52 protein-coding genes, 6 tRNA genes and 1 riboswitch (2 of these 59 only partly in view) are annotated in these 56,410 nt (G+C 68.0%); of the genes, 20 read left to right on the top strand and 38 right to left on the bottom strand.

From position 1 onward, the window contains the following. From pyk to hisI, 11 genes are all read right to left on the bottom strand, one after another. A protein-coding gene (pyk, locus tag RM50_RS02435) for a pyruvate kinase (RefSeq protein WP_043449561.1) crosses the window boundary here: on the bottom strand, positions 1-252 show its 5' end (the start). Its footprint begins 1,254 nt before the window's first position; the window shows 252 of its 1,506 coding nt (coding positions 1-252); it begins with the start codon at positions 250-252; its stop codon lies off the left edge, out of view. Positions 253-329: 77 nt separating this feature from the next. Further along, positions 330-1,787 carry a glutamate synthase subunit beta gene (locus RM50_RS02430; RefSeq protein WP_043449559.1) on the bottom strand — a complete coding sequence of 486 codons (1,458 nt, stop codon included), beginning with the start codon at positions 1,785-1,787 and terminating at the stop codon, positions 330-332. Further along, a complete protein-coding gene (gene gltB / locus RM50_RS02425; protein WP_043449557.1) occupies positions 1,780-6,393 on the bottom strand; it encodes a glutamate synthase large subunit in 4,614 nt (1,537 codons plus the stop codon). Before gltB ends, RM50_RS02430 begins: the two co-directional genes overlap by 8 nt. 261 nt (positions 6,394-6,654) lie before the next feature. Beyond that, on the bottom strand, positions 6,655-7,821 hold the full coding sequence (gene lgt, locus RM50_RS02420; RefSeq protein ID WP_043449555.1) for a prolipoprotein diacylglyceryl transferase: 1,167 nt from the start codon (positions 7,819-7,821) through the stop codon (positions 6,655-6,657). A 3-nt stretch (positions 7,822-7,824) separates the two neighbouring features. Further along, positions 7,825-8,640, bottom strand: coding sequence for a tryptophan synthase subunit alpha (gene trpA / locus RM50_RS02415; protein ID WP_043449711.1), 816 nt, complete (start codon positions 8,638-8,640; stop codon positions 7,825-7,827). A gap of 11 nt (positions 8,641-8,651) precedes the next feature. Beyond that, positions 8,652-9,971, bottom strand: coding sequence for a tryptophan synthase subunit beta (gene trpB, locus RM50_RS02410; RefSeq protein ID WP_043449553.1), 1,320 nt, complete (start codon positions 9,969-9,971; stop codon positions 8,652-8,654). 115 nt (positions 9,972-10,086) lie between these two features. Then, positions 10,087-10,908 (bottom strand): indole-3-glycerol phosphate synthase TrpC, encoded by an 822-nt coding sequence (gene trpC / locus RM50_RS02405; RefSeq protein WP_043449551.1) that lies wholly within the window; start codon positions 10,906-10,908, stop codon positions 10,087-10,089. Next, complete coding sequence (locus tag RM50_RS02400) at positions 10,908-11,195, bottom strand: HGxxPAAW family protein (protein ID WP_043449549.1); 288 nt, start codon at positions 11,193-11,195, stop codon at positions 10,908-10,910. The genes trpC and RM50_RS02400 overlap by 1 nt, the downstream gene beginning before the upstream one ends. Before the next feature lie 105 nt (positions 11,196-11,300). Then, the gene (locus RM50_RS02395; RefSeq protein WP_043449547.1) at positions 11,301-11,945 is read right to left on the bottom strand and encodes a Trp biosynthesis-associated membrane protein; all 645 of its coding nucleotides are present in this window, start codon (positions 11,943-11,945) and stop codon (positions 11,301-11,303) included. Next, positions 11,945-13,507, bottom strand: coding sequence for an anthranilate synthase component I (locus RM50_RS02390; protein ID WP_043449545.1), 1,563 nt, complete (start codon positions 13,505-13,507; stop codon positions 11,945-11,947). Before RM50_RS02390 ends, RM50_RS02395 begins: the two co-directional genes overlap by 1 nt. A 109-nt stretch (positions 13,508-13,616) precedes the next feature. Then, positions 13,617-14,066 (bottom strand): phosphoribosyl-AMP cyclohydrolase, encoded by a 450-nt coding sequence (gene hisI / locus RM50_RS02385; protein ID WP_052259910.1) that lies wholly within the window; start codon positions 14,064-14,066, stop codon positions 13,617-13,619. Positions 14,067-14,178: 112 nt separating this feature from the next. On the opposite strand from hisI, the gene RM50_RS02380 reads away from it, so the two are divergent. After that, a complete protein-coding gene (locus RM50_RS02380; protein ID WP_043449543.1) occupies positions 14,179-14,823 on the top strand; it encodes a TIGR03085 family metal-binding protein in 645 nt (214 codons plus the stop codon). A gap of 69 nt (positions 14,824-14,892) precedes the next feature. On the opposite strand, the gene hisF is transcribed toward RM50_RS02380, so the two are convergent. From hisF to RM50_RS02310, 14 genes are all read right to left on the bottom strand, one after another. Continuing rightward, positions 14,893-15,669 carry an imidazole glycerol phosphate synthase subunit HisF gene (gene hisF / locus RM50_RS02375; RefSeq protein WP_043449541.1) on the bottom strand — a complete coding sequence of 259 codons (777 nt, stop codon included), beginning with the start codon at positions 15,667-15,669 and terminating at the stop codon, positions 14,893-14,895. A 42-nt stretch (positions 15,670-15,711) separates the two neighbouring features. Beyond that, positions 15,712-16,572, bottom strand: a complete 861-nt coding sequence (hisG, locus tag RM50_RS02370) for an ATP phosphoribosyltransferase (RefSeq protein ID WP_043449539.1) — start codon at positions 16,570-16,572, stop codon at positions 15,712-15,714. Between the two features lie 87 nt (positions 16,573-16,659). Then, positions 16,660-16,923 (bottom strand): phosphoribosyl-ATP diphosphatase, encoded by a 264-nt coding sequence (locus tag RM50_RS02365; protein WP_009358176.1) that lies wholly within the window; start codon positions 16,921-16,923, stop codon positions 16,660-16,662. Between the two features lie 104 nt (positions 16,924-17,027). Further along, positions 17,028-17,516 (bottom strand): 6,7-dimethyl-8-ribityllumazine synthase, encoded by a 489-nt coding sequence (gene ribH / locus RM50_RS02360; protein ID WP_043449537.1) that lies wholly within the window; start codon positions 17,514-17,516, stop codon positions 17,028-17,030. A 32-nt stretch (positions 17,517-17,548) separates the two neighbouring features. Next, complete coding sequence (ribA, locus tag RM50_RS02355; protein ID WP_043449534.1) at positions 17,549-18,283, bottom strand: GTP cyclohydrolase II; 735 nt, start codon at positions 18,281-18,283, stop codon at positions 17,549-17,551. Further along, positions 18,280-19,035 (bottom strand): 3,4-dihydroxy-2-butanone-4-phosphate synthase, encoded by a 756-nt coding sequence (ribB, locus tag RM50_RS02350; protein WP_082006941.1) that lies wholly within the window; start codon positions 19,033-19,035, stop codon positions 18,280-18,282. Before ribB ends, ribA begins: the two co-directional genes overlap by 4 nt. Further along, a complete protein-coding gene (locus tag RM50_RS02345) occupies positions 19,032-19,694 on the bottom strand; it encodes a riboflavin synthase (protein WP_043449532.1) in 663 nt (220 codons plus the stop codon). Before RM50_RS02345 ends, ribB begins: the two co-directional genes overlap by 4 nt. Further along, positions 19,694-20,833, bottom strand: coding sequence for a bifunctional diaminohydroxyphosphoribosylaminopyrimidine deaminase/5-amino-6-(5-phosphoribosylamino)uracil reductase RibD (gene ribD, locus RM50_RS02340; RefSeq protein WP_052259909.1), 1,140 nt, complete (start codon positions 20,831-20,833; stop codon positions 19,694-19,696). Before ribD ends, RM50_RS02345 begins: the two co-directional genes overlap by 1 nt. Before the next feature lie 167 nt (positions 20,834-21,000). Further along, a riboswitch (FMN riboswitch) is annotated at positions 21,001-21,149 on the bottom strand. Between the two features lie 39 nt (positions 21,150-21,188). After that, the gene (rpe, locus tag RM50_RS02335) at positions 21,189-21,866 is read right to left on the bottom strand and encodes a ribulose-phosphate 3-epimerase (protein WP_043449530.1); all 678 of its coding nucleotides are present in this window, start codon (positions 21,864-21,866) and stop codon (positions 21,189-21,191) included. Positions 21,867-21,896: 30 nt separating this feature from the next. Continuing rightward, a complete protein-coding gene (locus tag RM50_RS02330; RefSeq protein ID WP_043449528.1) occupies positions 21,897-23,522 on the bottom strand; it encodes an RsmB/NOP family class I SAM-dependent RNA methyltransferase in 1,626 nt (541 codons plus the stop codon). Next, positions 23,519-24,439, bottom strand: a complete 921-nt coding sequence (gene fmt / locus RM50_RS02325; protein WP_043449526.1) for a methionyl-tRNA formyltransferase — start codon at positions 24,437-24,439, stop codon at positions 23,519-23,521. The genes RM50_RS02330 and fmt overlap by 4 nt, the downstream gene beginning before the upstream one ends. After that, on the bottom strand, positions 24,436-25,038 hold the full coding sequence (gene def, locus RM50_RS02320; protein WP_043449524.1) for a peptide deformylase: 603 nt from the start codon (positions 25,036-25,038) through the stop codon (positions 24,436-24,438). The genes fmt and def overlap by 4 nt, the downstream gene beginning before the upstream one ends. A gap of 74 nt (positions 25,039-25,112) precedes the next feature. Continuing rightward, positions 25,113-25,973, bottom strand: coding sequence for a cytochrome P450 (locus tag RM50_RS02315; protein WP_043449522.1), 861 nt, complete (start codon positions 25,971-25,973; stop codon positions 25,113-25,115). Positions 25,974-26,077: 104 nt separating this feature from the next. Beyond that, positions 26,078-26,149, bottom strand: a tRNA-Val gene (locus RM50_RS02310). Between the two features lie 316 nt (positions 26,150-26,465). Between RM50_RS02310 and RM50_RS02305 the strand changes: the two genes are divergently transcribed. The 7 genes from RM50_RS02305 (at position 26,466) to RM50_RS02275 (ending at position 28,774) form a co-directional block, all read left to right on the top strand. Beyond that, positions 26,466-26,538, top strand: a tRNA-Gly gene (locus RM50_RS02305). A gap of 47 nt (positions 26,539-26,585) precedes the next feature. Beyond that, positions 26,586-26,656, top strand: a tRNA-Cys gene (locus tag RM50_RS02300). A gap of 37 nt (positions 26,657-26,693) precedes the next feature. Further along, positions 26,694-26,765, top strand: a tRNA-Val gene (locus RM50_RS02295). A gap of 54 nt (positions 26,766-26,819) precedes the next feature. Beyond that, positions 26,820-26,892, top strand: a tRNA-Gly gene (locus RM50_RS02290). A 32-nt stretch (positions 26,893-26,924) separates the two neighbouring features. Next, positions 26,925-26,999, top strand: a tRNA-Val gene (locus RM50_RS02285). 138 nt (positions 27,000-27,137) lie between these two features. Next, on the top strand, positions 27,138-27,401 hold the full coding sequence (locus RM50_RS02280) for an antitoxin (RefSeq protein WP_043449520.1): 264 nt from the start codon (positions 27,138-27,140) through the stop codon (positions 27,399-27,401). 140 nt (positions 27,402-27,541) lie between these two features. After that, positions 27,542-28,774 (top strand): benzoate/H(+) symporter BenE family transporter, encoded by a 1,233-nt coding sequence (locus RM50_RS02275; RefSeq protein ID WP_043449519.1) that lies wholly within the window; start codon positions 27,542-27,544, stop codon positions 28,772-28,774. Here the strand turns inward: RM50_RS02275 and zapE are convergent. Beyond that, entirely contained in the window at positions 28,771-29,808 is a 1,038-nt protein-coding gene (gene zapE / locus RM50_RS02270; protein WP_043449516.1) for a cell division protein ZapE, read from the bottom strand. The two genes, RM50_RS02275 and zapE, sit on opposite strands and share 4 nt — an antisense overlap. A gap of 215 nt (positions 29,809-30,023) precedes the next feature. On the opposite strand from zapE, the gene RM50_RS02265 reads away from it, so the two are divergent. The 3 genes from RM50_RS02265 to ybaK are packed head-to-tail and all read left to right on the top strand — an operon-like array spanning position 30,024 to position 31,984. After that, positions 30,024-30,950, top strand: coding sequence for a sulfurtransferase (locus RM50_RS02265; protein ID WP_043449514.1), 927 nt, complete (start codon positions 30,024-30,026; stop codon positions 30,948-30,950). A gap of 29 nt (positions 30,951-30,979) precedes the next feature. Beyond that, positions 30,980-31,429, top strand: a complete 450-nt coding sequence (locus tag RM50_RS02260; protein ID WP_043449701.1) for a SufE family protein — start codon at positions 30,980-30,982, stop codon at positions 31,427-31,429. A gap of 9 nt (positions 31,430-31,438) precedes the next feature. Then, positions 31,439-31,984, top strand: a complete 546-nt coding sequence (gene ybaK / locus RM50_RS02255; RefSeq protein ID WP_052259908.1) for a Cys-tRNA(Pro) deacylase — start codon at positions 31,439-31,441, stop codon at positions 31,982-31,984. Here ybaK and RM50_RS02250 read toward each other — a convergent pair. The 4 genes from RM50_RS02250 to RM50_RS02235 form a co-directional block, all read right to left on the bottom strand. Then, positions 31,977-33,722, bottom strand: a complete 1,746-nt coding sequence (locus RM50_RS02250; protein ID WP_240471828.1) for a multicopper oxidase family protein — start codon at positions 33,720-33,722, stop codon at positions 31,977-31,979. The genes ybaK and RM50_RS02250 overlap by 8 nt on opposite strands. Before the next feature lie 166 nt (positions 33,723-33,888). Further along, entirely contained in the window at positions 33,889-34,698 is an 810-nt protein-coding gene (locus RM50_RS02245) for an SDR family oxidoreductase (protein WP_043449511.1), read from the bottom strand. A 35-nt stretch (positions 34,699-34,733) separates the two neighbouring features. Next, a complete protein-coding gene (locus RM50_RS02240) occupies positions 34,734-36,302 on the bottom strand; it encodes a succinic semialdehyde dehydrogenase (protein ID WP_240471827.1) in 1,569 nt (522 codons plus the stop codon). 1 nt (position 36,303) lies between these two features. Further along, positions 36,304-37,575, bottom strand: a complete 1,272-nt coding sequence (locus RM50_RS02235; RefSeq protein WP_043449507.1) for an alpha/beta hydrolase family protein — start codon at positions 37,573-37,575, stop codon at positions 36,304-36,306. A 160-nt stretch (positions 37,576-37,735) separates the two neighbouring features. On the opposite strand from RM50_RS02235, the gene RM50_RS02230 reads away from it, so the two are divergent. From RM50_RS02230 to RM50_RS02190, 9 genes are all read left to right on the top strand, one after another. After that, the gene (locus RM50_RS02230) at positions 37,736-38,227 is read left to right on the top strand and encodes a hypothetical protein (RefSeq protein ID WP_043449505.1); all 492 of its coding nucleotides are present in this window, start codon (positions 37,736-37,738) and stop codon (positions 38,225-38,227) included. Positions 38,228-38,241: 14 nt separating this feature from the next. Continuing rightward, positions 38,242-38,775, top strand: a complete 534-nt coding sequence (gene msrB / locus RM50_RS02225) for a peptide-methionine (R)-S-oxide reductase MsrB (protein WP_043449503.1) — start codon at positions 38,242-38,244, stop codon at positions 38,773-38,775. Positions 38,776-38,955: 180 nt separating this feature from the next. Continuing rightward, the gene (locus RM50_RS02220) at positions 38,956-40,323 is read left to right on the top strand and encodes a DUF6421 family protein (RefSeq protein WP_043449502.1); all 1,368 of its coding nucleotides are present in this window, start codon (positions 38,956-38,958) and stop codon (positions 40,321-40,323) included. Then, a complete protein-coding gene (locus RM50_RS02215) occupies positions 40,320-41,060 on the top strand; it encodes an SDR family NAD(P)-dependent oxidoreductase (protein ID WP_052259907.1) in 741 nt (246 codons plus the stop codon). The genes RM50_RS02220 and RM50_RS02215 overlap by 4 nt, the downstream gene beginning before the upstream one ends. A gap of 43 nt (positions 41,061-41,103) precedes the next feature. Continuing rightward, positions 41,104-42,201 carry a threonine aldolase family protein gene (locus tag RM50_RS02210; protein ID WP_043449695.1) on the top strand — a complete coding sequence of 366 codons (1,098 nt, stop codon included), beginning with the start codon at positions 41,104-41,106 and terminating at the stop codon, positions 42,199-42,201. 58 nt (positions 42,202-42,259) lie between these two features. Beyond that, a complete protein-coding gene (locus tag RM50_RS02205) occupies positions 42,260-42,952 on the top strand; it encodes a DUF3000 domain-containing protein (RefSeq protein ID WP_043449500.1) in 693 nt (230 codons plus the stop codon). A 12-nt stretch (positions 42,953-42,964) separates the two neighbouring features. Further along, positions 42,965-44,299, top strand: a complete 1,335-nt coding sequence (locus RM50_RS02200; protein ID WP_043449498.1) for an HRDC domain-containing protein — start codon at positions 42,965-42,967, stop codon at positions 44,297-44,299. A gap of 117 nt (positions 44,300-44,416) precedes the next feature. Further along, a complete protein-coding gene (locus tag RM50_RS02195) occupies positions 44,417-45,694 on the top strand; it encodes a thiolase family protein (protein ID WP_043449496.1) in 1,278 nt (425 codons plus the stop codon). Continuing rightward, positions 45,691-47,856 (top strand): 3-hydroxyacyl-CoA dehydrogenase NAD-binding domain-containing protein, encoded by a 2,166-nt coding sequence (locus RM50_RS02190; RefSeq protein ID WP_043449494.1) that lies wholly within the window; start codon positions 45,691-45,693, stop codon positions 47,854-47,856. Before RM50_RS02195 ends, RM50_RS02190 begins: the two co-directional genes overlap by 4 nt. Before the next feature lie 12 nt (positions 47,857-47,868). Here RM50_RS02190 and RM50_RS02185 read toward each other — a convergent pair whose 3' ends face one another. The 8 genes from RM50_RS02185 to dxs all read right to left on the bottom strand — a co-directional run. Then, on the bottom strand, positions 47,869-49,518 hold the full coding sequence (locus RM50_RS02185) for an ABC transporter ATP-binding protein (protein ID WP_240471825.1): 1,650 nt from the start codon (positions 49,516-49,518) through the stop codon (positions 47,869-47,871). Then, complete coding sequence (locus RM50_RS02180; protein ID WP_052259906.1) at positions 49,511-50,299, bottom strand: energy-coupling factor transporter transmembrane component T family protein; 789 nt, start codon at positions 50,297-50,299, stop codon at positions 49,511-49,513. The genes RM50_RS02185 and RM50_RS02180 overlap by 8 nt, the downstream gene beginning before the upstream one ends. Before the next feature lie 9 nt (positions 50,300-50,308). Then, the gene (locus tag RM50_RS02175; protein WP_043449492.1) at positions 50,309-51,184 is read right to left on the bottom strand and encodes a hypothetical protein; all 876 of its coding nucleotides are present in this window, start codon (positions 51,182-51,184) and stop codon (positions 50,309-50,311) included. A gap of 185 nt (positions 51,185-51,369) precedes the next feature. Next, entirely contained in the window at positions 51,370-52,395 is a 1,026-nt protein-coding gene (locus RM50_RS02170; RefSeq protein ID WP_043449490.1) for a nucleoside hydrolase, read from the bottom strand. Between the two features lie 6 nt (positions 52,396-52,401). Beyond that, entirely contained in the window at positions 52,402-53,379 is a 978-nt protein-coding gene (locus RM50_RS02165) for an aldo/keto reductase (RefSeq protein WP_043449489.1), read from the bottom strand. A 10-nt stretch (positions 53,380-53,389) separates the two neighbouring features. Next, positions 53,390-53,950: a hypothetical protein gene (locus tag RM50_RS02160; RefSeq protein WP_043449488.1), complete on the bottom strand. Its 561-nt coding sequence runs from the start codon at positions 53,948-53,950 to the stop codon at positions 53,390-53,392. Further along, positions 53,947-54,567 carry a DUF402 domain-containing protein gene (locus RM50_RS02155; RefSeq protein WP_156133813.1) on the bottom strand — a complete coding sequence of 207 codons (621 nt, stop codon included), beginning with the start codon at positions 54,565-54,567 and terminating at the stop codon, positions 53,947-53,949. Before RM50_RS02155 ends, RM50_RS02160 begins: the two co-directional genes overlap by 4 nt. Then, on the bottom strand, positions 54,564-56,410 hold the 3' portion of the coding sequence (gene dxs, locus RM50_RS02150; protein WP_043449487.1) for a 1-deoxy-D-xylulose-5-phosphate synthase. 127 nt of this gene lie beyond the right edge of the window; the window shows 1,847 of its 1,974 coding nt (coding positions 128-1,974); its start codon lies off the right edge, out of view; its stop codon occupies positions 54,564-54,566. Before dxs ends, RM50_RS02155 begins: the two co-directional genes overlap by 4 nt.

The raw sequence follows: 56,410 nt of genomic DNA, 5'->3' as shown, positions 1-56,410 counted from the left end.
CAGCGCGTGCGGACCATCGACGAAACGGCCCAGGCGGATCTTGGGACCCTGCAGGTCGGCCATGATCGCCACGGCCTTCCCCAGGTCGGAGGCCGCCTTCCGCACGTTTTCGTAAGTGTTGTCATGCACGGTGTAGTCACCGTGGCTCATGTTCATGCGGGCGACGTCAACGCCGGCCTCCAGCACAGCCAGGGTGTTCTCGTAGCTGGCAATTGCCGGGCCGAACGTAGCCACAATTTTTGCGCGTCTCATATACCTACCCTATTGGTCTCTTGCATTGGTTAAGTTGTCGGCGAGGTGAACCCTCGGTGCATCCCCCGGGTCTGTGGCTAGAGGACGGCGATGGCGCGGTCCGTCGGCGCAACGGGAGCGGGGAGGATGGTGCTTCCCATCAGGTACTTGTCCACGGCTGCTGCGGCGGCACGGCCTTCGGCGATGGCCCACACGATCAACGACTGTCCGCGGCCGGCATCACCGGCGACGAAGACACCTTCGGTGTTGGTCATGTAGTAGCCGTCGCGGGCCACGTTGCCGCGGCCATCGAATTCGGCGTGAACCTGCTCGGTGATCCCGGCCGGCTCGGCGCCGGTGAAGCCCAGGGACAGGAACACCAGGTCGGCCGGGATGATCCGCTCGGTGCCGGCCTTGGGCAGGCGCTTGCCGTCCACGAATTCCGTCTCGGCCACCTTGACGCCGGTCAGCTTGCCGTTTTCGCCAACGAACTCGACGGTGGAGGCGAGGTAGGTGCGTTCGCCGCCTTCCTCGTGGGCGCTGGCCACCTCGAACAGGGTGGGGAACGTCGGCCAGGGCTGGTGGCTGGCACGCTCCGACGGCGGCTGCTTGCCGATTGCCAGGGTGGTCACCGAGGCAGCGCCGTGCCGGTGGGCGGTACCCAGGCAGTCGGCACCGGTGTCGCCGCCGCCGAGGATCACCACGTGCTTGCCGTGCGCGTTGATCTGGTTTTCGATGGTTTCCCCGGCCACCGCGCGGTTGGCGGGAACCAGGTAGTCCATGGCGAAGTGGATGCCGTCCAGGTCGCGGCCCGGTATGGGCAGGTCGCGCGGGACGGTGGCGCCGGTGCAGACCACGACGGCGTCGTAACGCCGGCGCAGCTGCTCCCAGGTCACGTCGGTCCCCACGGCCACGCCGGTCCGGAAGCGGGTGCCTTCGGACTTCATCTGTTCGACGCGGCGGTCCACCTGCTCCTTTTCCATCTTGAAGTCGGGGATGCCGTAGCGGAGCAGTCCGCCGATCTTGTCGTCCCGCTCATAGACGGCCACGGTGTGGCCCACCCGGGTGAGCTGCTGGGCGACGGCCAGGCCTGCAGGGCCGGAACCGACCACGGCCACGGTCTTGCCGGTGAGGCGCGTGGGCGGCAGAGGGTTAACCCAGCCGTTGTCCCAGGCCTCGTCGATGATCGACACCTCAACCTGCTTGATGGTCACGGCGGGCTGGTTGATTCCCAGCACGCAGGACGCCTCGCAGGGAGCCGGGCAGAGCCGGCCGGTGAACTCCGGGAAGTTGTTCGTAGCGTGCAGCCGCTCGATCGCTTCCTCGCCCTTGTCCCGCCACATGAGGTCGTTCCACTCGGGAATCAGGTTGCCCAGCGGGCAGCCCTGGTGGCAGAACGGGACGCCGCAGTCCATGCAGCGCCCGGCCTGGGCCTTCAGCGTGCCCTTTTCCTGCGCCTCATAAACTTCCTTCCAGTCCATGATGCGGACAGGAACGGGACGGCGCGGCTGGGTTTCACGCTGGCGTACTTTCAGAAATCCGCGTGGATCAGCCACCGGTCACCTCCAGGATTCGAGACCATACTTCTTCGCCGTCCGGGTCAAGGCCCTCTTCGATGGCGTCGAGACGGGTTTGCAGCACGGCCGCGTAGTCGCGCGGCAGCACCTTGGTGATGCGGGCAGCGGTGTCATCGAAGTTCTCGAGGAGGCGCGCCGCCAGCTGGGAGTCAGTTTCTTCCACGTGCTTGACCAGCAGGCCGTGGACGATGTCGCGGTCCTCGGCATCCAGCTCGCGGAGCTGGAGTTCGCCGGACTGCAGGGCGTCCTTGTTGACCTTGGCGGTATCCAGGTCCAGGACGTAGGCGGTGCCGCCGGACATGCCGGCGCCGAAGTTGCGGCCGGTGCGGCCGATGATCAGTGTCTGGCCGCCGGTCATGTACTCACAGCCGTGGTCGCCGATGCCTTCGACGACGGCGGTGGCACCGGAGTTGCGGACCAGGAAGCGTTCGCCCACCTGGCCGCGCAGGAACAGCTCGCCGCTGGTGGCGCCGTAGCCGATGACGTTGCCGGCGATGACATTGGTCTCCGCCTTGAACACGTTGGTCCGGTCCGGGCGGACGATGATCCGGCCGCCGGAGAGTCCCTTGCCCACGTAGTCGTTCGAGTCACCGAAGAGCCGCAAGGTGATGCCTGCGGGCAGGAAGGCGCCCAGCGACTGCCCGGCGGTGCCGTTCAGTGTGATGTCGATGGTGTCCGTGGCCAGGACGTCGGTACCAAAGGTCTTGGTGACAACGTGGCCCAGCATGGTGCCCACCGAACGGTCGGTGTTGATGACGTCCACGGTGATCTTCACCGGGCTGCGGTCCGTCAGCGCTTCGGTGGCCATGGTGATCAGGCGCTGGTCGAAGTGCTTGTCCAGTTCATGGTTCTGGCCGGTCATGTTGCGCAGCGGCGCGTCGTCGTCGAACTCCAGGCCGTGCAGGATCGGATCCAGGTCCAGGCCCTCGGCCTTCCAGTGATCGATGGCTTCGCGGGTGTCCAGGACCTCGGCGTGGCCGATGGCCTCCTCGAGGCTCCGGAAACCGAGCTCCGCGAGGATCTCGCGGACTTCCTCGGCCAGGAACTCGAAGAAGTTCACCACGAACTCGGGCTTGCCGCTGAAGCGGGCGCGCAGCTCGGGGTTCTGGGTGGCGACGCCCACGGGGCAGGTGTCCAGGTGGCAGACGCGCATCATGATGCAGCCTTCCACCACCAGCGGGGCGGTGGCGAAGCCGAACTCCTCACCGCCAAGCAGGGCGGCGATGACCACGTCGCGGCCGGTCTTGAGCTGGCCGTCCACCTGCACCACCACGCGGTCGCGCAGGCCGTTGAGCATCAGCGTCTGCTGGGTCTCGGCGAGGCCGAGCTCCCACGGGACACCGGCGTGCTTGAGCGAGTTCAGCGGCGAGGCGCCCGTGCCGCCGTCATGTCCGGAGACAAGTACGACGTCGGCCTTCGCCTTCGTCACGCCGGACGCCACGGTGCCGATCCCGACTTCCGAGACAAGCTTCACGTGCACCCGTGCCGAGGGGTTGGCGCGCTTGGCATCATAGATGAGCTGCGCGAGGTCCTCGATCGAGTAGATGTCGTGGTGCGGGGGCGGGGAGATCAGCCCGACGCCGGGGGTAGAGTGCCGCGTCCGGGCCACCCACGGGTAGACCTTCTGCGCCATGAGCTGGCCGCCCTCGCCGGGCTTGGCACCCTGAGCCATCTTGATCTGGATGTCGTCGGCGTTGGTGAGGTAGAGGCTGGTGACCCCGAACCGGCCGGAGGCGATCTGCTTGACCGCGGAACGGCGCCTGGGGTCGAGCAGGCGGTCCACGTCCTCGCCGCCTTCGCCGGTGTTGGACTTGCCGCCCAGCTGGTTCATGGCGATGGCCAGCGTCTCGTGGGCCTCCTGGGAGATGGAGCCGTAGCTCATGGCTCCGGTGGAGAACCGCTTGACGATGCTGGAGACGGGCTCCACTTCCTCAAGGGGCACGGAGGGGCGCTCGTTCTTGAACTTGAGCAGGCCGCGGAGGGTCATCAGGTTGGTGGACTGGTCGTCCACGCCCTTGGTGTAGGCCTTGAAGATGTCGTAGCGGCGTTCACGGGTGGCGTGCTGCAGCCGGAAGACGGTCTCCGGGTTGAACAGGTGCGGCTCGCCGTCGCGGCGCCACTGGTACTCGCCGCCGCCCAGCAATGGGCGGTGCGGCTGCTCGATGCCGCCCTCGGGGTAGGCCATCTGGTGCCGCGCGGAAACTTCGGCCGCGATGACGTCCAGGCCCACGCCGCCCAGCTGGGAGTGCGTGCCAGCGAAGAATTCGTCCACCAGTTCCTGGCCGAGGCCCAGTGCCTCGAAGGTCTGGGCGCCAGTGTAGGAGGCCACCGTGGAGATGCCCATCTTGGACATGATCTTCAGGACGCCCTTGCCCAGGCCCTTGATGAGGTTGTAGACACCGTCCTGCGGGGTGACGCCGGTGACGTCGCCGGCAGCGATGAGCTGCTCCACCGATTCCATGGCCAGGTACGGGTTGACAGCGGATGCGCCGTAACCGATCAGGACCGCAACATGGTGCGTCTCGCGGACGTCGCCGGCCTCCACCACCAGGGCGGTCTTGGTGCGGTTGGCACTGCGCAGCAGGTGGTGGTGCACGGCGCTGACCAGCAGCAGGGACGGGATGGGCGCCCACTGGGCGTTGGAGTCGCGGTCGGAGAGCACGATGTACTGCACGCCGCGGTTGATGGCGCCGGACACCTGCTCGCAGATTTCGGTCAGCCGTGCGCGCAGCGCGTTCTCGCCGCCTTCGGGCCGGTAGAGGCCGCGGACCTTCATGGCCACACGGTTGCCGTCCGCGTCCTCGATATTGGCGATCTTGGCGAGCTGGTCGTTGTTGATCACCGGGAAGGGCAGCTGTACCTGCGGCTGGCGGACCTGCTTGGTGTCCAGGAGGTTGCCGTTGGGGCCGATGGCGCAGGTCAGGGAGGTGACCAGTTCCTCGCGGATGGCGTCCAGCGGCGGGTTGGTCACCTGCGCGAAGGACTGCACGAAGTAATCGAAGAGCAGGCGCGGGCGCTTGGACAGCACCGCCACGGGGGTGTCCGAACCCATGGCGCCCAGCGGCTCGGCACCGGTGCGGGCCATCGGGCCCAGCAGGATCTTCAGTTCCTCGGTGGTGTAGCCGAAGGTGCGCTGGCGGATGTTGACGGAGGCTGCCGTGTGCACCACGTGCTCGCGCTCGGGAAGTTCGTTGAGGTCGATCAGGTTGTCCTTGACCCAGTCGGCCCACGGGTTTGCCGCGGCAACCTCTGCCTTGACCTCTTCATCGTCGATGATGCGGCCGGCCTCGGTGTCCACCAGGAACATCTTGCCCGGGGAAACGCGGCCCTTTTTGACCACCTTGGAGGGCTCGACGTCGATGACGCCCACCTCGGAGGCGAAGACGATCAGGCCGTCCTCGGTGATCCAGAAGCGGCCGGGGCGCAGGCCGTTGCGGTCCAGGGTGGCGCCCACCAGGTTGCCGTCGGTGAAGGAGACGGCGGCGGGGCCGTCCCACGGTTCCATCAGCAGCGAGTGGTACTCGTAGAACGCACGGCGTGCGGGATCCATGGTGGCGTGGTTTTCCCAGGCCTCGGGGATCATCATCATGATCGCGTGCGTGATGGGCCGGCCGGAGAGCCACAGCAGTTCCGCTACCTCGTCGAAGGACGCGGAATCGGAGGCGCCGGGGGTGCAGATGGGGTACAGCTCTTCCGGCGAGTCGCCCAGCAGCGGGTTGGCGAGCTGCGACTGGCGGGCACGCATCCAGTTCCGGTTGCCCTTGACGGTATTGATTTCACCGTTGTGGGCGATGGTCCGGAACGGCTGCGCGAGGGGCCAGGACGGGAAGGTGTTGGTGGAGAAGCGCGAGTGCACGATCGCCAGCTTGGTCTTGAACCGCTTGTCGGACAGGTCCGGGTAGAACGGCTCCAGCTGGGCGGTGGTGAGCATGCCCTTGTAGACGATGGTGCGGGAGGACAGCGACGGGAAGTAGACGCCGAACTTGTTCTGGGCCCGCTTGCGGATGCGCCAGGCCCGGGCATCGAGTTCGTTGCGGTCCAGTTCCTCCCCGTTGGCGGCGGCCAGGAACGGCTGGGAGAAGTAGGGCATGCAGGCACGCGCCATGGCCCCGACGAGGTCGGCGACGACGGGCACTTCGCGCCACCCGAGGACCTTCAGGCCCTCATCGGCGGCAAGGCCTTCGATGCCGGCCTTGGCGGCGTCGGCTTCCCGCTGCTCGGCAGGCAGGAAGGCAGTGCCGGCAACGTACTGGCCCGGGGCAGGCAGTTCGAACTCGGTGACGGCGCGGAAGAATTCGTCCGGGATCTGCATCAGCAGGCCGGCTCCGTCCCCGGTTCCCTCGTCGGCGCCCACGGCACCGCGGTGTTCCAGGTTGCGCAGCGCGGTCAGGGCGGCATCAACGATGTCGTACCCGGGCTCGCCGCGGAGGGTCGCGATGATGGCAAGGCCGCACGCGTCCTTCTCCTGCTCCGGGTTGTACAGCCCGGCAGCCTCCGGCATGGCGGCGAAGCGCTTGAACGGCGACAGTGCAGTCCCGGGCTGATCCGGTTCAGACCAGCTGGGAGTGTTAAGAGTTTGGGTCATGGGAGACGTCCTTCCTCCTGATCGTGCGTATGGAAGGGACACCGTTGGCCCCACTCGTCGGCGCCGTTGCAAGGGCACAACAAAGTGTTGATTACTGGAAATTGTAGGTCAGCGCAGCCTGCTGAACTAACGGTTACGCAGGCCCCTGCCCGGGACAACACCGGACAGCAGCTTCACGCTGTACGGATAGTGCCCCATGCCACGACATTGTGGTTGCGGGCCCTTCGAGCGGTGGCTCTGCTGCCCTGCCTGGCCGGCGTCCTACTTGCCGGAGCCGGCCTCCGATGCGGACCCTGTGGCTGTGCTGCCGGAGTGCCCGGCAGCCGTTGCATCCGGTCCGGGCTTGGAGCCCGCCGGTGCAGCCTCGGCTTCTTCCGTGGGGTCGGAAGCACGCCTGGAACCGCTTTGGTTATCAGGGAGATTACCACGCGAATCACTATCTGAGACAACGGCGTCCGGATCACGGACTTCTATGACTGTCCCGGCATCCGGGCGTTCCGTGCTGTCCCCCACAGGCTCGTGGCCGGGGAGGTAGACGGTGTCCGGGTCCGGCCGGCCCTTGAGGCCCAGCAGGATGAAGGCGATCAGTGCCGCGAGGAATACGAAGATGCTGGTCCACACGTTCAGGCGCGTGGTGATGCCGAAGATGGTGATCTGTTCGGCGTCGTCGATCCGCATCGCTTCGATCCACACGCGACCCAGCGTGTAATACATGGCATAGAGCCAGAAGAGCCGGCTGCGGCGGAAGTGGAAGCGCCGGTCCAGGGCAAGCAGGATCAGCACGCCTGCCAGGTTCCACAGCGATTCGTAGAGGAAGGTGGGGTGGAACAGGGTGTCTGCGGGCATGCCGGCCGGGAAGTTGGGGTTGTCGGCGTCGACCTGCAGCCCCCAGGGCAGCGTGGTGGGGCCGCCAAAAAGTTCCTGGTTGAAGTAGTTTCCCCAACGGCCCACCGCCTGGGCCAGGAGCAGCCCGGGCGCAGCCGCGTCCACGAACGCGCTGAGCTTGACCCCGCTGCGGCGGCAGCCGATCCAGGCACCCACGGCGCCCAGGACCACGGCACCCCAGATCCCCAGGCCGCCGCGCCAGATCTGCGGAATCAGGGAGAGGTCCCCGGTGCCGTCGAAGCCGGGGCCGAAGTAGGCGTCCGGGGAGGACACCACGTGGTAGAGCCGGCCGCCGATAATGCCCAGCGGGATGGCCCAGATGACGATGTCCCAGACACTGCCTTCAGGGGCGCCGCGCTTGGCCCAGCGGACGGAGGTCAGCCACAGGCCGACGATGATGCCGGCCAGGATGCACAGGGCGTAGGCGTGGATCCGCAAGGTTCCCCAGGGCAGGGGGATGTCGAAGCCGGACCAGTCCGGGCTGGGGATGCTGGCGGGAACCAGGCCGGGGGCCAGGGCTGCCGCCTGGAGGAATGGCTGCATGGCCTAGGCCCCGGCTTCCTGGGTGCGGCCGGTTTCCGGCACGAGTCCCGTGCTGAGGTCCTTGGTGAGGGCGGCGACGGCGTCCACTCCCCCGTCCCGCAGTGCTGCCACCAGGGCGGTGCCTACGATGACGCCTTCTGCGTAGGCGGCAATTTCGCGGACCTGGTCCGCGCTGGAGACGCCAAGTCCCACGCAGACGTGTTCGGCACCTGCCGCGTGGGCTGCTGCCACAACGTCCTTCGCCGCCGTGCTGACCGATGTCCGGGCGCCGGTGACGCCCATGATGGAGACGGCGTAGACAAAGCCGCGGCTGGCGTCCACGGTGCGCTGCATGCGCTCGGGGGTGGAGGACGGGGCCACGAGGAACACCCGGTCCAGGCCGTACTTGTCCGAGGCGTCCATCCACTCGGCTGCTTCATCAGGGATGAGGTCCGGGGTGATGAGCCCGGCTCCCCCGGCCTCGGCCAGCCGGCGCGAGAATTCGTCCACGCCCATGCGGACCACGGGGTTCCAGTAGGTCATGACCAGGACGGCGGCGTCGGTCCTGCTGGTGATGCCGGCCACGACGTCGAAGACCTGGCTGACATGGAAGCCCTTGGCGAGGGCCTCGGTGGTGGCGGCCTGGATGACCTGGCCGTCCATCACCGGATCCGAGTACGGGATGCCGATCTCGATCAGGTCGGCACCGTTCTCCGCCAGGGCAATGCCGGCGGCGATGGTGTCCTCCACGCTGGGGTAGCCGGCGGGGAGGTAGCCGATGAGGGCGGAGCGTCCCTGCGCCCGGGCCCGGTCAATGGCGGCTGCCGACTTGCTGGTCATCTCTGCGTGGTTCACAGCTGCTCCCCCTCTTTGCCGATTTCGGATTCGGCGGAATTCTTGTCCAACAGGTCAAACCATTCGGCGGCGGTGGCCACGTCCTTATCCCCGCGCCCGGACAGGTTGACGATGATGATTTTTTCGCCGGCGGTGGCTGGGTCCTCGGCGGCCAGGCGCTGGCCTACCTTGATGGCTCCGGCCAGGGCATGCGAGGACTCGATGGCGGGAATGATGCCCTCGGTGCGGCACAGCAGGCGGAAGGCCTCCATGGCTTCGCTGTCCGTGATGGGCTCGTAGCTCACCCGCCCAATGTCGGACAGGTAGGAGTGCTCCGGGCCGACGCCGGGGTAGTCCAGGCCCGCCGAGATGGAGTGCGACTCAATGGTTTGGCCGTCGTCGTCCTGCATCAGGTAGGACCGTGCGCCGTGGAGGACGCCGGGCTTGCCCAGGCTGATGGTGGCAGCGTGCCGGCCGGTCTCCACGCCGTCGCCGCCCGCCTCAAAGCCGTAGATCTTTACGGAGGGGTCGTCCAGGAACCCGTGGAAGATGCCGATGGCGTTGGAACCGCCGCCGATGCAGGCGCAGACGGCATCCGGGAGGCGTCCTTCCTGCTCCAGGATCTGGGCGCGGGCCTCGTCACCGATGACCTCGTGGAAGTAACGCACCATGGCCGGGAACGGGTGGGCGCCGGCCGCCGTGCCAAGCAGGTAGTGGGTGTTGGCGACGTTGGCCACCCAGTCCCGGAGGGCGTCGTTGATGGCGTCCTTGAGGGTCTGCGAGCCGCTGGTCACCGGGATCACCTTGGCGCCCAGGAGTTCCATCCGGGCGACGTTCAGCGCCTGGCGGCGGCAGTCCTCGGCGCCCATGTAGACCACGCATTCCAGGCCCAGGAGGGCAGCCGCGGTGGCGCTGGCCACGCCGTGCTGGCCCGCGCCGGTTTCGGCGATGATACGGGTCTTGCCCATGCGCTTGGCGAGCAGCGCCTGGCCCAGGACGTTGTTGATCTTGTGGGACCCGGTGTGGTTGAGGTCCTCGCGCTTGAGGAAGACCCGCACCCCGCCGGCGTGCTGGGAGAACCGCTTGGCCTCGGTCAGCAGGGACGGCCGGCCGGAGTAATTCTTGTTCAGGTCCGCGATCTGTGCGCGGAACTCTGGATCGTCCTTGGCCTTGTTGAAGGTCTCTTCCAGTTCGTCCAGGGCGGCGATCAGCGACTCGGGCATCCATCGGCCGCCGTAGTTGCCGAAGTACGGCCCCGGGGCGTGGCGGAGGGATCCGCCCTGCAGGAATGCTTCCGTAGTGATGTTGTCAGCTTTTCCTGAGGGTGCGTCAGCCATCAGTCCTGTCCTGTTCAGAGTTGGTCGGTCAAAAGCATGCTGGTCCGGCGGCGCCGGACGATGTTCCTGGGGCCGGCGGCAAGCCGGACCCGCAGGGGTTTGCGTCCAGGTGTGGTCAGGCCCGGGCGGCGATGGCTGCGGCACCTGCCGCAGTGAATTCGGCAATCCGCTCCCGGGGAGTGGCGTGGCTGACCAAAGCTTCGCCCACCAGGATGGCGTTGGCGCCGCTGGCGGCGTAGTGCGTGACGTCGTCGGCGTCGCGGACGCCTGATTCGGCCACCACGATTGCCTCCGCGGGTATCAGCCCTGCCAGGGAGGCAAAGACTGAGCGGTCGACGTCGAGCGTCTTCAAATTGCGCACGTTGACGCCGATGATCCGGGCGTTGGCCGCCACGGCCCGCTCGATTTCCTCTTCGGTGTGGGTCTCCACCAGCACGTTCATGCCAAGCTTGCGGCTGAGGGCGCTGAACTCGGACAGCTGGGCGTCGGAGAGCGCGGCCACGATGAGGAGGATGAGGTCGGCCCCGTGGGCACGGGCCTCCCAGACCTGGTACTCGTCGAGGGTGAAATCCTTGCGCAGCAGCGGGGTGTCGACGGCGGCGCGCACGGCGTCGAGGTCGGCGAGGGAGCCGTTGAAGCGGCGCTGCTCGGTGAGGACGCTGATGACGGAGGCCCCGCCGTCGGCGTATTGCCTGGCGAGGGACGCCGGATCGCCGATGCTGGCGAGGTCGCCCTTGGAGGGGCTGCGGCGCTTGATTTCGGCAATGACTTTCAGCTGTTCCCGGGTTGGGGAGGTTCCGCCGAGGGCCGCCCAGGCGTCGCGGGCAGGCGCGGCGGCCCGGGCACGGTCCTTCAGCTCAGCCAGGGAAACGAGCCGCTTCCTGGCCTCCATATCCTCCCTGACACCGGCGTTGATGTCGTCGAGAACAGTCGCCATCAGTGGCCGGAGTTCTTCAGCTTGCTGCCTTCGACGCCGTAGCCTGCCTTGCGCATGACGTAACCGAGGATCAGGCCGATGACCATGACCACGGCGCCGCCGATGAAGATGGGCGTGCTGGCGATGACGAAGGCGATGGCTGCGATGAGCGCACCGACGAGCATGACGATGACGCAGGTCCAGGCGGCGGGGCTGTTGCCGTGGCCCAGTTCCTGGCTGTGGTCAATGACGCCGGGGGCCACCGTGCGGGTGCCTGACTTGGAAACGGACGCAGGTGCTTTGCTCATGGAAAATCTCCTCAGGGTGGATACTGCTTACATTCTGCCATTTTTTGGCTGCCACCCGCGTATCGGCGGGCGTCGACGCCCGGACCGCGGCGGCAGCCCCTGGCCTTAGGTCGGGTCCTCGCCGCGCGACAGCCGGTCCCAGCTGTCGATTTCATCCACCGGGCCCACCGGTGCCGCGGCCCCCGCGGTGGCGGGTGCGTCATATTTCGTCCGCGATTTCCAATAACGGGATGCCGGCACGATCAGCAGGGCGGCCAGCACCAGCAGGCAGCCGGCGACGACGGCGAGCACCGGGAAGGCGGTGAGCTCAACGTGCGCCTGGCTTCCGGAGACACCCGTGGCGGCTGCGATGCTCCCCTGTGCCGCCGCCAGCGGATCGGCGAGGACAGTGGCCGCAGCGGCTGCCACGCCGGCGGAGGCAAGGACGATGATGGCGGTGATGACCCACCGGGCGATCCTGCCGGCAATGGCTGCGGCCAGGCCGCCGGCAAGCGCTACAAGGGCCAGTGCCGTGACGGTGGTGGCCGCCTTGCTGCCCTGGACCTGGATGGCATTCTGGGCGGCGCCGGCCTGGCCCACCTGGTTGGGGTCCAGGGTGGCACTCATCCACGTCTGGGTCGTGGTGCCGAAGGCAGCCAGGGCCAGGACGGTGATCAGCATGACCAAGGTCGACTTGCGCGCCCACACCGGCACCGGCCGTTTCTTCCCGGTCTTTCCGGGGCGGTCCGCAGCGGTACCCGGATCCGCCATCAGGACTCCGTCCCGCCGGGGAGGGATTCCGCGGAAATGTTGTGCAGCGACCCGGCCGTGTGCACGGCGCGCAGCGGGGCGGCGGCCTTGTTGACGGTTTCGAGGGCCTCGGTGGGGTTTACGGAGTCGGCAACGATGCCGCCGCCGGCCTGCACGTAGGCGCGGCCTTCCCGGATCAGGGCGGACCGGATGGCAATGGCCATGTCCATGTCGCCGGCGAAGTCGAGGTAGCCCACCACGCCGCCGTAGATGCCGCGGCGGTGGGGTTCCAGCTCGTCGAGGAGGCGCAGTGCCCTGGGCTTGGGCGCCCCGGACAGGGTGCCGGCCGGGAAGGTGGCCTTGAGTACGTCATAGGCCTTGGCCTTCGGTGCCAGCCGGCCCACCACGGTGGACACCAGGTGCATGATGTGGCTGAAGCGCTCCACCTCCATGAACTGGGTGACGTCCACGGTGCCGGCCACGCAGACCTTCGAGAGGTCGTTGCGGGACAGGTCCACCAGCATGAGGTGCTCGGCGCGTTCCTTCTGGTCCGCGAGGAGCTCCTCGGCGAGGGCCTTGTCCGCCTCCACCGTCTTGCCACGCGGCCTGGAGCCGGCGATCGGGTGGGTGATGACTTCCCCGCCCGTGACCGTCACCAGTGCTTCCGGAGAGGACCCCACGATGGAGTACTCGCGGCCTTCGGCGTCGGCCAGGCTGAAGATGTACATGTAGGGGCTGGGGTTGGTGTTCCGCAGCACCCGGTACACGTCCAGCGCGGACGCCTGGCATTCCATCTCGAAACGGCGCGAAATCACCACCTGGAAGACCTCGCCGTCCACAATGGCTTCCTTGCCGCGGTCCAGCGCCGCAAGGTACTCGGCCTCGTCCCACCGCTCCTGGACGCTGGAGGCGAAGTCCAGGGCAGCAGGAGCCAGGACGGAGACCGGCTGCACCACCGGTGCGCTGATCTTCGCCAGGAGTTCCTTGACGCGTGCCACGGCGTCGTGCCAGGCCTCGTCCACCCGCTCGGAGCTGTTGTCGAAGTTGATGGCGTTGGCAATCAGCAGGACTGTGCCGTCCACGTTGTCATGCACTGCCATGTCGGTGACCAGGTTCAGCGCCATCTCGGGCAGCTGCAGGTCGTCCTCGGGCGGGCTGACCAGCCGTTCCCAGTGCCGGACGGTTTCCCAGCCGAGGAAGCCGACCAGGCCGGAGGTGAAGGGCGGCAGTCCGTCGAAGCGGTCGGTGCGCAGGGCGTCGATGGTGTCACGGACGGCGTCGACGGGGCTGCCGCTGACCGGTACGCCCGCGGGCGGTTCACCGAGCCAGTGCGCCTGGCCGTCCTTCGTGGTCAAGGTGGCACGCGACCTGGCCCCAATAAAGGAATAGCGGGACCAGGCTCCGCCCACAGCCGCGGATTCCATCAGGAACGTGCCGGGTTGGCCCTGGGCCAGCTTCCGGTAGAGGCCGATGGGGGTTTCGGCGTCTGCGAGGACCTTGAGCCGGACAGGGATGACGCGGCTGTGGCCGGCAAGTTCCCGGAATTCCTCGAGGCTTGGGCTGATGGTTCCAAGGTCCTGCATGGCTATGCTTGTCCGCCTGTTCTTCGAAAGGGCCCGCGTTGGGGGCGCCTGGAGTGTGCTTGCTGGGTGGCGCGGCCGGGTATGCGGCTGTGGTGCCGGCGCCTGCCGGTCAGCCTGCCTGGCCGGCCACTACGTCGAGGGCCCGGCCGTCAAAGCAGGTGCGGGTGCCGGTGTGGCAGGCGGCACCCACCTGGTCGACGCGCACCAGCAGTGCGTCGCCGTCGCAGTCCATCGCCACGGATTTGACCCACTGCACGTGGCCCGAGGTGTCACCCTTGCGCCAGTACTCCTGCCGCGAGCGGGAGTAGAAGGTCACCCGTCCGGTGGTCATGGTGCGGTGCAGGGCCTCGTCATCCATCCAGCCCAGCATGAGCACCTCGTTGGTGTCGTACTGCTGCACCACTGCGGCCACCAACCCCGCGGCGTCGCGCTTGAGCGCCGCGGCAAGCCCTTCCGGAAGCGGGCTGGCGGGGGGCGCGGCCGGGGCGGATCCTGCGGACGGCATGGGCGCGGACACGGCTGTTCCTGCGGTTGGGACGGGGGTTGGCTGCTCAGACATCGGATCAAGTCTAGTGCCTTCACGGGCACGTTCTCCTGTTGTGAACAACGGCACGCCACCGGGTACCGCCGTGCTGCCCAACTGCGCAGCTCTCGTGCTAGTTTTCCAAGTGATGCATTTCGTCGAACCGTCCCGAGAAGTCCTGGCCGAAACCCTGCTTGCGGCGGGCCCTGATGCGCCCACGCTGTGCAAGGGCTGGCGCACCAGGGACCTTGCCGCGCACCTTTACCTGCGGGAGCGCAAGGCCGCCGTCGGGCTCGGTTTGATCATCAAGCGCCTGGCCAAGGCATCGGACCAGGCCACGGCCAAACTCGCGGCCAAGCTGACCAGCACCGAAGACTATGCCCGGCTGGTGAACACCTTCCGCGCGGGTCCGCCGGCGCTTTCCCCGATGAGCATCAAGGCGCTGGACGAAAGCGCCAACCTGATCGAGTACTTCGTCCACACCGAAGACGTGCGCCGCGCCGTGGACCGCTGGGCGCCCAGGGCCCTGGACGAGGCCTACTCGGACGCGCTCTGGGATGAACTGGTCAAGCGTGCCGCCATCCTGTACCGCGGCGTGGACCTTGGCATTGTGCTGGTCCGGCCGTCCGGTCCGCGCCACGTTGCCAAACGCGCACCCGTGTCCGTGGCGATTGTCGGGGAGCCGGGCGAACTGCTGATGCACGCCCACGGCCGGACCCGCCACGCCCTGGTCACCTTCGAAGGCCAGCCCGACGCCGTCGCCCTCCTGCAGTCAGCCGAAGTCGGGCTCTAGTCCCCACCCGCCCCCTAACCTCGCAAGCTCAGCCAGGGAACCCTGCGGGCGTGGGCCCATCCACCGGTCCTAGCGGACTTCAAACCCCGCGGCGCGGATGGCGTCCTTGACCAGGTGCATCATGTTGTCCGGCCCCCAGTGGAAGATGGAGGCGGCCAGCACCGCGTCAGCGCCGGCTGCGACCGCCGGCGGGAAGTGCGCCGGCTCCCCCGCACCGCCGGAGGCGATGATCGGGACCCTGACGGCGGCCCGGACCAGTTTGATCAGTTCGAGGTCGAAGCCGTCCTTGGTGCCGTCGGCGTCGATGGAGTTCAGCAGGATCTCACCCACGCCCCTGTCAGCTGCTTCCTTTGCCCATTCGATGGCGTCGATGCCGGTTCCGGTGCGGCCGCCGTGCGTGGTCACTTCGAAGCCCGACGGCGTGGGCTTCGATCCCGGGCGGGTGCGGCGGGCGTCGACGGACAGGACGAGCACCTGCGAGCCGAAGTGCCGGGTGATCTCGTCGATGACGTCGGGCCGTGCCACGGCAGCGGTGTTGATGGAGGCCTTGTCCGCGCCGTAGCGCAGGAGTTTGTCCACCTCGGCCACGCCGCGGACACCGCCGCCCACCGTCAGGGGGATGAAGACTTCCTCGGCGGTGCGGCGGACCACGTCAAAGGTGGTCTCCCGGTTGCCGGAGGAGGCCGTGACGTCGAGGAATGTCAGTTCGTCGGCGCCGGCGTTGTCGTAGCGGTGGGCGAGTTCCACGGGGTCGCCGGCGTCGCGGAGGCCCTCAAAGTTGACGCCCTTGACGACGCGTCCGGCGTCAACATCAAGGCAGGGAATGACCCGTACTGCTACTGCCATGGGAACTCCTGGAATTCTGTGGTGCTCTGGTGGGGGCCGGTGTCAGATGCGGCAGGCGTGGATGCTGCTGACCAGGATGGCGCGGGCGCCGAGGTCGTAGAGCTCATCCATGATCCGGTTGGTTTCCTTCTTGGGCACCATGGACCGGACCGCCACCCAGTCGGAATCGCGCAGCGGCGAGACGGTGGGCGATTCGAGGCCGGGGGTCAGGCCGGCCGCCTTCTCCACGAGCTCCTTGCGGATGTCGTAGTCCATCAGCACGTACTGCCGGGCCACGAGGACTCCCTGGAGGCGCCGGATGAGGACCTCGATTTCCTTGGCCGTGCCGTTGGCCGCGCCACCGTTGCCGGTGCGCCGGATCAGGACGGCCTCGGACTTCAGGATGGGTTCGCCGAAGATTTCCATGCCGGCGGCCTTGAGGGTGTTGCCGGTTTCGACGACGTCCGCAATGGCGTCGGCGACGCCGAGCCGGACCGAGGATTCCACGGCACCGTCGAGCCTGACCACCTTGGCGTTGATGCCCCGCTCGGCCAGGTAGTTGCGCAGCAGGCCGTCGTAGCTGGTGGCGAGGCGTTTGCCGTCAAGTTCGGCGGCGGAGCTGAAGTCGCCCACCGGTCCTGCAAAGCGGAAGGTGGAGGCGGCAAACCCCAGCGGAAGCAGCTCTTCTGCTTCCACCTCGGCGTCCAGCAGGAGGTCCCGGCCGGTGATGCCGACGTCGAGCGTTCCCTGGCCCACGTACACGGCGATGTCACGGGGACGGAGGAAGAAGAACTCGATGTCGTTGTCGGGGTCCACCATCACCAGCTCGCGGCTGTCGCGCCGCTGGCGGTATCCGGCTTCGGAGAGCATGGCGGAGGCGGCTTCGGACAGGGAGCCCTTGTTGGGGACGGCTACTCGCAGCATGGGGAATTCTTTCTGGGGTGGAAGGTCTTGGTCTCATCAGGCAGTGCAGGCCACGGCGGGCACGGCGGCAAATGCGCCGGCCGGTGGCTACAGATGCTTGTAGACGTCTTCCAGGGTCAGGCCTTTGGCGAGCATCAGAACCTGCAGGTGGTACAAAAGCTGGGAAATTTCCTCTGCCGCGGCTTCATCGGATTCATATTCGGCAGCCATCCATACTTCGGCTGCTTCCTCAACGACTTTTTTGCCGATGCCGTGAACACCGGACTCCAATTCTGCGACGGTGCGGGAGCCTTCCGGACGGGTGGCTGCCTTCTCGCTGAGCTCAGCGAACAGCGTCTCGAAATTCTTCACGCCCTCCAGCCTACTTGGTGCGGCCGCGGCGGCGCTTCCCGGGCCGTTGCATGACGGGCGCGATGTGAGCGAATACACACCGCGCCCGTGCAGCGCAGCGGTGCCTAGCTGCGGTACTGCTTGAGGACGACGGCGGTGGCCAGCGCTGCGGTGACGGCTTCGTGGCCCTTGTCTTCCTTGGATCCGGGCAGGCCGGCGCGGTCGAGGCCCTGCTGTTCGGTGTCGCAGGTGAGCACACCGAAGCCGACCGGCACGCCGGTGGAGACGCTGACGTCGGTCAGGCCCGACGTCGCAGCCTGGCAGACGTAGTCGAAGTGCGGGGTTCCGCCACGGATCACGACGCCGAGGGCCACCACGGCGTCGAAGTGCGGTGCCAGCCGCGCGGCGGCCACCGGCAGCTCAAAGCTGCCGGGAACCCGAAGGACGGTGGGCTCCGCGATGCCGGCGTCCTTGGCAGCCCGGAGGGCGCCGTCCAGGAGCCCGTCCATGATCTGGGTGTGCCAGCTGGCTGCAACGATCGCCAGCTTCAGCTGCGAGGTCTCCGCCGGGTTGAGGGTGCTGAGGTCGATGTCGGGCGCGCCGTGTCCGCTCATGTGATCTTGTGTTCCGTTCGTTCTGTGGAAGTTCAGTCTTGTTCGTGGTCGTAAAGGGCTTCAGCCGCGGTGACAGTCACGGGAGTGATGTGCGTGTCCAGCAGCAGCCGGTGTTCCATGCGGTCCTTCTTGGTCCGCAGGTAACGGATGTTCTGCTCGCGGGACGGGACCTCGGTGGGCACCATCTCCACGACCTTCACCCCTGCCTTGGCCAGCCTGTTCTGCTTGTCCGGATTGTTGCTGAGCAGCCGGACCTCGTGCAGCCCCATTTCCGCGAGGATCTGGGCGGCGGCCTTGTAGCAGCGGGCATCGACCGGCAGGCCCAGCTGTTCGTTGGCCTCTACCGTGTCAAAGCCCGCCTCCTGGAGCGCGTAGGCCTTGATCTTGTTGGCCAGGCCGATCCCGCGGCCTTCCTGGCCGCGCAGGTAGAGCAGGGTGCCGCCGTTGTCGCGGATCAGTTCCAGCGCGTAGGCGAGCTGTTCGCCGCAGTCGCACCGGTACGACCCAAAGACATCGCCGGTCAGGCACTCGGAGTGGAGGCGCACCAGGGGTGCTTTTCCGTCGGTGGGCGCGGCGGGGGAACTGACGGCCAGATGTTCGACGCCGGTGACCAGGTCCGTCCATGCCTGCGCCACGAAATCGCCGAAGGCGGTGGGCAACTGCACGACCGGTCCGCCGCTGACGGGATGGGGTGCCTCGCCGGATACACCTTTGTGTCCCACGGGGCCCTCCTGGTGGCTGTCGTCGCTGGCTGCGGCTGCCGTCATCGTTTCTCCTTTTCTTCGCCCGGTGTTACCCGGGCATCCTCACCCTGGGCTCCCCCGGCCCCGGCTTCAAGATACGCCACCAGGTCCTCAATGGAGATCAGGGGGCACCCATGTTCAGCTGCGAACGAACGGAGCCCGTCGAGGCGCATCATCTCGCCATCGTCGTACACCACTTCCGCGATGACGCCGACGGGTTCCAGTCCAGCGAGGCGGCACAGGTCCACGGCGGCTTCGGTGTGGCCCTGGCGTTCCCGCACACCACCATCAACGGCACGCAACGGGAAAATATGCCCCGGCCGGGTGATCGAGGCCGGTGAGGCGTGCGGATCGGCCAGGATGCGGGCCGTGAGGGCCCGGTCCGTGGCCGAGATGCCCGTGCTCACGCCGGTGGCGGCATCACAGGACACGGTGTAGGCGGTGCCTTTGGCGTCCTCGTTGACCGCGGTCATGGGAGGCAGTGCCAGGGCGTCGGCCCGGTCCCCCGTCAGGGGCACGCAAATGACGCCGGAGCTGTACCGGATGGTCCAGCCCATGAGTGCCGGCGTGGCGTGCTGGGCGGCGAAAATGATGTCACCTTCGTTTTCGCGGTCCTCGTTGTCGACCACGAGCACGGGCCGGCCGACGGCCAGGGCACGCACCGCGTCCCCGATCGGGTCCAGCCCCCTGGCGGGCGCGGTTCCGTGTCCCTCAGCAACCAGGGCAGCCGTGGCGGGATCTGCTGCGGCGGGTTCCAGGCGCACGGCTGCGTTCACAGCGCACCTCCCGCACGTGCTGCTTCGCCGGTGCCGGTGGCCGCGCCGTCGGTGCGGAAGGCCAGCAGCCGTTCGGTGTACTTGGCCAGGACGTCCACTTCCAGGTTCACCCTGCTTCCGGTGGTTTTAGTCCCCAGGCCGGTTTCGGCCAGGGTGGTGGGGATGAGCCCGACTTCAAACCAGGGCTCTGCCTCCGCGGCGGGGCTGACAGCCGTCACGGTGAGGGAGACCCCGTCGATGGCGATGGAGCCCTTCTCGGCGATGTACCGGGCCAGGTTCGCGGGGACACCGAAGCGCAGCCGCTCCCAGTTCCCCTGCGGCTCCCGTTCCAGCAGGACACCAACGCCGTCGACATGGCCCTGCACCACGTGGCCGTCGAGGCGGGCGCCGGCCGGCACGCAGCGCTCCAGGTTGACGGAGTCGCCTGCGGCGAGTTCGCCGATGGTGCTGCGGACCAGGGTCTCGCCCATGACGTCCACGCTGAAGTCCTGGCCGTCGATGGCGGTTGCCGTGAGGCACACGCCGTTCACGGCGATCGAACCGCCCAATGCCAGGCCCCCGGTGGAGGAGGGTGCGTGCAGCCGGACGGTGGCGCTGGTGTTCCCGTCACGCTCCACGGACAGCACCCGCCCCTGTTCGGCAATAATTCCGGTGAACATCAGTAGCCTCCCTGGGCTTGTTCCGCAGTGTCGCGGGTTGGTGGGTGGTCGAGTGCAACTCTCCGTTGCGGTCTGAGGTGAAGCCGTAGGTCCCTGCCCAGTGTCCGGACCGCGCCGCCATCGGACGCATCCCATTCCCACTGCTGGGCGTCCAGAAGGCTGGTGATCCCCAGTCCGTTCAGGGCAGGCGTTCCGGATCCCAGCAGGGTGGGGGCCAGGTACACGATGAGTTCGTCCACCAGGCCCGCCGACAGGAAAGCGCTGAGGATCCGTGAGCCGCCCTCCACCATCACGTGCCGGATGCCGGATTCGTACAGCAGGGTCAGGGCTTCGCGGGGATCGCGGGTGGGAAGGTGGACGGCCAGCCCGTCGTCGCCAAGGATTGCGGCGTCAGCGGGCACGTCGCGGAGCCCCATGACCGCCCGGACGGGCTGCTTGGGCGCCGGCTGGCCGGATGAATCGCGGGCGGTGAGGCGGGGGTTGTCCACCAGGACGGTCTGCGTTCCCACCAGGATGGCATCGATGCGGCCGCGGATTCCGTGGTTGTCCGCCAGCGACTCCGGGCTGGAAATCCACTGGCTGGTACCGTCTTCGGCGGCAATCCGGGCATCCAGGGTCTGGGCGATGTGGAGCGTAACGAAGGGGCGCTTGGCGGCCACTGCCTCAAACCACTGCCGGTTCAGGTCCAGGGACTCCTCGGCGGCAAGGCCGCTGCGGACGTGGACCCCGGCGGCACGCAGGGTGGCGGCGCCGCCCGCAGCGGGGTCATGGGGGTCGTCGACGGCGTACACCACATCGGTGATCCCGGCGCCGATGATGGCTTCCGTGCAGGGCCCGGTGCGGCCCACATGGTTGCAGGGCTCCAGCGTGACCACCATGGTGCAGCCGGAGAGGTCCAGTCCCGCGTCAGCGGCCTGGGTGATGGCGTCGGCTTCGGCGTGGGCGGTGCCGGCACCCCGGTGGTAGCCCGTGACCACATGCCGGCCCCCGGAGTCGATCACGACGGCGCCCACCAGCGGATTCGCTCCCCGCGGCCCTTTGAGGGCGGCCTGCAGGGCCAGGCCCATGGCCTGGGTTTCCCCGGAAGTGAAAGCGGTGACCACCCCGTCGGCGGGCTGGAGCTCCACACGCGCCGTCATACGGCGGACCTGGTGGTGGTGCCTGCCATGGACCTGGCAGGAGTAGTGGCATCAAAGAGCCATCGCTGGGGGTTCATCCCTGTCGTTCCTTCCCTCTCGAACCGCGATGGCTCCGGGGATTTACGACAGCAGAACGCTGCGGGACCGCAGGGTCCGCAGATACAGCTGTACGTGCTTCTCTCATCCAGACTTTAACTGTCGGTACCGGAATTCCACCGGTTCAACCGTCCGCCGACGGTTCCTTGGGGAACCACCGGCTCGCGGGTCGCGGACTGTCACCGCCGGTTCGGACTTACACCGACCCCGGAGCACGTATGTGTGTTGTTATTGTGCCACAACCGGCCGGCGCTTCCGGTTATTCCGTCGCCGGGCGTAATGCCCGGCCGCCTTTTTCACGCAACAGGTCGATGGCCGCGGCGGGATCGTCGGCACCATAGACAGCGGAGCCGGCAACGAAGACATTGGCGCCGGCTTCGGCGGCGCGGGCAATGGTGTCTTCACTGATGCCGCCATCAACCTGGATGGCGAGTCCCAGTCCGGAACCTTCGACGGCGGCCCGGGCACGCCGGATCTTGGGCAGGGTGACGTCCAGGAACGCCTGACCGCCAAAACCGGGTTCCACCGTCATGATCAGCAGCATGTCCAGCTCCGGCAGCATGTCCAGGTACGGTTCCACGGGTGTGGCGGGGCGGAGCGCCATTCCTGCTTTCGATCCCCTGCTGCGCAGTTCGCGGGCCAGCTTAATGGGCGCTATCGATGCCTCTGCGTGGAACGTCACCGAGGCCAGGCCGGCGTCAGCGAACCCCGGTGCCCACCGGTCGGCGTCGGAAATCATCAGGTGGGCGTCGAGCGGAACCGGGCTGACCGCCTGGATGCGCTGGACGACGGGCAGCCCGAGGGTCAGGTTGGGGACGAAGTGGTTGTCCATGACGTCCACGTGCACGGCGTCGGCGTTGCTGATCCGTTGCAGTTCGGCTTCAAGGTTGACGAAGTCAGCGGAGAGGATGCTCGGGTTGATGCAGCATTGCGTCACGGGGTGTGCCTTTCGCTGAAGGTGCATGGGTCAGGCCTTCTTCCGGATGAGGGCCAGGAACATGGCATCAGTGTGATGGATATGCGGCCAGAGCTGGGCTGTCAGTTCGTGGCCGGCACCGAGGTTTCCGGTCAGGCTCACGGCATCGAGGGCTGCGCCGGCGTCGAGGAGTTCCAGGTCGGTGCGTTTCCGGAGGACATCCGCCACCACCGCCGTGGTTTCGGCCGGATGCGGTGAACAGGTGACATAGGCTACGACTCCCCCGGGCCGGACAGCCGCCAGGGCGGAGGACAGCAGTTCACGCTGCAGCAGGCCCAGGTCGGTGATGTCCTTGGGAGAGCGCCGCCACCGGGACTCAGGCCGGCGCCGAAGAGCTCCAAGGCCAGTGCAAGGGACGTCCACCAGGACCCGGCTGAACCGTTCCGGCTGCTCGGCGCCCACTTCGCGGCCGTCACCCGTACGCACCTGCCAGCTGTCGTGCGGGACGGCGGACAGTGCCTGGCTGACGAGTTTGGCCCGGTGGGGGGCCGGTTCGTTCGCCAGGAGCGTCGCGCCGCGCTGGTGCGCCAGGGCACCAAGGAGCGCAGCCTTACCGCCGGGGCCGGCACAGAGATCCAGCCACGCTTCACCGCCGGAGCCGGCGGCAGGGAGATCTGTACCTGAGAGCTCTGCAGCGGGGAGCTCCACGGCAGCAAGGGCCCTTGCCACGAGCTGGGAACCGACGTCCTGCACGCGGGTGGTGCCGGCCCGCACGGACGCCAGCCGGCCGAGGTCTCCACCGCTGGACAACGCGGAACCTTCCACCAGTTCGCCCGGCGTGGCCCCGTTGTCCAAGGCCTCCTCCAGGCTGCCCAGGCCGGGCAGGGCCACAAGGTTGACCACGGGCGCGGCGTTATCCGCTTCGAGCAGGTCGTTGATCTCGGCCGCTGACCGGCCGTGTGCGACCAGCGACTGCCGCATGGCCCGGACGATCCATTCTGGATGCGCGTACCTCAGCGACGCGATTTTGGTTTCGTCGGTCTCGCCGGCCACCAGCAGGTCCAGCCACTCGTCAAGGGAGTGGGCGGTGACTTTGCGGAGGACGGCGTTGATCAGGGCCGACGGGCCCGCCCCGATGACGGCCCGGGCCAGCCCCACCGTCTGGTCCAGCGCAGCGTGGGCTGGGACGCGCATGGCGAGCAGCTGGTGGGCGCCGATGCGCAGGGCATCGAGGATCGCGGGGTCGAGCTGGGCCAGCGGCCGGTCCACGCAGCGCGCCAGGATGGCGTCATAAGTGCCCTGGCCGCGCAGGGCGCCGTAGCTTAGTTCCGTGGCGAAGCCGGCATCCCGTTTGTCCAGGCGGTGATGGCGGATCCTCGCCGGCAGCACCAGGTTGGCGTAGGCGTCTTCCTCCGCCACGGCGCGCAGCACTTCGAAGGCCACGAGGCGGGCGGGATCGGCACGCCTGGTCCGCTGCGACGGCGCCTGCTCCGTAAAGCTCCGTTGCGGGCCCCGGTTGCGTTCGCGTCCCTTGGCATTGCGGTTACTGGAATCCCGTGGTCCGCCCCTGCCGCGGCCGCTGCCGGCAGCTCCCCCGCCGCCCGGACCGCTCTTTCCTGCGCTGCCGCGTCCCCCGGCACTTCCACGCCCGCCTGCGTTGCCGTCGGACCCGCTCATTCGAACACCACGCTCTCCAGTGAAGCCATGCCGCGCGCCCAGTCGGCGGCGGCCATCATCTTTTTACCGGCGGGCTGGATCCGGGTGAGTTCCACCGCATGCGATCCAGTCCCAACCAGCACAACTTTCCCCTGCAGGGCCACCGCTCCCGGCGCGAGGCCCGACACCTCCGGCCGGAGCCGGACAGGTTCGAGCTTGACCCGCTGCCCGTCCAGCACGGTCCAGGCACCCGGCTCGGGAGTGACGCCGCGTGCCTGCCTGCTGATGGCCAGGGCAGGATGGGACCAATTGAGGTGGCCGTCCTCCAGCGTCAGTTTCGGTGCGAGCGAGACGTCACCCGCCTGAGGCTGCGGGGCCGCTTTTCCGGCGTCGATGGCCGACAGTGTTTGCGCCAGCAGCACGGCGCCGCTGTGGGACAGCCGCTCGAGGAGATCACCGGCCGTGTCCTGGGGCCGCACCGATTCGGTCAAGGTGCCAAACACCGGTCCGGTGTCCAGGCCTTCCTCCAGCTGGAAGGTGACAGCACCGGTGATCTCATCGCCGGCCATGACGGCCCGCTGCACAGGCGCGGCTCCGCGCCAGGCAGGCAGCAGGGAGAAGTGGAGGTTGACCCAGCCGTGCCGTGGGATGGCCAGGGCGGGCGGGGGAACCAGTCCGCCGTACGCCACGATGGCCGCCACGTCCGGCTGTACCGCGGAAATTTTGTCAATGGCTTCAGCGTCAACCCGTGCGGCGTGGATGACGTCAATGCCCAGTTCCGCAGCCCGCTGCGCAACGGGCGACGGCGTCAGCACCCGTTTGCGCCCAATCGGCGCGTCGGGACGCGTCAGGACGGCAACGACGTCGAACCCGGCCTTGATGAGTGCGTCCAGTGACGGCACTGCAACGGCGGGCGTGCCCGCAAAGAGGACCCTCACCCGGCCGCACCAAAGCTGGAGCCGGGGGCGCTGGTCCCGCCGAAGCTTGCCCCGCCGAAACTCGACCCGACGCTCTTGGCGCGCTTGGCCGTAGTGCGTCCGGCGACGGCGTCGTAGTTGGCGTTGCGGATGGAGCGCAGGGCGGCCTTCCGGTCTTCACCCTCGAGCCGGTCGGTGTAGAGGATGCCGTCCAGGTGGTCGTTTTCATGCTGGAAGCACCGCGCCAGCATGCCCTCCCCTTCAAGGGAGACAGGGTTGCCGTGCATGTCCACGCCGGTGACCCGGGTGGAGCGGAAGCGGCGGACCGGGAAACCGAGGCCGGGAATGGAGAGGCAGCCTTCCACGTGGTCCTGCTGGTAGTCATCGCTGTTTTCGAGCACAGGATTGATGATGTGCCCCTCGACCCCGTCAATGCGGTAAGTGAAGACACGCTTGCTGACGCCGACCTGCGGAGCGGCGAGCCCCGCGCCGTCCACGTCTTCCATGGTCTCGGTCATGTCGGCGACCAGTTTGGCAAGCTCGGGTCCGAAATCCGTCACGGGATCGGCAACTGTGCGCAGCACAGGATCACCGATGATGCGGATATTCAGAATAGCCATGCGCTCTAAGTCCTCACGGTTGGCGGTAAAGGGAACCTGTCCAGTTTAGGTGCACTCTCCTGCGGCGGGCCCCGCTACGCCGTGCGGGCCTGGGCCAGCGGCGGCGGGGCGATGGGCAGCAGGGCCGTGCCGGCACTGATGGTGTCGGCCGAGAGTTCCCAGACCCGGCGCAGGGCGCAGAACTTCCACCAATGGTGCTTGAGGACTTCGGGGTTGGCGCGGACGGGGCGGACTTCCGTCTCGCCGATGGCAACGGCCAGCAGCACGGGGTTGTCCCCGTACTTCCAGGGCTCCCAGGTGCCGGCCTCCGGGTCCACGAGGCTTTCTTCCGCCTTCATGCCGGCCACCAACTGCATCACCACTTTGTCGTCCAATGGCTTGACCAGCCCGTCCCGGGTGGTGCCCTTGGTCTTGTAGTCGATGAGGCAAACGCGCCCGTTGATCCGGGCGACAAGGTCCAGCGTCCCGGCATACCCCACGGAATTGTTCCAGACCGTGATTTCGGGCGCGATGGGCTCCACCCGGAAGAGCTCCCACCATTCGTCGAAACGGACGGCGAAGGCTTCCTCCCCGTTGGCGGCCAGCGCCTCGCGGGCCTCTTTCATCGCGTGCGGGCGTCCCAGCGCCCGGAGTGCCACCTGCTCGCAGTAGTAGTGGACACGGTCCCCGCGCCTGGCGGCGTCATCCCGGTAGGTTTCGGCAGCCTTGGCCGCACGGTTGATGGCCTGCTTGATCTTCGCCGGGCTGCCCAGGCAATCCGCCAGCAGTGGGTCGTTGGCCAGGCTGCTGGCACCCATGTAGCCGAACCAGCCGTCCAGGCCGTGCGGCTGCTGGCTGATCACCGTGGTGATGGACGGAACCGAGAACTGTTCGGACGTTGACCGTGCATACATGCGGCCGTATTCAGTGGCGTGGGCGAGAAGCGGATCAGTCATGGAAAAGACTCTTTCACAGGGGGCCGACAAAAGCTCCGGGGGCGGGAGCCGCACACAAAAAAGGCCCGTTCCCGCTGCTGATGAGCGGAAACGGACCTCTGCGGTGGGCGATACTGGGTTCGAACCAGTGACCTCTTCGGTGTGAACGAAGCGCGCTACCACTGCGCCAATCGCCCCGATGCATTTGAATGCTAGCCCACCATCGGCGCTTTTCAAAAATCGTGGTTCGGGTCCGGCCTGCAGCCCTTGGCAGAGGGGTGCACCCTTCCCGCCGAAGGCTCCAAAGCGGGCCCTAGGCACTAAGCGCGCCCGGGCCGCCGTCGTAAATTACATGACTGTAAGTCCCAAAATCCGCGCCAACACAAGGAAGCAGACGGAGTGCCGGCCTGCGGGACAGCGTCGATTTGGAGAATCCCGCAACCTCCTATATTGTTTTTACTCGTTGGAACGCGAGGAAATGCCGGAAACGGCAGGGAATCAGACCTCCAAAATGCGGACGTAGCTCAGCTGGTAGAGCACCACCTTGCCAAGGTGGATGTCGCGAGTTCGAATCTCGTCGTCCGCTCGCAGGACACTGTCACAGCTAATATTCCCCGGAATTGACGCTAACACGGTGGGTTGGCCGAGAGGCGAGGCAGCGGCCTGCAAAGCCGTATACACGGGTTCGAATCCCGTACCCACCTCGGTGAAAACCATGGTTTCCGGATTTTCGGATTCAATGGGCGATTGGCGCAGCGGTAGCGCGCTTCCCTGACACGGAAGAGGTCACTGGTTCGATCCCAGTATCGCCCACTGGCAAGGCAACTTGCCCGCAGTACCACCGGTTTACCGGTTCATCCTGCACACGCGGACGTAGCTCAGCTGGTAGAGCACCACCTTGCCAAGGTGGATGTCGCGAGTTCGAATCTCGTCGTCCGCTCTCTTACATCCCACAGCCGGTCTTCCGGTTCGGGGCGATTGGCGCAGCGGTAGCGCGCTTCCCTGACACGGAAGAGGTCACTGGTTCGATCCCAGTATCGCCCACCATCCACAGCAGCTCCCCGGAGCTGCTTTTTTCGTCTACCCTTATCCGCTGCGGGCGAATTCCCTTGGCACACCTCCAGGCCACCGCTAGGATCGAAGGCGCGAGGAGCGACCTGGCTCCGCGATCGAAGGGAGGTGCTCGTGGGTTTGATTGACGATCTAAAGGGCAAGGCTCAGGGTCTCATCCGCGGCAACGAGCAGGCCATCAAGGACGGCATCACCAAGGCCGGCGATTTCGTCGACACCAGGACCGGCGGCAAGTACGCAGGCCACGTCGACAAGATCCAGGATGGCGCTTCCAAGCTCATTGACAAGAACGGAACCCCGGGACAGGCACCCGCCGCCGGACAGGTTCCGCCTGCAGCTCCTGAAAATCCGGTTCCGCCGGTAGACAGGGCTCCGTAAAGGATTTGGCCAGGGCCTTGCCCGGCACGTCAACGGGGCGCGGGTCCCGCCGTGAGGCGGCACCTGCGCCTTTGGCGTTTAACCAGCGTCTTTGCAGCCGCGATTGCGGGTTCCCCAAGCCCCGCCGGTAACCTGCCGGTATGCCCAAGTCAGCAACGCCCGACCAGACAACACAGGCCGGACGGACCCGGATCGATTCCAGGCCCGTCGTGGCCGGAATCGTCACCGCACTGGTTGGGTTCACATCTTCCTTTGCCGTCGTCCTGGCCGGGCTCAAAGCAGTAGGAGCCAACCCCGCCCAGGCCGCGTCCGGGCTGCTGGCCTTGACGCTCGCCGTCGGGCTCGGCGTCCTGGTGCTCTCGTGGCGCTCCAGGGTACCGGTGACACTGGCGTGGTCCACCCCGGGTGCGGCGCTGCTGGCTGCCTCGGTGGTGCCCGACGGCGGCTGGCCGGCCGCCGTCGGCGCCTTCATTGCCGCCGGGCTGCTGCTGGCCCTGACCGGGATGGTGCCGGCGCTCGGCCGGCTGATGGCCCGCATTCCGTCGTCCCTGGCCCAGGCGATGCTGGCCGGGGTCCTGCTGCAGCTGTGCCTTGCGCCGTTCAAGGCCCTCGGCACGGTGCCCGTTTTCGTGGCACCGGTGATTATCTGCTGGCTGGCGATGATGAAGTTTGCTCCCCGGTGGTCGGTGCCCGCCGCCCTGCTCGTGGCGCTGGGGGTCATTGGCGTCGCGCTGGCTTCGGCCGGCACAGCCGTTGAGCCGGCCGCGATGGTCCCCGCTCTGTCCTGGACCACTCCCGCGTTCAGCCCGCAGGCACTGGCAGGCATTGCCATCCCGTTGTTCGTGGTGACCATGGCGTCGCAGAACGTCCCGGGAGTGGCCGTCCTCCGGTCGTTTGGCTACAGCACGCCATGGCGCCCGGCGATGCTCGTGACCGGAGCGGGAACTGTGGCGGGTGCCCCTTTCGGCGGACATGCGATCAACCTCGCGGCCCTGAGTGCGGCCTTGGCGGCAGGCGAGGAGGCAGGCAGCGACCGGGACAGGCGCTGGCTGGCCGGGTTCGTGTCGGGCCTGGCCTACCTGGTGCTGGCGGCGTTTTCCGCAGCGCTGGTGGCCGTGGTGAACCAGGCGCCGCCCGGGATGCTGGAGGCCGTGGCAGGCCTGGCCCTGCTGGGAACGCTCGCCTCGGCCGTTTCCGCTGCCCTGGCCGATCCCGAAGACCGGATCGCCCCGGCGGTCACGTTCCTGATGGCCGCCTCAGGTCTGGCCTTCGCCGGAATCGGCTCCGCCTTCTGGGCACTCCTGGCCGGGCTTGTGGTGCGGTGGGCACTGCAGCCCCGGCCCGGCGTCCGGCCCGGGAAGCCGTCCGCCTAGGAGGGTTCGTGGTTCTGGCCCTCGCGGGCCAGGGCGGTGAGGCGGGACACGGCACGGAAGTACTTCTTCATGTACCCGCCGGTCATCATTTCCTCGGTGAACAGCTGGTCGAAGGGGACGCCGCTGGCAAGGATGGGTACGTCCTTGTCGTAGAGCCTGTCCGCCAGGACCACGAAACGCAGGGCCACGGCCTGTTCCCTGATGGTTTCCACGTTGCGCCACACCACGCCGTCGATGCCGTCGATCAGCTGCCGGTAGCGGCTGGGGTGCACGCCGGCGAGGTGGTGGATGAGGGTGGAGAACTCGTCCTGCGCCACCGTCTTGCCGTCGAACTCGGCCTTCATGTGGACGTTGAGTTCACTGTTCCGCAGCGGGGCCGGGGCCGCCGGGAGGCCGCGGTGCCGGTAGTCCTCGCCGTCGATGCGGATGACGTCGAACTGGTCCGCCAGCACCTGGATCTCGCGCTGGAAGTCGACGGCGGCGAACCGCCCCTCCCCCAGCGACCCCGGCAGGGTGTTGGAGGTGGCGGCCAGCTTGACGCCGGCGTCGGACAGTTCGCGCATGAGCCGCGACATCAGGACCGTGTCGCCCGGGTCGTCCAGTTCGAATTCGTCAATGCACACCAGCTTGTAGCTGCTCAGGGCCTCCACCGTCTTACGGAAGGACAGTGCGCCCACCAGGTTGGTGTATTCCACGAAAGTGCCGAAGGCCTTGGGGCCCGGCGATGCGTGCCACAGGGACGCCAGCAGGTGCGTCTTGCCCACGCCGAAGCCGCCGTCCAGGTAAATGCCGGCCCGGGACTCGTCCTTCTTGCCGAACAGCTTCTTGAAGAGGCCGCCCCCGTTGCCGGAGTTCACGCCGTCGGCAAATCCCTCCAGTGCCCGCACCGCCGCGGCCTGGCTGGGCTGCCGGGGGTCCGGTCGGTAGCTCGAAAAGGAGACCTCCCCGAACCGGGGCGACGGGTAGAAGCCCTTGAGGAGTTCGTCCACCGAAACTGCCGGGGTGCGGGCGGCAAGCTGTTCGATCTGTACCAAGGTGGTCCGTTCTGCTGGTGGTTGGTCCCCAGAAAGGATACCGGCAATGCCGGCCGCGCCCGGGCTTGCCGGCTGCCACGCACCGCGCGGCGTGAGCAAGGCAACATTTCTCCCTGTTAACGGAATACGGACAACGCCACAGGCGCTGGCTAGGGTGGGAACAGGTTCCAATGCCGGTTCCACGGTTTCCCGTGCTCTTACTGAAAGGCCAAACCATGCCCTACCCGGTTGAACAGAATGAGAAGTTCGCAGCCTATGCCCACCCGGAGCGGCTCGTGTCCACCGAATGGCTCGCGGCGGCCATTGAAAGCGGGGCCGCGGCAGACGGCAGGCTCGTCGTGGTCGAATCCGACGAGGACGTCCTCCTGTACGAAACGGGCCACATCCCCGGCGCCGTCAAGATCGACTGGCACACAGACCTTAACGACGAAGTGTCGCGCGACTACATCGATGGTGCGGCCTTCGCGAAGCTCGCCGCCGCCAAGGGCATTTCCCGCGACAGCACCGTGGTGATCTACGGCGACAAGTCCAACTGGTGGGCCGCGTACGCCCTGTGGGTCTTCACGCTCTTCGGCCACGAGGATGTCCGGCTGCTCGACGGCGGCCGGGACAAGTGGGTTGCCGAAGGCCGGGACCTGACCAAGGACATGCCGTCCCCCGCTCCAGGTACCTACCCGGTGGTGGAGCGCGAGGACGCCCCGGTCCGCGCCTTCAAGGAGGACGTCCTGGCGCACCTGGGCAACGGCCCGCTCATCGATGTCCGTTCCCCGGAGGAATACACCGGACAGCGCACCCACATGCCGGCCTATCCGGAAGAAGGTGCCCTGCGCGGCGGCCATATCCCCACCGCCGCGTCCATTCCCTGGGCCCGTGCCGCCGCCGCTGACGGGACGTTCAAGAGCCGCGCTGAGCTTGAGGCGATCTACCTGGGCGAGGCCGGCCTGTCCGAGGGCGACGACGTGGTGGCCTACTGCCGCATCGGCGAGCGTTCCAGCCACACCTGGTTTGCCCTCAAGTACCTCCTTGGCTTCGAATCAGTGCGCAACTATGACGGATCCTGGACCGAGTGGGGCAACGCCGTGCGCGTGCCCATCGTGAAGGGCGCTGAGCGCGGCTCCGTTCCCGTCGCCGTCGGAGCCTGAGGCACACCCGCCCGCGTAGACTGGGAATGATGACTACTCAAGCTCTGCCCTCCGCCCTGGCGGCCATTGTGGACGATTTCCAGGCCGTGTCCGAACCCGAAAGGCTCCAGTTGCTGCTGGAGTTCTCCGAAGGGCTGCCGGAACTTCCCGAACGGCTCAAGGACCACCCCGAGCTCCTGGAGCAGGTGGTTGAGTGCCAGTCGCCGCTGTTCCTCACCATCGAGACAGGGAACGACGACGGCGCGGTGCACCTGTTCTTCAAGGCACCTGCCGAGGCACCCACCACGCGCGGTTTCGCCGGCGTACTCCACGAGGGCCTGGACGGCCTGTCCGCCGAGGAAATCCTGGCCGTACCGGACGACATGCCGGAACTGCTGGGGCTCACCCGTGCCATCACCCCGCTGCGCATGCGCGGCATGACCGCCATGCTGGGCAGGATCAAGCGCAAGGTGGCTGCGGCCTCCCGCACCCAGGCCTGACCGGGCTTCATGGGGCGAAAAAACAGCACGCAGGGAACCCCGGCCACAGCGGCACTGACCGCGGCCGGGGTTTCCTTTGTGCTTCACCCCTATACACACGATCCCGCGGCTGCCAGCTACGGCGCGGAAGCTGCCGAAGTCCTGGGGATCGATCCCTCCCGCGTCTTCAAGACCCTGATGGTGGAAGTGGAGGGCAGGCTGGCAGTCGGCATTGTCCCGGTCAGTGGAAGCCTCGACCTGAAGGCGATGGCCGCCGCACTCGGCGCCAAGAATGCCGCCATGGCTGACCCCGGAGCGGCCCAGCGGCGGACCGGCTATGTCCTGGGCGGCATCTCCCCTCTCGGCCAGCGGCAGCCCTCCCCCACAGTGCTGGACTCCAGTGCGCTGGCCTTCGGCACCATACTGGTTTCGGGAGGCCGGCGCGGCCTGGACATCGAACTCGCGCCGGCGGACCTGGCCAGGCTGACGGACGCTGTCACCGCTCCCATCAGCTCCCTGGCAGCCGGCTCGTCCCGGCCCGGGCAGCGACCCGTCCGGGAGCCCCCTGCTACGTGATCATGTAGCGCTGCATCATGTCGTTGTCCTCGTGCTCCAGGATGTGGCAGTGCCACACGTACTCGCCCTTGAAGGATGAGCCGATCGCCAGCGGGGCTCCGCCTGCCGCCCCCGCGCCGAAGGGAACCCGGATCCGGGTGACCTCCCCCGGCAGCGCCACCACAGTGTCCTTCCACCCCTGCTCGGTATCCGGCGCCTCCTTGGGACGGCCGATAAGGAAGTCAGCAATCTCCGCGTGATTTTCCCGCCCCGGCGTGACAAGGCCGGTGGCCGGATCAACGTAGCCGGTGGCCTCCAGGTAGGAGTCGGCGTCGAACTTTTGCCGGTTGAGCACCTGGAACTGGGTGAAATGCAGGTGGATCGGGTGGGCGTCCTCAGTAGTGTTGATGAGCTCCCACTGTTCCAGCGTGTCACTCTTCACCACCGTGATGTCCGGGCTGTCGAACATCCTGTTGTTCAGCAGGGCCATCACCGGAACGTCGTCGGCGTTGGCTACCTCCACCAACGCCATCTGCCGGGTTGCGGCCGGTCCTGTCTCCCGAAGGCTGGTGATGTCGTCTTCCCTGAGCCGGGCAGGCAGGGGCACGGTGTAGCCGGTCCGGGACTGCACGCTGAACTGCATGATCTGCGGGAGCGGCAGGCCGCCGCGCGCAATGGATTCCGGCCCGTTGGGATACGGTACGCGGGCGCTGTTGCGCAGGACCACCCGCGTTCCGGCCCGGAGCCCGGCAAAGTCCACCACCAGGTCCGCGCGTTCGCCGGGGCCGATGACCAGCCGGTTCAGCCGGACGGGGGCGTTGAGGAGTCCGCCGTCGGACCCGATCTGGTGGAAGGCCAGCGCGGAGCCGCCGGCATCAAACTTAAGATCGTAGAACCTGGCGTTCGAGCCGTTGAAGACGCGGAAGCGGTACTTGCCGCGGACGACGTCGAGGTTAGGCCAGCACTTGCCGTTGACCGTGGCGACGTCGCCGAAGAATTCGGGTGCCCAGGGCCGCGGTCCCCCGTCGGGTCCCTTGAGGTCCGGGTTCGGCGGGTAGGCAAACGAACCGTCCGGGTTGAACATGCGGTCCTGGATGATCAGGGGAACCTCGTAGGGCGGCGGTGGCAGGTGGGTGCCGTCGCCGGTGTCCATACCGGATCCGCCGCGGCCGGGAGTGTCCCGGAGCAGGTATCCGCCGGCCAGTCCGGCGTAGACGCTCAGGCGGGTCAGCCCGAGGGCATGGTCGTGATACCAGAGTCCGGAAGCGTCCTGGTTGTTCCCGTAGTGGTAGGTGTAGGAATTGCCGGGACCGAACGCCTGGTCCGGGCCGCCGTCGGACTGCGGGCTGGTGTTGCCGCCGTGAAGGTGGACGGACGCGCGCGGACGCCGCGCGTCATCGGTTCCGGCCGGAACCAGTTCCTTGTCAATCGCGAAGGCCAGCGGGTGCCGTTCGGCACCGTTGTGGACGGTCAGCTCAAAGGGCGTCCCCTTCCGGGCGATGATCACAGGACCGAGGTAGGTCCGGGACGACCCCGCTTCCTGGTAAGCCAGGGTGTCCGTCAGTCCCATCTGCGCATGGAACCTGTGGCAGGCGTTGCGGACCCAGAGGGCGGTACTGCCTCCCTTCTGCATGTCCAGCACACCCAGCTCATCCAGGGTGGGAAGCTGCTCGGTGAACAGGTCCTGCTGCCGGGAGGCAGGTCCGCGTGCCGCCGCGGCCGGCGAACCGGGTGAAGCCAGCAGTCCCGCGCCGGCCACCGCACCGGCTTGTAGCAACTGTCGTCGTGTTATTCGCATGTGGGGCCCCATTTCATTGCAGGTGTCCCCCCTTGAGCAGCAAGGATAAACCCACGCGGTGGCCCGGTATAGGGTCCTGGATCCCCCTGTTGACGCAGGCTGGGACCAGCCTGGATCCCTGCCGGTCCTATCCTTCCCGGCCGGTGAAGTGGTCCATGGTGCGGTTGACGCCCAGCACGTCCATCAGCCGGTCGAAAACGCTGACGGGCAGGATCCGCAGGACCGGGAGAAGGTTCACGATGGGCGGCAGGACCACCTTGTGCCGGCCGGCTTCGACCGCGTCCAGGACGGCGCCCGCCACCTGCTCTTCCTGCAGGATGGGCAGGAGGCGGGGCCATCGGGTGCGTACGCCGTCGAACATCCCGGTGTCGATGTAGTAGGGGCAGACCACCAGGGTGTTGACGCCGCTGTGTCCGGCGCGGAGCTCCGCCCGGAGCGACTCATTGAACCCGAAGGCGGCGAACTTGCTGGCGGAATAGTCGGTCTGCCGGGCCACGCCCACCAGCCCCGCAGCGCTCGCAATTGTTACGACCGTCCCCCGGCCGCGGTCCACCATCCCGCCAAGGAAGGCGCGGGTAACCCAATACAGGGCCATGACGTTGACGTTCATGGTCCTTTCGATGTCCTGGTCCGTGGCGTCGAGGAGTTTACGGCCGCTCACCACCCCCGCATTGTTGACCAGGACGTCCACCGTTCCGGCGCCAGCGGCGGCCTCCTGGACAGCCCTGCGGTCGGTCACGTCGACCGCCTGTGCCTCGGCCCGTCCGCCGGCCGCCCTGATCTCATCGCGCACTGCGATGCCGGCGCGGGCATCAAGGTCCCAGACCAGCACCCGGCCGCCGCGCCGGGCAGCTTCGAGGGCCATCCGGCGGCCCAGCCCGCTGCCACCTCCGGTGATAAGGACGGTTGCGCCGGACAGCCGGGTTCCTCTGGCCATGGGGGTTCTCCTGGTTGTCGGCGGGCGCATGGTGCCTACCGGTTGCGGGGGAAGCGGCCCATCAGGGTGATGGCCGCTTTCATGAGGCGTGCGTAGGCCCGGTTGGACATGCCCGGGGCGGGTGCCACCCGGAGCAGCCGCTGCACGGCGATGGTCTGCGGCTCGGTGTACTTCAGGATGCCTTCCCGGCCGTGCCGCCGGCCGGCGCCGGAGTCCTTCATGCCGCCGATCGGCGCGTCGTGGGATGCCCAGGTGGCGGCATATCCTTCGTTGATGTTCACGGTGCCGGTCAGGAGCCTGCGGCCCACCGATTCGCCGTGCCGGGCAGACCAGACGCTGGCATTCAGGCCGAAGTCGGAGTCGTTGGCCATGGCAATGGCGGCGTCGTCGTCCGGCGCCCGGTACACGGCGACCACCGGTCCGAACGTTTCCTCCCTGGCAAGGAGCATGTCGTCGGTGACACCGGCCAGGACCGTCGGTTCGTAGAAGAGCGGCCCGAGGTCCGGCCTCCGGCGCCCGCCCGTGAGGACGTGGGCGCCTTTGGCAAGCGCGTCCTGGACGTGGCGGTCAACCCGCTCAACCTGCGCCGCGCTGGTGAGCGATCCCATGCCGATGGTCCAGTCCGGTCCCGGACCCATGCGGATATGCTTCACCGCATCGACGAAGGCCGCCAGGAACCTGTCGTACACGTCGGCGTGCACGTAGATCCGCTCAATGCTGACGCAGAGCTGGCCGGAGTTGGAAAAGCATGCCTGCACTGCCCCGGCGGCGGCTTTGCCGATGTCCGCGTCGGCCAGCACGAGCATGGGGTTCTTGCCGCCCAGCTCGGCCGAGAAGCCGATCAGCCGTTCACCGCACTGGCGTGCCACGGCCTTGCCGGTCCTGGACGATCCGGTGAACATCAGGAAGTCGACCAGGCCGATCAGCACCGGCCCAATGACCGGCCCCGGCCCCGTGACGATCTGGAACAGGTCGGCGGGAAGGCCTGCCTGCCGGAGCAGGTCGAGCATCAGCAGGGCCGTGAAGGGTGTTTGTGCGTCTGGTTTCAGGACGACGCCGTTTCCGGCCAGCAGGGCGGGGATGGCGTCGGAGACCGCCAGGGTCAGGGGGTAGTTCCACGGGCTGATGACGCCCACCACGCCCTTGGGGACGCGGTACTCGGTGGTGCGGGTCAGGAGCGGTGCGGCGCCCTTCCGGCGCCGCGGGCCCAGGTACCCTTCCGCCGTCCGCGCGTAATAGTCCGCCGTAAGGATCACGTCTGCGAGTTCCTCGAACGCACTCAGCCGTGATTTGCCGCTCTCGGCCTGCACCAGGTCAAGGATGTCCTGCTCCCGGTCCAGCAGGAGCGCGCGGAAACGCCTGATCACGGCGGACCGGTGTGCGACGGACGCACCTGCCCAGGGCCGCTGCGCCAGGCGGGCAGTGTCGACGGCGGCCTGCACGTCGTTCCCGCTGCAGACCGGGACCTCCCCCAGCACTGAGCCGTCAAAGGGGGCATGCGAGGCCTGCATGTGGCCGCCCGGTGCTGCCGTCACCAGGCCGGAGAGGCCCGCGGCCAGCTTCCGGCCGCGGGCCATTACCGTTCCGGGAGCGGTCCGTGCCACGTCATTCCCCCGCGGAGGACTGCCGGGTGGCCAGCCCTGGCCCCGCAGTCGAACCGGGATTGAGGCGCGGAGCGAGTTGCTGCCGCAGCCAGGCCTTCACCACCCGTTCCCAGCGCTCCGGATCGACATTCCACTCCTTGGTGTGCCGGGCGTGGTTGAACTTTTCGAAGGTCACCATTTCCGGGTTCCGTTCCGCGAGCAGGGCGGAGGGTCCGTACGGCACGTACTCGTCGTCGACGCTGTGGATGATCAGTGTGGGCGTCCGCAGTTCGACAGCGCGCGACACCCAGTCCATGACCTTCAGGTCCACCGGCGCCGACAGGCCGGTGAGCCTGCGCCCCAGGGGGTGGCCCAGCATCAGCTGCCCGTACCGGCCCACCAGCGAGGGGATCCGGTTGAGCTGTGCATGGTGGGCCAGCACGGTGACCCAGTCGATCACGGGTGCGTCCAGCACCATGGCCCGGACCAGGTGCCGGTGCCGGGACAGGTCGGCCGTCTGCAGGCAGATCGCTCCACCCATCGACCAGCCAAACAGCACAATCTCCTCGGCACCGTTGGCCAGCGCGTATTCGATGGCGGCTTCGATGTCCTGCCACTCCGTTGAGCCCAGTCCGTACCGTCCGTCGTCGGCCGACGGCGCCAGTCCATCGTTGCGGTAGGACACAAGCAGGCTGGTCAGGCCAAGTTCCAGGGCCGGGCCTACCGCCCGGAGCGCTTCCTGCCGCGTGGCCCCGCGGCCATGCACCATGATGGCCCAGGTGCGGGCGGTCCCTTTTGCGCGCACCAGCCACGCGGGCGCTTCGCCGCGCTCCACCGGAATCAGCACGTCCTCCGCGGGAATTCCGACGGCGGCCGGGTCGGGATAGGTGGCCCCGCTCCACCAGCCCCAGCGGGCCGTGGAGAGATCGCCGCTGTAGACGGCCTCCACCTCCCGCAGGACGGTCCGCTCCGCGGGGGAATAGGAAACGATGCGGCCGATGCGCGCGTGGCCCTTGCCGCCGTCGAAAAAGAACCCGTAGACCCCGTCCACAGTGGTGTCGTCATTGGCAGCCAGGATCACCTGCTGCTGATGTCCGTCCCGGATCACGGCGAGCACTTCCTTGTCGGCAGCACGCTGCCGTGCCGGCGTGATCACGCGGCGGGCGAAATAGACGGCGAGCGCCGAGGAGCCGGCTCCCAGCAGGCTTGCCACCGATCCTCCCGCGATGGCCCCGGCAAGAGCCCACTTCGCCCCCGGCGACACTCCCCCGGAATCAGTCGGGTGTGCAGTCATTGCAGGGCGCGCTCGCCGGAAAGGTGCCATGGGTCTATTCTTACCGGCGCCGCCGCAGATACCGGCATTTTCGGACCGGCCCGGCATGCCGCTGCAGTCGTTCCCGCGGCTGTTGCGAACCCACGGTGCAGGCGTGCCGGGGCGGCGCTAGGCTAAGGCCATGAGTGATCCCATCGTCATCCTGACCGAAGAACCCCTGGGCGCGGACGACCGCGTGAACATTGAACGGCTGGTGGATGGATCGGACAGCCGCCTGCTGGTCCTGGTGCCGGCCAACACCGAGCGGCACCTGCTGGTGGACTTCCTGGAGAACCTTTCCATGCTGGACGTGGCGAAGGCGTTCCGGGACCTGGCCGACCGCAACCCGGACGCCGCCGCCGAACGCGCGCACGCTGATGAAACCCTTGCGGCGTCGCTCGCTGCCCTTGCCGGGCTGGGCGCCGGAGTCACTGGCCAGGTAGTGGAGGGCAAAGCCGTGGATGGCTTGGTTGCCGCGGTCCGGGAAACCGGCGCCGCACAGGCGGTAGTGATCACCAGGCCGCATGCTGTGGCTGACACTTTCCATACCGACTGGGCCAACAAGGCCCAGGACCAGCTCGGCGTCCCGGTGCTCCACCTGTACGCGGGCTCGGGATTTATCGGCGACTCCTGAGCGTTGGGAAGGCTATGAGCATCTTTGGAAACAGCATTTTCGGCAACAAGGGGCCAGGCGTTGCGGGCGGAACATCCCGGGACAGCCGGGAGGATACGACGGCGGCAGGCAGCGCCGGCGCGGCAGGCACCGTCCAGAAGAGCGACGCCCAGTGGCGGGAGGAACTGACCCCGGAGGAATACCGCGTCCTGCGCCAGGCGGGAACCGAACGGCCCTACACCGGTGAATACTGGGACACCCACACCGAGGGCGTGTACCAGTGCCGGGCGTGCGGCGCTGAACTCTTCACCAGCAACGAGAAGTTTGATTCGCACTGCGGCTGGCCGTCATTCTGGGCGCCGCTCGCCGAAGGCAAGGTGCGCTACATCCACGACCGGACGCTGGGGATGGACAGGATCGAAGTGCGCTGCGGCACCTGCGACTCCCACCTGGGCCATGTGTTCGAGGGCGAGGGCTACGGGACGCCCACCGACCAGCGTTACTGCATCAACTCGGTCTCCCTGCGTCTGGTTGCCAAGGACGATGCCGCAGGAAAGGCCGGGTCCTGAGGCCACGGCTTCCAGTGCCGCGGATTCACGGGGGTGGACCCCCAGTAACGGACCAGCCTCGGACCTGCGGCTACGCCATGGAGGCTAAGGCTTACTTACGATAGACCCTTTTTGGCATAAGTGCTGCTGGTTGCTTGTTACGCTCGCCAGAGAAGCAAGCAACCAGAAAGGCAGCCGACGATGACAGAGACCCTGACCACCGCCGTTACCGGTATTTCCGCCGAAAGCCAGGACTGGCTCCGGCTCAAGGGCGCGGCAACCGCCCTGCAGGCCCTCCAGGTCCAGGACGGCTCCGTGCCCCACGCCGCCGACCATGCGGAAGCCAACCGGTACGCAGCAACCATCGTGAACGCCATCCGCGCCCTGGCCCCTGCGTTTCCGCACGATGCCGCCTACCTCGATGCCGCCTGTGCCGATTTCGAGGCTTGGGCGGCCGGCGGCTTCAAGGTCCCGGACTTCCTGTCCTCGCTGCTGGCCTTCCAGCCGCAGGAGCAGCGCCATGACGGCCTGCAGCATCTGGTGGTCTTCCCCATGTACACCCAGAACGGCAGCAGCAACCGGTTGGTGGAGGCGGTGCTGATCGAGGTCATCTGGCCGGAGTTCATCGCCGGCCTGGAGGCTGGCGCCTACTCGAACAAGATGTTCGTGCCCATCCGGTTCGTTGACTTCACGCCCGGCTACGACACCAACTCCGCCGTCCTCTTCCCGGAGACCGTAGCCGTCAGCACGACCCCCACCTTCACCTGGGGCGCCATCTTTGCCGACCGGGAAGCTGCGCGCTTCCGGCGGGTTCTGAAAGCCGCCGCGGACATCACCTCGCTGGAACTGCCCGAAGGTGCTGCGGAACTGCTCGCCGACCAGGACCTCACCGAAGCAACGTTTGTCATGTGGGACCTGATCCATGACCGGACACACATGCGCGGCGACCTGCCGTTCGACCCCTTCATGATCAAGCAGCGCATGCCATACTTCCTGTACTCGCTGGAGGAACTGCGCTGCGACCTCACCGCGTTCCGCGAATCGGTCCGGATCGAAAGGGACGAAGACGCCGATCCCGAGGCCCGGCGGCACGCAAAACTCGTGCAGTACGCCATCATCTTCGACCGCATCTTCCGCTTCGCCATCACCGGCAGCCGCGTCCGCAACTACGACGGCCTGGGCGGCCAGCTCCTGTTCGCCTGGCTGCACCAGCAGCACGTCCTGCACTGGACGGACACCAGGCTTACCATCGACTGGGACGAGGTGGCGGATGCCGTCATCGCCCTGGGAGCCAGCATCGACGACCTGTACTGGCGCTCCATTGACCGGCCGAAGACCGCGCACTGGCTCGCGGCCTACCAGCTGGTGTCGGCAACGGTCACCCCCAACCCGGCGTCCGTTTGGGCAAAGGGACCCGATGCGCTGCCGCTGGCTGGAACGCCGCGGAGCCTGACGGACCAGGTCCTGGACGACGAGTTCCCGCTGTCCATGTTCTACGAAGCACTGGAGAAGAAGATGCGCCCGGTCATCGAGTCCACCGCCGGCATCACCGGCCGCTCCGCGCTGTGAGCACGGCTGCCCGGGAACCGGGAGCCGCCGGACCACTTAACGTCCTGCTGGCCGGCGGCAGCGGGGCATCCGGTGTCGCCGTGGCGCGCGCCCTTGCCCTGGCAGGACACCGGGTGGCCACGGTGGGCTCGGACCGGACGCGGATTGCTGCGGCAGCCCGGCAGGCGGGCGACGGCGTCACGCCCTTCACGTGCGACCTCGCGGTGCTGGCGGACGTCCGGAGGCTGCGCGACGACGTCGGCGGGACTTTGGGCAGGGTGGACGGCGTGATCCACCTGGTGGGCGGCTGGCGCGGCGCCAAGGGCATCACCGACCAGTCCGACGACGACTGGGACTTCCTGGAACGCGGCGCCGTCACCACGCTCCGCAACGCCTCACGCGTCTTCTTCGACGACGTCGCCGCTTCCCGCTCCGGCAGGTTCGCCATCGTCTCCTCCACCGCGGTGGAGAAGCCGGCCGCCGCGGTGGCCAGCTACGTGGCGGCCAAGGCCGCCGCGGAAGCGTGGACCATGGCCCTGGCTGACGGCTTCCGCCGGATTCCGGAGGCGGGCGGCGGCCAGCCCGCGGCCACGATCCTCGTGGTCAAGGCCCTGGTGGACGATGCACTGCGCCGCGCCCACCCGGAGCGGAAGTTCCCCGGGGCGACGGACGTCGCCGACCTGGCCGCCGCCGTCGTACGCCTCTTCGACGCGCCGGCCGCCGAACTCAATGGCGCCCGGCTCCGGCTGGCAGACTGACCGCGGCCGTGACTGAACCTAGACTGAAAGCGTGACCAATCCCATGACGACAACAGCAGAAACCGGTGCCGGACTGCGGCTGCACGATCCCAATGTCCGCGGCTTCGCCTCCGACAACTACTCCGGCGTCCACCCCGAAGTCCTGGCAGCACTGGCCGCCGCCAATGAAGGGCACCAGGTCTCATACGGCGAGGACGACTACACCGCGCGCCTGCAGGAGCTGATGGTCGACCACTTCGGCCCCGGCATTGAATGCTTCCCGGTGTTCAACGGCACCGGTGCCAACGTCCTGTCGCTGCAGTCCCTGCTCCCCCGGTGGGGCGCGGTGGTATGCGCGTCCACCGCGCATATCAACATGGACGAGAACGGCGCACCGGAGCGCGTCGGCGGGCTTAAGCTCCTGCACGTGCCCACCCCCGACGGCAAGCTGACGCCCGGACTGATCGACAGGGAAGCCTGGGGCTGGGGCGACGAGCACCGCGCCCAGCCGCTGGCAGTCTCCATTACCCAGACCACGGAACTGGGCACCTGCTATACGCCGGAGGAAGTGCGCGCCATTGCCGACCACGTGCACGCCAAGGGGATGAAGCTGCACATGGATGGTGCCCGGCTGGCCAACGCCGCAGCGCACCTGGGCGTGCCCCTGCGGGCGTTCACCAGGGACGCCGGCGTGGACATCCTGTCCTTCGGCGGCACCAAGAACGGGCTGCTGTTCGGCGAAGTGGTGGTGGCCCTGAACCCCGAGGCGGCCCACGGCCTGGTCTACCTGCGCAAGATGGACATGCAGCTGGCCTCCAAGATGCGGTTCCTGTCCGCCCAGTTCATCGCCCTGCTGGAAGGCGACCTGTGGCTGCGCTCGGCCGCCCACGCCAATGCCATGGCCGCCCGCCTGCGTGCCGCCGTCGACACCATCCCCGGCGTCCGGCCCACCCAGAAAACGGAATCAAACGGAGTCTTCGCCGTCCTTCCCCCCGGCGCGGCGGACAGGCTGCGCGGCTCCTTCCGGTTCTACGACTGGGACGAGGCGGCAGGGGAAGTCCGGTGGATGTGCTCCTTCGACACCACTGAGGAGGATGTTGATGCCTTTGCCGCCGCAATCAGGCATGAATTGCGGGACTACCAGGACGGCCGGGCCGGGTGACCGGCTGCTGACGGCGAGCCTTCCCACTCCACCCCCTCCTGCCCCGTAATCTGCCAAGGTGAACGCACTTGACCAGGTTCCCCCGGATTTTCTCCACGCCTTGGGAACCCTCAGGAAAGCCCAGTGCCGCAAGGAGCTGCGCCTGGCGGAGATCCCCGCCCCCGCCCGGCTGGCGCCCTTCGCCGTCGCGCTGGGCGCCGAAGTCCTGGCGCCCGGCGCCGGCGTGCCATCCACGCCCGTGCACGGTCCCGCGGCCATGGCCTTCGCCGCCGCATCCGGCACAGCCGCTTCGGGGCCGGCCGACGAGGACGAGACGGAACTCGCCACCGGACGCTTCATCCTGCTGCATGACCCGGACGGCTCAGCGGTGTGGGACGGCGAGTTCCGGATCGTCACCTATATCCGCGCCGAGCTTGAACCCGAAATGGGCAACGACCAGCTGCTCGGCACCGTGGCGTGGACCTGGCTGGTGGAGGCACTGGAAAACCACAAGGCGGCCTACCGGGCAGCCGGGGGTACGGCCACACGGGTCCTGTCCGAAAGCTTCGGCACCCTGGCCGGGCGGCCGGGGTCCATCGACATCGAACTGCGGGCCTCCTGGACACCCGCGTCTGCCGACGTCCAGGCCCACCTCGAGGCGTGGTCGGACATGGTATGCACCTTCGCCGGGCTGCCGCCCCTGCCGGACGGCGTCACCGCCCTCCCGCCCCGCCGGCGCAGCCAGCAGAACGGTCATGGGGCAGCCCGGTAAACTGGGGGCATCATGACCCCAAACATTCCGGAAAACACCACAGCCGGCGTCCCGGCTGCTGATACCGCGCCCCACATCACGGTGGAGGGCTTTGACAGCCCCATCCCCGAAATCATCGACCTTGACTCTCCCCGGGACGGCGTTCCGCTGGTCATTGAAACCCAATCCGGCCTGGAACGCTGTGCCGCTGCCATCGCCGCCGGCACCGGCCCCGCCGGCGTGGACGCCGAACGGGCCTCGGGGTTCCGCTACGGCCAGCGCGCCTTCCTGGTCCAGATCCGCCGCGAGGGCGCCGGGACCTGGCTGATCGACCCTGAGCCGTTCGAAAACCTGGACATCATCAACGACGCACTGCGCGGCGTGGAATGGATCCTGCACGCGGCCACCCAGGACCTGCCCTGCCTGTCCGAGCTCGGCATGTGGCCGGACAAGCTCTTCGACACCGAACTCGCCGCCCGCCTGGCCGGACTCCCGCGCGTGGGCCTGGCCGCGGTGATCGAGCAGCTGCTCGGCTTCGGGCTGGCCAAGGAGCACTCCGCCGCCGACTGGTCCACCCGCCCGCTCCCGGAGCCCTGGCTGCGTTATGCCGCCCTGGACGTCGAAGTCCTCACCGAACTGCGCGAAGAACTCATCGAACTGCTGCAGGCGGACGGAAAACTGGAGTACGCCGAGCAGGAGTTTGCCGCCATCCTCGAAGCCGGCATTGCACCTCCACGGGTGGACCCCTGGCGTAAGACCTCGGGCCTGCACCAGATCAGGGACCGGCGGCAGCTGGCCGCCGTCCGCGAACTGTGGCTGGAGCGCGATTCGCTGGCGCAAAAGCGCGACGTGGCACCCGGCCGGCTCATTCCGGATTCCGCCCTCGTTGCCGCGGCAAAGGCCATGCCGGCCACCGTCCCGCAACTGCTGGCGACCAAGGGGTTCCATGGGCGCGCAGCACAGCGCGAAGCACCGCGGTGGCTGCGCTGCATTGCCGCAGCGAGGGCCCTGGAAGAGCTGCCGCCGCTGCACCTGGCCACCAACGCTCCGCCACCCCCGCGGGTCTGGGCGGACCGGGACCCGGAAGCTGCCGCCCGGCTGGCCACCGCCCGGCCGCTCCTCCAGGCCAAGGCGGAGGAACTGAAACTGCCGCTGGAGAACCTGTTGACGCCCGATTACCTGCGGCGCGTTGCCTGGCGGCCGCCGGCTGAGGTAACCGTCGAATCCATCGCTGCTGAGCTGCGTGCACTGGGCGCCCGGGCCTGGCAGGTGGACCTCACCGCGCCGCTGATTACCGGGGCGTTCCTGAACCCGCAGCCACTGCCTGCCAAGGAACCCAAAGCAGTCGCTGCCGGGGGCGCCCAGTAACCTCGGCTCCAGCCCTTGCGGGCTAAGTTACTCACGAGTAACATCGGTGGGACCGACGCCAACTGCAGCCGTACTCCGGCATGCACCCCGGCGCTACGTCTCGATGAGGAGTTACACGTGAGCCAGCACGGAAGCGGCGCATCCCCGCGCACTGTCCGCGACGTCGTCTTTGTTGACGGCATCCGCACACCCTTCGGCAGGGCCGGTGAAAAGGGAATCTACGCCGGAACCCGGGCCGATGACCTGGTGGTGAAATGCATCCGCGGCCTGCTCCGCCGGAACCCATCGCTGCCGGCAAAGCGGATTGACGAGGTGGCCATCGCGGCGACCACCCAGACCGGCGACCAGGGCCTGACCCTTGGCCGCACCGCCGCCCTGCTCGCCGGCCTGCCGCGCACGGTCCCCGGCTTCGCTGTCGACCGTATGTGCGCAGGTGCCATGACGGCCGTCTCCACCACCGCCGGCAGCATCGGCTTCGGCGCGTACGACGTGGTGATCGCCGGCGGAGTGGAGCACATGGGACACCACCCCATGGGCTCCGGCGCCGACCCCAACCCGCGCTTCATGTCCGAGCGCCTGGTGGACCCGGCCGCGCTCAACATGGGCAACACGGCTGAGAACCTGCATGACCGCTTCCCGGCCATCACCAAACAGCGCACCGACGCCTACGCCGTGGCCTCCCAGGAGAAGCTGGCCGCCGCCTACCGGAACGGGAAGATCCAGCCTGACCTGGTTCCCGTCGCCGCCCGCAAGCCCGGCGAAGGCTGGACCGTCCACAGCAAGGACGAGCCGCCCCGCCCCGGCACCACCCTGGCTGACCTGGCCGGCCTGCGGACACCGTTCCGCGCCCACGGCAGGGTCACTGCCGGGAACTCGGCCGGCCTGAACGACGGCGCAACCGCGGCCGTCCTGGCCTCCGCCGACGCCGCCGCCGAGCTCGGCCTGCCTGTGAAGATGCGGCTGGTCAGCTATGCCTACGCCGGCGTGGAACCGGAGGTCATGGGCATCGGGCCCGTCCCCGCCACGGAAAAGGCGCTGAAGACCGCGGGACTCAGCATCGATGACATTGGACTGTTCGAGATCAACGAGGCCTTTGCCGTTCAGGTTTTGAGCTTCCTTGACCACTACGGCATTGCCGACGACGATCCCCGGGTCAACCGGTACGGCGGCGCCATCGCCGTGGGCCACCCCCTTGCCTCCTCCGGCGTCCGGCTGATGATCCAGCTGGCCCGCCAGTTCGAGGAAGATCCCTCCGTGCGTTACGGAATCACCACGATGTGCGTAGGTTTGGGCATGGGCGGAACCATGATCTGGGAGAACCCGCACCACCCCGATTACAGCGGAACCCCCTCCGGGAATTCCACTGCAGCCGCATCCGAAGGAGCCCTGGCATGAGCGCCGCAGATTACCGCAAGTTGGCAGACCTCTTCCCCAACGAAACCGTGACCCACTCCTACGTCCAGGACATCGCCCTGCCCGGAGTGGAAGGCAAGCCGGGCCCGGGAACCTTCGCCCTGGTGACCCTGGACAACGACCTGGACCACACCAAGCCCACCACCCTTGGCCCCAACACCCTGGTGGAGCTGGGCACGGTGCTGGAAGGGCTGCGGGAGCGCGCAGCCCGCGGCGAGATCGTGGGCGTCGGCGTGACCGGCAAGCCGCACTACCTGGTGGCAGGCGCGGACCTTTCCGCCGTGAAGTCCCTCGAAAAGCGCGAGCACGGCCTGTGGATGGCCCAGTTGGGCCACGACGTCTACGCCACCCTGGCAAACCTCGGCGTCCCCAGCTTTGCCTTCATCAACGGCGCCGCACTGGGCGGCGGCCTTGAAATCGCCCTGCAGTCCACCTACCGCACGGTGTCCAGCGGCGCGGGGGCCCTGGCACTTCCGGAAGCGTTCCTCGGCCTGGTTCCCGGCTGGGGCGGCGTCTACATCCTTCCCCGCCTGGTGGGGCCGGAGAATGCCGTCAAGGTCATGATCGAGAACCCGCTCAGCAACAACCGGACCCTGTCCGGTGGGCAGGCGTTCACGCTGGGCGTCGCTGACGCCATCTTTGAGCCGGCCGATTTCCTGGAGCAGTCCCTGGCCTGGGCCTCGGGGGTCATCTCCGGCGACATCGTCCCCGAGCGGGCCAACGCCGTCGACCCTCTTTCCCCGGACACCCAAGCCCGCTGGGCTGCCTCCGTGAAGGCCGGGCGGGCGTTCGTCGAAGCCAAGACGTCCAACGCCTCCCCGGCTCCCGCCAAGGTCCTGGACATCCTCGAGGCCAACCGGACCATGACTGCCGCCGAGTCCGCCACGCTGGAATGCGAAACGCTGGCCGACCTGATGCAGACCGATGAGTTCCGGTCCACCGTCTACGCGTTCCTGGACCTGGTGCAGAAGCGCGCCAAGCGCCCCGCCGGTGCCCCGGACCGCAAGCTGGCCCGGCCCGTCACCAAGGTGGGCGTCGTGGGTGCCGGGCTGATGGCCGGCCAGCTGGCGCTGGTCTTCGCCCGCCAGCTGAAGGTGCCGGTGGTGCTGACCGACATCGACCAGGCCCGGGTGGACAAGGGCGTGGCGTATGTCCACGCCGAGGTGGACAAGCTGCTGGCCAAGCAGCGCATCAGCCAGGACGCAGCCAACCGGACCAAGGCACTGGTGACGGGATCCGTCTCCAAGGAGGTTTTCGCGGACGCCGACTTCGTCATCGAGGCCGTCTTCGAGGAACTGCACATCAAGAAGCAGGTGTTCGCGGAACTGGAAGCGGTCGTGGCGCCGGAGTGCATCCTGGCCACGAACACCTCCTCGCTTTCGGTGACGCACATGGCGGCAGACCTGCAGCACCCGGAACGGCTGGTGGGTTTCCACTTCTTCAATCCGGTAGCCGTCATGCCGCTGCTGGAAATCGTCCGCGCCCCGCGCACGGATGACGCCGTACTGGCCACGGCCTTCGAGCTCGCCAAGGCGCTGAAGAAGACGGGCGTGCTGGTCAAGGACGCGGCGGCCTTCGTGGTCAACCGCATCCTGCTCCGGCTCATGGGTGAGGTGACCGCAGCCTTCGACGAAGGAACCCCCGCGGAAGTCGCGGACACGGCGCTGCGCCCCATGGGCCTGCCCATGACGCCCTTCACGCTGCTGGCCATGGTGGGCCTGCCCGTGGCACAGCACGTCCAGGAATCCCTGAACGCGGCCTTCGGCGACCGCTTTCCGGTCTCCACCAACCTGAAGAAACTCATCGACAACAACGTCAAGGCCCTGTGGGAAACCGCCCCGGACGGATCCCGCGCCATCCCGGACTCCACCCTCCAGGTAATGTCCTTCGGCTCCAGCCCTTCCACGGCGGAGCAGGTGCTGCGGCGGGTCCAGGATGCCCTGGCAGAAGAAATCGGCCTGATGCTGGACGAGGGCGTGGTGGCCGGACCCGAGGACATCGACCTCTGCATGATCCTGGGCGCCGGCTGGCCCATGTTCCTGGGCGGCATCACCCCGTACCTGGACCGGGTGGGCGCGTCCGAACGGATTAACGGCAGGCGTTTCCTCGCCCCTGGCATCGCCTCAAGCCCCTCGCAGGGGTAAGCGGACCTCCGGTCAGGCCGGCACCAGCCGGCCACCATCCAGCGACAGAATGCGGTGCGCCGCCGTCCGTGCATAGCCCAGGTCATGGGTGACCAGCACGACGGCGGCGCCCTCCGCTGCTGCCGAACCGACCGCGGCATCCAACAGGGCCAGCCCGTCCCCGTCGAGGGCCACGGTGGGTTCGTCCAGGGCAAGGACGGCGGGCCGTCGGGCCAGGACCGTAGCCAGCGCCAGGAGGCGCTGGGCGGACGCCGAAAGTTCCGCGGGATGTTCTCCGGCGGCATCAGCCAGGCCTGTTGCCGCCAGGGCCGCGGCGGCGCGTTCCCCCGCCGTGCCGGCATCCACCAGCCGGTCCAGCCCGAAACTGACCTCCCGAAGCACGGTCCGCTCAAACAACTGGTCGCGCGGCTGCTGGAAGAGCAGGCCCACGGAAGCGGCCGTCTTTCCAACCGGGACTCCCGCGATCTCCGCGCCGTTCACCAGGACCGCACCCGAGACGGGACGCAGGAGGCCATTGAAGTGCCGCAGGAGGGTTGATTTCCCGGCACCGTTGGGGCCGGTGACAGCCACGATTTCCCCAGGATGGACAGCCAGCTGCACGTCGCGCAGCACCAGGGGCCCATCCCGCGTCGGCTCCCGCATGGGCTTCCTCCACCCCCTGCCCCGCGCCGGTGCCTGCCGGTAGGCAAAGGACACGTCCCGGAGCTGCAGTGCGGGCGGCCCGGGCTGCGCCGGGGTGTAGGGCGCCCCTGCCGGCCAGGTACCACCCGGCCCCTTTGTTTCCCTGCTTTCGGGGTCGTGGAACGCCGTGGCCGTGCGCCGGATGGCGGGCGGCACCAGTCCCGATTCGGGGCCCATTCCCGCCGGCGGGCCGCTTGCGGCCACCGTTCCGTCCGCCAGCACCACCCACGTATCCGCTTCCTGCAGCAGCGGGTGGACGGCCTGGCTGAGGACCACGACGGCGGTGCCCCGCTTCAGGAGGCCGCGCACCACAGCGGCAAGCCTCGTGGCCCCTGCCGTGTCCAGCGAGGCGAAGGGTTCGTCCATGATGAGCACTGAAGGACCGGCGATGATGGCGCAGCCGATGGCCAGGCGGCGCAGCTGTCCGCCGGAGAGCCGGGCCGGGTCACGGTCCAGCTGGTCCCGCAGTCCCAGCAGCCCGGCTGTACGCTGCACCGCCGACTCCATCGCGCGGCGCTCCACGCCGGCATTTTCCAGGCCGAAGGCCAGTTCCTCGGCCACGGTGGAACGTACCGTGGACAGCACCGTGGCCGGGTCCTGCGGGACGAAGCCGACGTAACGCCCCCACTGCGCCGGGTCCACCCGCGGATCCCCGGCGCCGCCGTCGAAGTCCAGCCGGGTCCCGGACAGCTCGAGGAATCCGGCCAGCACGCCGTGGCCGCCAGGCGGCAACCAGCCGGAAAGGAGGCGGCCCAACGTGGACTTGCCGCTTCCCGAGGCGCCAAGGATGGCGGTGAAGGAGCCCGGCGGAACGGAAACCGCGACGTCGTGCAGGGCCGGGGTCCGCGCGTCATGGAAAGTGAACGTGCGGATGCCGGCAGCCAGGACAGGCGTCCGGGGAACGACGGCATGCGCAGCGCCACCGGGCAGTCCTGCATTGTCCGCACGGTGCGGGCCGGCGGCGGCCATGGGCTCAGCCACCGTGGACCGCCTGCGCCAGCCGGACAGCAACTGCCGTCAGGGCTGCCAGTACCAGCACTGCCCGCACCACCCTTTGCAGGCTGGAATCGGGGACCGCCCGGTAGCTGGTCCGCGGCCCGGTGCTGCTCAGGCCCCTTGCCTCCAGGGCGGCAGCCCTGGTGCCGGCATCCTCGACCATTGCCAGGACCAGGGGAACCGCCTGCAGCCGGAACGCGGCGATCCTGGACAGCAGGCTGCGGGTGACTACCAGGCCGCGGGACTCCTGGGCCTGCCGGATCCGCTGTGCCCGTGCGGCGATGGCGGGCAGCAGGGTCAGGGTGGAGGCCAGGACGAAGGCGAACCGTCCCTGGACCCCGCGGGCGGACAACGCAGCCACCAGGTCCGGCACGCTGACGCTGAAGGAGAAGACCAGCAGGGCCAGCACCAGGGCGCCGAGTTGCAGGATGCGTTGTACCGCGAAGTCCAGGCCTTCTGCGGTGACGCGGGCAGGTCCCCACACCGCCAGTACCGTCCTGCCTTCGGGGAAGAACAGACCGTGCAGCACGAGCAGTGACAGGCCAAACGGGACCAGGATCGCTGCGGCGGCCGGCAGCATGCGCCGGGCGGTGCCGCCCACCGTGGACAGGCCCAGGCAGCCGGCAATGACGGCGAGGGACAGCGCCCAGCTGCCGGCCGCCGTCGTGATGGCCGCCGTGGCCGCGGCAGCCGTGAACGACGTCAGGGGGTTGAGGCCCTCCCGCCTGGCCGGCGCCGCGGGCCTGCCTGCGGAAGGTGTAGCCACAGGGGTCGGTCAGCCGTTCTGCGCCGAATCGTGGGCAGTTCCCTGCGCAGTGCCTGCTGTCCGGTCCTGGGCGGGAGCGTCCGCCGGGGTGTTGCCGGCCAGGACACGGTGGCGCCGGATGAAGGGGAACTGCTGGCGGGCCCGGCGGGGCAGCGCATAGACCAAAAGGGCCACGATGGTGAACACGATGGCCTTGTCCATGGGGTCGGAGATCAGCGCCTGCTTGGTGATGGCTGCCAGGAGGGTGTCCCCCATGGCCCGGAAGGCGCTGACGATCGCCCCGGTGGCGACGCCCGAGGTTCCGCCGAAGACGAAGGCGGCCACCGGCGCGGACACCACGCCGGCGATGATGCCGGTGACGAAGCCTGCCACGGGGGCGAGGTAGAAGCGGCGGAACAGGCCGTAGCGGGCGGCAAGCCCGGCCAGGCAGCCGATCAGGGCGGCACCGGCGGCGAATGGCAGGACTGTGGGGTTGAAGAAGGACCAGACGATGCTGCTGAGGGCACCGGTGGCGGCTCCTGCGGCCGGACCTGCCAGGACGGCAATCAGCACCGTGCCGATGGCGTCGAGGTAGAACGGAACCAGGGTGCTGCCCACGAACTGGCCCAGCACGATGTTCAGGACCAGGGCCACGGGGATCAGCACCAGGGTGGACGCCGGAAGCGTGGGCAGGACGGCAACGATCAGCAGGACGGCGCCGGCGAGGAAGCCGGTGAGCGCAATCAGGGCGGAAGCGCTGCCCGGACCACCGGTGATGTCGGCCGGCTGGTTGAGCACCAGGTAGATGTAGGTGGCGGCGATGGCCAGGGCGCCCAGGATCTCCAGGATCCGGCGGCGGCCCGTGGAGCGTTCCTGGGACGGGAGCGTCAGGGAGGGCGATGACATGGAGACGTATTCCTTTGGGTGCTGGCGGGAGCCCGGCTCTGCGGGGCCGGGGTGGGGCTGCCTATGTCACCTCGGCAGCGTCCGGCGGCACATGCGCCGGTGGGTCCGTGGCCCATTCTACCGGCCATCCTCCGGTACGGTTCCCTGCAGGATGCTCCGGTCTTTCCGGGGTTCGGTTTGCCGGTTCACCCCACCCGGCGGGCAAGGCGTCCGACGGCGGACACCAGTTCGCCGAACGCCTGTTCCGGGTTGTTGCCGGTCACGATCCTGGCGTTTGGGGGTGCGCCCCAGAGGCCGCGGAAGTCGGCCACGGTGGTCCCGGCCAGGAGCGGTGAGTCTGTTTCGACGTCCACCGTGGCGGGCCGCGCGGTGTACTCCAGGGTGCCTGCGGCGACGCCCGCCGCGAAGAAGTCGTGGACATGCGCCAGGTACCCCTGGTCGTAACGCCGGTGGAACTCGAAGTAGAAGCGCAGGGCATCCGAGAGGTGCCTGATGAGGGTGTTGCCGGAGGTACTGCGGCGGCCCTCGGGGTCTTCGGGGAGCACGAGTTCGGGGGTTCCCGCACCGGCCGCCTTAGCCAAGGCGGTGACGTGGGCCGGATGCAGCTCCATCCGTTCCGTGGTGTCCAGGGAGCAGACGATGGGAAGGCTCTCCGGCGGCCGGCCCCGGTAGGCGGCGTAAACCTCCTTGGCGGCGTGCGGGTCCACGTGCGTGTTCCACTCGGCGGTGGGGGTGGTGTTGCCCTGGTGGTAGAAGGCCCCGCCCATGATCACCACTTTGGCCAGGAGGTCGGGAAGGGCGGGTTCCTGCCGCAGCGCCAGGGCGAAGTTGGTCAGCGGGGCGGTGATGAGCGCGGTGAGCTGGCCGGGCCTGGCCCGGGCCTGCTCAATCCACAGGTCCACGGCGTTCCGCTGGCTCAGCCTTCCGGCGGGCGCGGGCAGGACGGCGTAGCCGATCCCCTGTGGCCCGTGGGTTTCAGGAGTGGTGAGCAGCGGGATGGACAAGGGCTTGCGGGCACCCACAGCCACCTCGACTCCAGGCCGCCCGCAGAGTTCGAGCAGCGCGAGGGTATTGCGGGCCACCTGGTCGGCGTCGACATTGCCCGGGGTGGCTGTAACCGCCACGAACTCGGTGTCCGGGAGGGCGGCAAGGTAGGCAAGGGCCAAGGCATCGTCGATGCCGGTGTCGACGTCCAGCAGATAAGCGGGCACGGCTGCCTAGAAGAGCGCAACCTTGGGCACGGCGGGAAAGATTCCGTCCAGCTCGGACAGGTCTTCCGGAGTCGGAATCCAGTCAGCCGCTTCCGCGTTCTGCCTGACCTGTTCAGGCCTGGTCGCGCCGGCGATCACGCTGGCCACCGATGGCTGGGCGGCGAGCCAGGAGAAGGCCACCTCGATCTCCGTCAGGCCGCGTTCCTTCGCGAACGAGCTGAACCGGCCCAGCTGGTCCCAGTCGGCGTCGTCCACCATGGAGGTGCGTGTGTGGCTCAGCCGGGACCCTTCGGGAGCGTGTCCTGGAGCGTACTTGCCGGTCAGCAGGCCGTTGGCCAGCGGGAAGTACGGCAGGACGCCCAGGCCGAACTCCTCCGCGGCCGGGGTCACCTCGAGTTCCGCGCGCCGGTCCAGCAGGTTGTAGTGGTTCTGGGTGGAGATGAAGCGTGCGGTGCCCAGTTCCCGGGCCACGTACTCCGCCTGGGCGATCTGCCAGCCGGACCTGTTGGAGTGGCCGATGTAGCGGACCTTGCCGCTGCTGACCAGTGTGTCCAGCGCCGCAAGGGTCTCGTCGATGGGGGTCAGCGGGTCCGGGGTGTGGAACTGGTAGAGGTCGATCCAGTCCGTGCCGAGCCGCCGCAGCGAGGCCTCCACCGCCTGGATGATGTAGCGGCGGGATCCGCGGGCGCCGAAGTCCGGCCCGCTGGCGCCTTTCATGTCCATGCCGAACTTGGTGGCAACCACCACGTCCCCGCGCCGGCTCCCCAGCGCTTTGCCCAGCATGGTTTCGCTCAGTCCCGGTTCGCGGCCGTAGGTGTCGGCGACGTCGAACAGCGTGATCCCGGCGTCAACGGCGGCATGGATGACGGCGTCCGTGGCGTCCTGGGATTCCGTTGCGGTGTTGGCCCGGCCCAGGTTGTTGCAGCCCAAGCCTACGGTGGAGACGGTAAGGCCTGATTTTCCAACGCGGCGGTAACTGGTCAACGAAGGTCTCCTAAAGGCTGAAGCTGCCGGCCGGCCTGGCCGGGTGCTTGAGTTTGTAGTGCCCGGGCTCGGCATAGGGGGCGGCGCCGATGCTGAGCTTGGTGAAGTCAAGGTCCTCTCCCCGGGCGCAGACCTTGATGGCGTTGACGGCCTTGTTGACGTCCGGGCACAGGCAGAAGATGTTGAGCTTGTGGTCGGTAAATTCGGAGCGCTCCACCGTGCCCAGCCCGCGCCATGCAAGGTGGCTGATGAGGGCGTCCTTGGCCTTTTGCTCAAGGCGCCGGTCACGTTCCGTGCCTTCCCGGGTCTTGAGCGCGAACTGGGCCACCACCCAGGACTGTTCCTCAGCGGGAATCTCGGCATACCCGTCCTCGGTGCACTGCACGGCAAAGGCGTCCAGGAGGCCCTCTGCAGCGTCGGCGTCGGGGACGTCCGTTTCCTCGGTCTTGCTCTGGTGCCCCACCACGCCGAAGTTCATCACGAACTGCGAGTAGTCCTCGTCAAACCAGGCCTCCCGGAAGTGGAGGACGCCTTCGTCGTCGCGCTTGTAAACCCTGACAATGCCGCTCATATGGTGCGTCCTTTTGTAAACCATTCGACGTCGGTGCCGTCGAAAGGCGCATGCTGCGCCTTCACGGCGTGGTACAGCCCGTCCGCGGCGGACTGGATGTCCTCGATCAGCCGCTGGGGGTAATGCATGGCGATGCTGTGCTCCGCGAATTCGTCCTGGTCATCGATGAAGACGCCGCGGTCCGCGGTGCGGATGACGTCCAGGTCCATGTCGATCACATGGAACTCGGTCACGGCGGGACGGATGTGCGTCCACTCGTGCCCCACGGCCAGGTCCACGTAGACGCGCACGCCGTTGGGGTGGGCGGAGTCGTAGAACGTGGCCACCCAGTCGCCCTCGCGCGGCACCAGCAGCACGGCATCGGAGCGCGTGTAGAAGGCGGCCCCGGGGCGGGAGCAGAACTCGTTGGTGCCCTGGAAGATCCACCAGCCGTACTGGTCCTCGCCTAGGTAACGGCCGGGCACCACCCAATGCGCCTTGCCGTTCCATTTGCGGTTGCGGGAAACCACCAGCTGGCCCGGCTCCAGGCCGTTGGGTACCCGCGTGGTGGTGGTGTGCAGAACCGGTCCGGCCTCCCCGGCGGGGCCAGGGTACTTCAGTTCGTCTTCGTCCCTCACAGGATCGGAAGGCTGCCGGTGGTGGGGTGCTGCTGCCCGGGCAGGGGCCGCGCGAACGGAACTTTGGTTCCCAAAACCTGTGCGACGACGTCGTGCGTAATTTGCTGGGCGGTCAGCCCAACACGCTCCAGCACCTGGTTGCGGGTGCCGTGGTCCAGGAACTCCACGGGCAGGCCCACCTCGTTTAGGGCGGTGTCCACCCCGGCGGCGCGCATTTCCTGCCGGATGCGGGAGCCGACGCCGCCGGCCCGGACGCCGTCTTCGATGCAGACCACCAGGCGGTGGTGCGAGGCCAGCGCAACGATGGAGCGGCGCACGGGCAGGACCCAGCGGGGATCCACCACGGTGGTGCTGATGCCCTGGGCACCCAGCCGGGCGGAGACGTCGAGGGCAAGTTCGGACATGGCGCCGACGCTGACGATCAGTACGTCGTTTTCGGTGGACCCGGACGGCCGGCGGGCAAGGACGTCCACGCCGTCGCTGAGGCGTTCGATCGCTTCCACTTCGGGGCCTACGGAACCTTTGGAGAAGCGGACGACAGTGGGGGCGTCGCTGACGGCCACGGCCTCGCGCAGTTCCTCGCGGAGGCGCGAGGCGTCGCGGGGCGCAGCCAGGTGCAGGCCGGGCACGATCTGGACCATGGCCATGTCCCACATGCCGTGGTGGCTGGCGCCATCCGGTCCCGTGACGCCGGCACGGTCCAGGACGATGGTGACGCCGGCCTTGTGGAGGGCGACGTCCATGAGCAGCTGGTCGAAGGCCCGGTTCAGGAAGGTGGCGTAGACGGCAACCACCGGGTGCAGGCCGCCGAAGGCCATGCCGGCAGCTGCGGTGAGGGCGTGCTGCTCGGCGATGCCGACGTCGATGACACGCTTCGGGTGCCTGGCGGCGAACTTGTGCAGCCCCACCGGGATCAGCATGGCGCCGGTGATGCCGACGATGTCCTCGCGCTCGTCGGCGATGGCGGCGATCTCGTCAGCGAACACGGAGGTCCAGGACTGGGCGCCGCCGCTGCCCGTGGGTTCACCGGTTTCCGGATCGATGATGCCGACGGCGTGGAACTGGTCGGCCTCGTGGGCGCGGGCCGGCGCGTAGCCGTGGCCTTTTTCCGTCATCGCGTGCACGATCACGGGGCCGCCGTAGTTCCTGGCGGTGGACAGGGCGTGCTCGATGGCCTGGAGGTTGTGGCCGTCCACCGGGCCGATGTATTTCATGCCGAGGTCCTCGAACATGCCCTGCGGCGCCCACCAGTCCTTGATGCCCTTCTTCATGGCATGCAGGCTCTTGTAAGTGAATTGGCCCACGGGGCCGCCGTTCTGCAGCCGCTTCTTCCACCAGTCGAGTGCACCCTCGTAGGCGGGGGCGGCGCGGAAGGAGTCGATGGTGGGGCGCAGCGATGCGAGGTAGTCCGCGAATCCGCCCACAGTGGGGGCGTAGGAGCGGCCGTTGTCGTTGACGACAATGACCACGCGGCGCTTCTTGTCCGCGGCGATGTTGTTGATGGCTTCCCAGGCCATGCCGCCGGTGAGGGCGCCGTCGCCCACCACCGCGACGACGTGCCGGTCGCCCTCCCCGGTCAACTGCCGGGCGCGGGAGATCCCATCGGCCCAGGACAGCGAGGAGGACGCGTGGGAGCTTTCGACGATGTCATGCTCCGACTCTGCCCTGGAGGGGTAGCCGGAGAGGCCGCCTTCCTGGCGGAGGGTGCTGAAATCCTGGCGTCCGGTGAGCAGTTTGTGGACGTAGGACTGGTGTCCCGTATCGAAGACGATGCTGTCACGGGGAGATTCGAAGATGCGGTGCACGGCCAGCGTCAGTTCCACGACGCCGAGGTTGGGTCCGA

The sequence above is a fragment of the Pseudarthrobacter phenanthrenivorans genome (assembly GCF_000813845.1).
GTDB lineage: Bacteria > Actinomycetota > Actinomycetes > Actinomycetales > Micrococcaceae > Arthrobacter > Arthrobacter phenanthrenivorans_B.
Note: the sequence above shows the minus strand (reverse complement) of the source record. Positions and strands in the feature narration are given on the sequence as shown.

Excerpts from the sequence above, each read along its gene's own strand:
- gltB (WP_043449557.1), bottom strand. The coding sequence starts at position 6,393 with ATGACCCAAACTCTTAACACTCCCAGCTGGTCTGAACCGGATCAGCCC.
- lgt (WP_043449555.1), bottom strand. The coding sequence starts at position 7,821 with ATGCAGCCATTCCTCCAGGCGGCAGCCCTGGCCCCCGGCCTGGTTCCC.
- trpA (WP_043449711.1), bottom strand. The coding sequence starts at position 8,640 with ATGACCAGCAAGTCGGCAGCCGCCATTGACCGGGCCCGGGCGCAGGGA.
- trpB (WP_043449553.1), bottom strand. The coding sequence starts at position 9,971 with ATGGCTGACGCACCCTCAGGAAAAGCTGACAACATCACTACGGAAGCA.
- trpC (WP_043449551.1), bottom strand. The coding sequence starts at position 10,908 with ATGGCGACTGTTCTCGACGACATCAACGCCGGTGTCAGGGAGGATATG.
- RM50_RS02400 (WP_043449549.1), bottom strand. The coding sequence starts at position 11,195 with ATGAGCAAAGCACCTGCGTCCGTTTCCAAGTCAGGCACCCGCACGGTG.
- RM50_RS02395 (WP_043449547.1), bottom strand. The coding sequence starts at position 11,945 with ATGGCGGATCCGGGTACCGCTGCGGACCGCCCCGGAAAGACCGGGAAG.
- RM50_RS02390 (WP_043449545.1), bottom strand. The coding sequence starts at position 13,507 with ATGCAGGACCTTGGAACCATCAGCCCAAGCCTCGAGGAATTCCGGGAA.
- hisI (WP_052259910.1), bottom strand. The coding sequence starts at position 14,066 with ATGTCTGAGCAGCCAACCCCCGTCCCAACCGCAGGAACAGCCGTGTCC.
- RM50_RS02380 (WP_043449543.1), top strand. The coding sequence starts at position 14,179 with ATGCATTTCGTCGAACCGTCCCGAGAAGTCCTGGCCGAAACCCTGCTT.
- hisF (WP_043449541.1), bottom strand. The coding sequence starts at position 15,669 with ATGGCAGTAGCAGTACGGGTCATTCCCTGCCTTGATGTTGACGCCGGA.
- hisG (WP_043449539.1), bottom strand. The coding sequence starts at position 16,572 with ATGCTGCGAGTAGCCGTCCCCAACAAGGGCTCCCTGTCCGAAGCCGCC.
- ribH (WP_043449537.1), bottom strand. The coding sequence starts at position 17,516 with ATGAGCGGACACGGCGCGCCCGACATCGACCTCAGCACCCTCAACCCG.
- ribA (WP_043449534.1), bottom strand. The coding sequence starts at position 18,283 with ATGACGGCAGCCGCAGCCAGCGACGACAGCCACCAGGAGGGCCCCGTG.
- RM50_RS02345 (WP_043449532.1), bottom strand. The coding sequence starts at position 19,694 with ATGTTCACCGGAATTATTGCCGAACAGGGGCGGGTGCTGTCCGTGGAG.
- ribD (WP_052259909.1), bottom strand. The coding sequence starts at position 20,833 with ATGACGGCGCGTGTGGAGCTCCAGCCCGCCGACGGGGTGGTCACCGCT.
- RM50_RS02330 (WP_043449528.1), bottom strand. The coding sequence starts at position 23,522 with ATGAGCGGGTCCGACGGCAACGCAGGCGGGCGTGGAAGTGCCGGGGGA.
- def (WP_043449524.1), bottom strand. The coding sequence starts at position 25,038 with ATGGCTATTCTGAATATCCGCATCATCGGTGATCCTGTGCTGCGCACA.
- RM50_RS02315 (WP_043449522.1), bottom strand. The coding sequence starts at position 25,973 with ATGACTGATCCGCTTCTCGCCCACGCCACTGAATACGGCCGCATGTAT.
- RM50_RS02275 (WP_043449519.1), top strand. The coding sequence starts at position 27,542 with ATGCCCAAGTCAGCAACGCCCGACCAGACAACACAGGCCGGACGGACC.
- RM50_RS02265 (WP_043449514.1), top strand. The coding sequence starts at position 30,024 with ATGCCCTACCCGGTTGAACAGAATGAGAAGTTCGCAGCCTATGCCCAC.
- RM50_RS02260 (WP_043449701.1), top strand. The coding sequence starts at position 30,980 with ATGACTACTCAAGCTCTGCCCTCCGCCCTGGCGGCCATTGTGGACGAT.
- ybaK (WP_052259908.1), top strand. The coding sequence starts at position 31,439 with ATGGGGCGAAAAAACAGCACGCAGGGAACCCCGGCCACAGCGGCACTG.
- RM50_RS02245 (WP_043449511.1), bottom strand. The coding sequence starts at position 34,698 with ATGGCCAGAGGAACCCGGCTGTCCGGCGCAACCGTCCTTATCACCGGA.
- RM50_RS02235 (WP_043449507.1), bottom strand. The coding sequence starts at position 37,575 with ATGACTGCACACCCGACTGATTCCGGGGGAGTGTCGCCGGGGGCGAAG.
- RM50_RS02230 (WP_043449505.1), top strand. The coding sequence starts at position 37,736 with ATGAGTGATCCCATCGTCATCCTGACCGAAGAACCCCTGGGCGCGGAC.
- msrB (WP_043449503.1), top strand. The coding sequence starts at position 38,242 with ATGAGCATCTTTGGAAACAGCATTTTCGGCAACAAGGGGCCAGGCGTT.
- RM50_RS02220 (WP_043449502.1), top strand. The coding sequence starts at position 38,956 with ATGACAGAGACCCTGACCACCGCCGTTACCGGTATTTCCGCCGAAAGC.
- RM50_RS02210 (WP_043449695.1), top strand. The coding sequence starts at position 41,104 with ATGACGACAACAGCAGAAACCGGTGCCGGACTGCGGCTGCACGATCCC.
- RM50_RS02200 (WP_043449498.1), top strand. The coding sequence starts at position 42,965 with ATGACCCCAAACATTCCGGAAAACACCACAGCCGGCGTCCCGGCTGCT.
- RM50_RS02190 (WP_043449494.1), top strand. The coding sequence starts at position 45,691 with ATGAGCGCCGCAGATTACCGCAAGTTGGCAGACCTCTTCCCCAACGAA.
- RM50_RS02175 (WP_043449492.1), bottom strand. The coding sequence starts at position 51,184 with ATGTCATCGCCCTCCCTGACGCTCCCGTCCCAGGAACGCTCCACGGGC.
- RM50_RS02160 (WP_043449488.1), bottom strand. The coding sequence starts at position 53,950 with ATGAGCGGCATTGTCAGGGTTTACAAGCGCGACGACGAAGGCGTCCTC.